Origin of the sequence: Billgrantia endophytica, from assembly GCF_002879615.1 — a bacterium.
In the GTDB taxonomy this organism is placed as follows: Bacteria; Pseudomonadota; Gammaproteobacteria; order Pseudomonadales; family Halomonadaceae; genus Halomonas; species Halomonas endophytica.
In genome coordinates, this window is the sequence record NZ_PNRF01000037.1 from 1 (window position 1) to 56863 (window position 56863).

51 protein-coding genes (1 of these 51 cut by a window edge) are annotated in these 56863 nt (G+C 65.5%); 21 read left to right on the plus strand and 30 right to left on the minus strand.

Annotated features, from left to right (window positions below; translation table 11 throughout):
* Positions 1-244 precede the first annotated feature (244 nt).
* Positions 245-1219, minus strand: a complete 975-nt coding sequence (locus C1H69_RS17430) for a malate dehydrogenase (protein WP_102654656.1) — start codon at positions 1217-1219, stop codon at positions 245-247.
* A gap of 341 nt (positions 1220-1560) precedes the next feature.
* Between C1H69_RS17430 and C1H69_RS17435 the strand changes: the two genes are divergently transcribed.
* Genes C1H69_RS17435 through chrA form a run of 3 tightly spaced genes read left to right on the plus strand, consistent with a single transcriptional unit; the run spans position 1561 to position 6979 of the window.
* Complete coding sequence (locus tag C1H69_RS17435) at positions 1561-2658, plus strand: efflux RND transporter periplasmic adaptor subunit (protein WP_102654657.1); 1098 nt, start codon at positions 1561-1563, stop codon at positions 2656-2658.
* A 2-nt stretch (positions 2659-2660) separates the two neighbouring features.
* On the plus strand, positions 2661-5789 hold the full coding sequence (locus C1H69_RS17440; protein ID WP_102654658.1) for an efflux RND transporter permease subunit: 3129 nt from the start codon (positions 2661-2663) through the stop codon (positions 5787-5789).
* A complete protein-coding gene (gene chrA / locus C1H69_RS17445) occupies positions 5786-6979 on the plus strand; it encodes a chromate efflux transporter (protein WP_102654659.1) in 1194 nt (397 codons plus the stop codon). The genes C1H69_RS17440 and chrA overlap by 4 nt, the downstream gene beginning before the upstream one ends.
* Positions 6980-7040: 61 nt before the next feature.
* Here chrA and rsd read toward each other — a convergent pair whose 3' ends face one another.
* Positions 7041-7532, minus strand: a complete 492-nt coding sequence (gene rsd / locus C1H69_RS17450; protein ID WP_102654660.1) for a sigma D regulator — start codon at positions 7530-7532, stop codon at positions 7041-7043.
* 219 nt (positions 7533-7751) lie between these two features.
* Here rsd and C1H69_RS17455 point away from each other — a divergent pair, with 219 nt between their 5' ends.
* From C1H69_RS17455 to C1H69_RS17515, 13 genes are all read left to right on the plus strand, one after another.
* A complete protein-coding gene (locus C1H69_RS17455; RefSeq protein ID WP_102654661.1) occupies positions 7752-10037 on the plus strand; it encodes a bifunctional salicylyl-CoA 5-hydroxylase/oxidoreductase in 2286 nt (761 codons plus the stop codon).
* Position 10038: 1 nt separating this feature from the next.
* Positions 10039-10782 (plus strand): SDR family NAD(P)-dependent oxidoreductase, encoded by a 744-nt coding sequence (locus tag C1H69_RS17460; RefSeq protein WP_102654662.1) that lies wholly within the window; start codon positions 10039-10041, stop codon positions 10780-10782.
* Positions 10779-11246 (plus strand): MarR family winged helix-turn-helix transcriptional regulator, encoded by a 468-nt coding sequence (locus tag C1H69_RS17465; protein WP_102654663.1) that lies wholly within the window; start codon positions 10779-10781, stop codon positions 11244-11246. The genes C1H69_RS17460 and C1H69_RS17465 overlap by 4 nt, the downstream gene beginning before the upstream one ends.
* Positions 11243-12052: an enoyl-CoA hydratase family protein gene (locus tag C1H69_RS17470; protein ID WP_102654664.1), complete on the plus strand. Its 810-nt coding sequence runs from the start codon at positions 11243-11245 to the stop codon at positions 12050-12052. The genes C1H69_RS17465 and C1H69_RS17470 overlap by 4 nt, the downstream gene beginning before the upstream one ends.
* Positions 12052-13224, plus strand: coding sequence for an acyl-CoA dehydrogenase family protein (locus tag C1H69_RS17475; protein ID WP_102654665.1), 1173 nt, complete (start codon positions 12052-12054; stop codon positions 13222-13224). The genes C1H69_RS17470 and C1H69_RS17475 overlap by 1 nt, the downstream gene beginning before the upstream one ends.
* Positions 13225-13443: 219 nt before the next feature.
* The gene (locus tag C1H69_RS17480) at positions 13444-15084 is read left to right on the plus strand and encodes a benzoate-CoA ligase family protein (RefSeq protein ID WP_102654666.1); all 1641 of its coding nucleotides are present in this window, start codon (positions 13444-13446) and stop codon (positions 15082-15084) included.
* Between the two features lie 50 nt (positions 15085-15134).
* Positions 15135-16277 (plus strand): ABC transporter substrate-binding protein, encoded by a 1143-nt coding sequence (locus C1H69_RS17485; protein WP_102654904.1) that lies wholly within the window; start codon positions 15135-15137, stop codon positions 16275-16277.
* Between the two features lie 18 nt (positions 16278-16295).
* A complete protein-coding gene (locus tag C1H69_RS17490; protein ID WP_102654667.1) occupies positions 16296-17216 on the plus strand; it encodes a branched-chain amino acid ABC transporter permease in 921 nt (306 codons plus the stop codon).
* Positions 17217-17256: 40 nt separating this feature from the next.
* A complete protein-coding gene (locus C1H69_RS17495) occupies positions 17257-18252 on the plus strand; it encodes a branched-chain amino acid ABC transporter permease (protein WP_240610006.1) in 996 nt (331 codons plus the stop codon).
* Positions 18245-18988 carry an ABC transporter ATP-binding protein gene (locus tag C1H69_RS17500; RefSeq protein ID WP_102654669.1) on the plus strand — a complete coding sequence of 248 codons (744 nt, stop codon included), beginning with the start codon at positions 18245-18247 and terminating at the stop codon, positions 18986-18988. Before C1H69_RS17495 ends, C1H69_RS17500 begins: the two co-directional genes overlap by 8 nt.
* Position 18989: 1 nt before the next feature.
* The gene (locus C1H69_RS17505) at positions 18990-19670 is read left to right on the plus strand and encodes an ABC transporter ATP-binding protein (protein ID WP_102654670.1); all 681 of its coding nucleotides are present in this window, start codon (positions 18990-18992) and stop codon (positions 19668-19670) included.
* A 12-nt stretch (positions 19671-19682) separates the two neighbouring features.
* Positions 19683-20090: an acyl-CoA thioesterase gene (locus tag C1H69_RS17510; protein ID WP_102654671.1), complete on the plus strand. Its 408-nt coding sequence runs from the start codon at positions 19683-19685 to the stop codon at positions 20088-20090.
* Between the two features lie 11 nt (positions 20091-20101).
* Positions 20102-20515, plus strand: coding sequence for a RidA family protein (locus C1H69_RS17515; RefSeq protein WP_102654672.1), 414 nt, complete (start codon positions 20102-20104; stop codon positions 20513-20515).
* Positions 20516-20601: 86 nt separating this feature from the next.
* On the opposite strand, the gene C1H69_RS17520 is transcribed toward C1H69_RS17515, so the two are convergent.
* The 5 genes from C1H69_RS17520 to C1H69_RS17540 form a co-directional block, all read right to left on the minus strand.
* A complete protein-coding gene (locus tag C1H69_RS17520) occupies positions 20602-21459 on the minus strand; it encodes an alpha/beta hydrolase (RefSeq protein WP_102654673.1) in 858 nt (285 codons plus the stop codon).
* Positions 21460-21480: 21 nt separating this feature from the next.
* On the minus strand, positions 21481-22005 hold the full coding sequence (locus tag C1H69_RS17525; RefSeq protein ID WP_240609989.1) for a disulfide bond formation protein B: 525 nt from the start codon (positions 22003-22005) through the stop codon (positions 21481-21483).
* A complete protein-coding gene (gshA, locus tag C1H69_RS17530; RefSeq protein WP_102654906.1) occupies positions 22002-23624 on the minus strand; it encodes a glutamate--cysteine ligase in 1623 nt (540 codons plus the stop codon). The genes C1H69_RS17525 and gshA overlap by 4 nt, the downstream gene beginning before the upstream one ends.
* Positions 23625-23747: 123 nt before the next feature.
* Positions 23748-26129, minus strand: a complete 2382-nt coding sequence (locus C1H69_RS17535) for a Tex family protein (RefSeq protein WP_102654674.1) — start codon at positions 26127-26129, stop codon at positions 23748-23750.
* A 70-nt stretch (positions 26130-26199) separates the two neighbouring features.
* On the minus strand, positions 26200-26454 hold the full coding sequence (locus C1H69_RS17540; RefSeq protein ID WP_240609990.1) for a DUF1127 domain-containing protein: 255 nt from the start codon (positions 26452-26454) through the stop codon (positions 26200-26202).
* A 145-nt stretch (positions 26455-26599) separates the two neighbouring features.
* Here C1H69_RS17540 and C1H69_RS17545 point away from each other — a divergent pair, with 145 nt between their 5' ends.
* Positions 26600-27454, plus strand: coding sequence for a LysR substrate-binding domain-containing protein (locus C1H69_RS17545; RefSeq protein ID WP_102654675.1), 855 nt, complete (start codon positions 26600-26602; stop codon positions 27452-27454).
* A 47-nt stretch (positions 27455-27501) separates the two neighbouring features.
* On the plus strand, positions 27502-28719 hold the full coding sequence (locus tag C1H69_RS17550) for an MFS transporter (RefSeq protein WP_102654676.1): 1218 nt from the start codon (positions 27502-27504) through the stop codon (positions 28717-28719).
* A 176-nt stretch (positions 28720-28895) separates the two neighbouring features.
* Here the strand turns inward: C1H69_RS17550 and C1H69_RS17555 are convergent, their stop codons facing one another.
* The 4 genes from C1H69_RS17555 to yrfG form a co-directional block, all read right to left on the minus strand.
* On the minus strand, positions 28896-30452 hold the full coding sequence (locus C1H69_RS17555; RefSeq protein ID WP_102654677.1) for a phosphoenolpyruvate carboxykinase: 1557 nt from the start codon (positions 30450-30452) through the stop codon (positions 28896-28898).
* A 317-nt stretch (positions 30453-30769) separates the two neighbouring features.
* Positions 30770-31645 (minus strand): Hsp33 family molecular chaperone HslO, encoded by an 876-nt coding sequence (hslO, locus tag C1H69_RS17560; protein ID WP_102654678.1) that lies wholly within the window; start codon positions 31643-31645, stop codon positions 30770-30772.
* A 12-nt stretch (positions 31646-31657) separates the two neighbouring features.
* Positions 31658-32044, minus strand: coding sequence for a ribosome-associated heat shock protein Hsp15 (gene hslR, locus C1H69_RS17565; protein WP_102654679.1), 387 nt, complete (start codon positions 32042-32044; stop codon positions 31658-31660).
* Positions 32045-32063: 19 nt separating this feature from the next.
* On the minus strand, positions 32064-32804 hold the full coding sequence (yrfG, locus tag C1H69_RS17570; RefSeq protein WP_102654680.1) for a GMP/IMP nucleotidase: 741 nt from the start codon (positions 32802-32804) through the stop codon (positions 32064-32066).
* A 123-nt stretch (positions 32805-32927) separates the two neighbouring features.
* On the opposite strand from yrfG, the gene nudE reads away from it, so the two are divergent.
* Positions 32928-33515 carry an ADP compounds hydrolase NudE gene (gene nudE / locus C1H69_RS17575; protein WP_102654681.1) on the plus strand — a complete coding sequence of 196 codons (588 nt, stop codon included), beginning with the start codon at positions 32928-32930 and terminating at the stop codon, positions 33513-33515.
* A 22-nt stretch (positions 33516-33537) separates the two neighbouring features.
* Here the strand turns inward: nudE and C1H69_RS17580 are convergent, their stop codons facing one another.
* The 5 genes from C1H69_RS17580 to C1H69_RS17600 form a co-directional block, all read right to left on the minus strand.
* Positions 33538-34629: an oxidoreductase gene (locus C1H69_RS17580; protein ID WP_165789532.1), complete on the minus strand. Its 1092-nt coding sequence runs from the start codon at positions 34627-34629 to the stop codon at positions 33538-33540.
* A gap of 65 nt (positions 34630-34694) precedes the next feature.
* On the minus strand, positions 34695-36539 hold the full coding sequence (gene ilvD, locus C1H69_RS17585; protein WP_102654683.1) for a dihydroxy-acid dehydratase: 1845 nt from the start codon (positions 36537-36539) through the stop codon (positions 34695-34697).
* Between the two features lie 118 nt (positions 36540-36657).
* Positions 36658-37203, minus strand: coding sequence for a hypothetical protein (locus tag C1H69_RS17590; RefSeq protein WP_102654684.1), 546 nt, complete (start codon positions 37201-37203; stop codon positions 36658-36660).
* 464 nt (positions 37204-37667) lie between these two features.
* A complete protein-coding gene (locus C1H69_RS17595) occupies positions 37668-39479 on the minus strand; it encodes a TRAP transporter permease (RefSeq protein ID WP_240609991.1) in 1812 nt (603 codons plus the stop codon).
* A gap of 62 nt (positions 39480-39541) precedes the next feature.
* Positions 39542-40534 carry a TAXI family TRAP transporter solute-binding subunit gene (locus tag C1H69_RS17600; RefSeq protein WP_422666910.1) on the minus strand — a complete coding sequence of 331 codons (993 nt, stop codon included), beginning with the start codon at positions 40532-40534 and terminating at the stop codon, positions 39542-39544.
* Between the two features lie 117 nt (positions 40535-40651).
* On the opposite strand from C1H69_RS17600, the gene C1H69_RS17605 reads away from it, so the two are divergent.
* Positions 40652-41392: an SDR family NAD(P)-dependent oxidoreductase gene (locus tag C1H69_RS17605; protein WP_165789525.1), complete on the plus strand. Its 741-nt coding sequence runs from the start codon at positions 40652-40654 to the stop codon at positions 41390-41392.
* 56 nt (positions 41393-41448) lie between these two features.
* Here the strand turns inward: C1H69_RS17605 and lon are convergent, their stop codons facing one another.
* From lon to nrdR, 9 genes are all read right to left on the minus strand, one after another.
* The gene (lon, locus tag C1H69_RS17610) at positions 41449-43884 is read right to left on the minus strand and encodes an endopeptidase La (RefSeq protein WP_102654686.1); all 2436 of its coding nucleotides are present in this window, start codon (positions 43882-43884) and stop codon (positions 41449-41451) included.
* A gap of 81 nt (positions 43885-43965) precedes the next feature.
* Positions 43966-45204, minus strand: coding sequence for a DUF945 family protein (locus C1H69_RS17615; protein ID WP_102654687.1), 1239 nt, complete (start codon positions 45202-45204; stop codon positions 43966-43968).
* A 42-nt stretch (positions 45205-45246) separates the two neighbouring features.
* On the minus strand, positions 45247-45720 hold the full coding sequence (locus tag C1H69_RS17620; RefSeq protein ID WP_102654688.1) for a phosphatidylglycerophosphatase A family protein: 474 nt from the start codon (positions 45718-45720) through the stop codon (positions 45247-45249).
* Positions 45717-46670, minus strand: a complete 954-nt coding sequence (thiL, locus tag C1H69_RS17625) for a thiamine-phosphate kinase (RefSeq protein ID WP_102654910.1) — start codon at positions 46668-46670, stop codon at positions 45717-45719. The genes C1H69_RS17620 and thiL overlap by 4 nt, the downstream gene beginning before the upstream one ends.
* Positions 46671-46681: 11 nt before the next feature.
* Entirely contained in the window at positions 46682-47188 is a 507-nt protein-coding gene (gene nusB, locus C1H69_RS17630) for a transcription antitermination factor NusB (RefSeq protein ID WP_102654689.1), read from the minus strand.
* A complete protein-coding gene (gene ribH, locus C1H69_RS17635; protein ID WP_102654690.1) occupies positions 47185-47691 on the minus strand; it encodes a 6,7-dimethyl-8-ribityllumazine synthase in 507 nt (168 codons plus the stop codon). Before ribH ends, nusB begins: the two co-directional genes overlap by 4 nt.
* Before the next feature lie 53 nt (positions 47692-47744).
* Positions 47745-48902 (minus strand): bifunctional 3,4-dihydroxy-2-butanone-4-phosphate synthase/GTP cyclohydrolase II, encoded by a 1158-nt coding sequence (ribBA, locus tag C1H69_RS17640; RefSeq protein WP_102654691.1) that lies wholly within the window; start codon positions 48900-48902, stop codon positions 47745-47747.
* A 195-nt stretch (positions 48903-49097) separates the two neighbouring features.
* The gene (gene ribD, locus C1H69_RS17645; protein WP_102654692.1) at positions 49098-50234 is read right to left on the minus strand and encodes a bifunctional diaminohydroxyphosphoribosylaminopyrimidine deaminase/5-amino-6-(5-phosphoribosylamino)uracil reductase RibD; all 1137 of its coding nucleotides are present in this window, start codon (positions 50232-50234) and stop codon (positions 49098-49100) included.
* 38 nt (positions 50235-50272) lie between these two features.
* A complete protein-coding gene (gene nrdR / locus C1H69_RS17650) occupies positions 50273-50764 on the minus strand; it encodes a transcriptional regulator NrdR (RefSeq protein WP_102654693.1) in 492 nt (163 codons plus the stop codon).
* A 94-nt stretch (positions 50765-50858) separates the two neighbouring features.
* On the opposite strand from nrdR, the gene dsbG reads away from it, so the two are divergent.
* Positions 50859-51617, plus strand: a complete 759-nt coding sequence (gene dsbG, locus C1H69_RS17655) for a thiol:disulfide interchange protein DsbG (RefSeq protein WP_102654694.1) — start codon at positions 50859-50861, stop codon at positions 51615-51617.
* A gap of 46 nt (positions 51618-51663) precedes the next feature.
* Here the strand turns inward: dsbG and C1H69_RS17660 are convergent, their stop codons facing one another.
* The 5 genes in view from C1H69_RS17660 to C1H69_RS17680 are tightly spaced (at most 38 nt apart) and all read right to left on the minus strand, a layout consistent with a single transcriptional unit that may run on beyond the window.
* Positions 51664-51858 (minus strand): YgaP family membrane protein, encoded by a 195-nt coding sequence (locus C1H69_RS17660; protein WP_102654695.1) that lies wholly within the window; start codon positions 51856-51858, stop codon positions 51664-51666.
* Between the two features lie 38 nt (positions 51859-51896).
* A complete protein-coding gene (locus C1H69_RS17665) occupies positions 51897-53219 on the minus strand; it encodes a hypothetical protein (RefSeq protein WP_102654696.1) in 1323 nt (440 codons plus the stop codon).
* 2 nt (positions 53220-53221) lie between these two features.
* Positions 53222-54049 (minus strand): outer membrane lipoprotein-sorting protein, encoded by an 828-nt coding sequence (locus tag C1H69_RS17670; RefSeq protein ID WP_102654697.1) that lies wholly within the window; start codon positions 54047-54049, stop codon positions 53222-53224.
* Between the two features lies 1 nt (position 54050).
* Complete coding sequence (locus C1H69_RS17675; RefSeq protein ID WP_102654698.1) at positions 54051-56669, minus strand: efflux RND transporter permease subunit; 2619 nt, start codon at positions 56667-56669, stop codon at positions 54051-54053.
* A gap of 33 nt (positions 56670-56702) precedes the next feature.
* A protein-coding gene (locus tag C1H69_RS17680) for an ArsR/SmtB family transcription factor (RefSeq protein ID WP_102654699.1) crosses the window boundary here: on the minus strand, positions 56703-56863 show its final stretch. 199 nt of this gene lie beyond the right edge of the window; only the last 161 of its 360 coding nucleotides appear in the window; its start codon lies off the right edge, out of view; its stop codon occupies positions 56703-56705.

Sequence of the window (56863 nt, forward strand, 5' to 3'; positions counted from 1 at the left end):
GATAATCGCCAACGCAGCGGCCTCCGCCGGGCGCCTGCGGCGCCGGTCGCGACGCAGAGCGGCGCTCCAACAGGGTGGGGGAAACAAGGCTGTGGGAGGACGATTTATCGCACGACCGCGGTGTTGCCCCGCCTTGGCGATAGTTGCCAGCGCAGCAGCGCTTCGGTAGTCGCTATGTTCGAACATGAAAAAACACCCCGACGAGTCGTTTCGTCGAGGCGTTTTTGTCGGTGATCGGGAGAGATCAGCCCAGCAGGTGTTCGACGGCGGCGCGTTCTTCACGCAGTTCGTCTTCGGTGGCTTTCATGCGGCCGCGGCTGAAGTCGTCCACGTCGAGTCCCTGAACGATCTCGTAGTCGCCGTTCTGGCACCGCACCGGGTAGGAGTAGATGATGCCCTTCTCGATGCCGTAGCTGCCATCGGAGGGAATCGCCATGCTGACGACGCCGTTGGCGCCCAGCGCCCAGTCGCGCATGTGGTCGATGGCGGAAGAGGCGGCAGACGCAGCGGAAGAGGCGCCACGCGCCTTGATGATGGCGGCACCGCGCTGCTGCACGTCGGGGATGAAGGTGTTCTCGTACCAGTCGCGCTCGACCAGATCGAAAGCGGCCTTGCCGTCCACCTTGCAGTGGGCCAGGTCCGGATACTGGGTCGCGCTGTGGTTGCCCCAGATGATCATGTTCTCGACGTCGGTGACACGCTTGCCGGTCTTCTGGGCCAGTTGGGTCAGGGCGCGGTTGTGATCCAGGCGCGTCATGGCGGTAAACTGACGCGGGTTCAGGTCCGGCGCATTGCAGGATGCGATGAGGGCGTTGGTGTTGGCGGGGTTGCCCACCACCAGGACACGCACGTTGCGGCTGGCGTTGTCGTTCAGGGCCTTGCCCTGCACGGAGAAGATCGCGGCGTTGGCTTCGAGCAGGTCCTTGCGCTCCATGCCGGGGCCACGCGGACGGGCGCCGACCAGCAGGGCGAAGTCGGCGTCCTTGAACGCGACATTGGGGTCGTCGGTGGCGACGATGTCCTGCACCAGCGGGAAGGCGCAATCGTTCACTTCCATGACGACGCCGTTCAGCGCGTCCATGGCCGGCGTGATCTCGAGCAGCTGGAGAATGACGGGCTGATCCGGGCCCAGCATGTCGCCTGCCGCGATACGGAAGATAAGGGAGTAGCTGATCTGGCCAGCACCGCCGGTAATGGCAATACGTACGGGATCTTTCATCATTGCTCCTTCGGATTGGTCGCCGTGAGGATGAGCCGGATGGCATGACAGCCATCCCCGGCTCGGATTCGGAACGCGTGAATGGTATGCCTGCGGTGCACAAAACTCAATCCGACCTCCGGCTAGGCAGCCTGCCTGGCCGCGGCCGGGGTCCGTCCATGGGGGCTGTCAGGCGTGAAAGGGTGTTTTTTTGGTTTCCATGACGAAACAAATCGATAGAAATTGGCCCAAGACCCGGTTTTCACAGTAGATTGGTGCTGGCCGATCGGTCTCTACGCCTGCGCGATGCCGTGCTCGTTCGCAGTTCAGGTCAAAGTTCACGTCAACCCATGGAAGGCCGCATGCCAAGACGTCCCCCTCTTTCCTACCTGCTGGCCGCCGCCCTGCTGCTGGCACTCTTGCTGTGGCTGGCATTAGGCGACCTGCAGCGTTTCCAGACGTCGGCGCCACCAGGCGACCCCGCGCCGGAGGATACGCCGACCCGCGTCGAATACCGGCTCATCCAGGCGGTGCCGCATACGCCGCGGCTGGTGGCTCAGGGCCAGCTGGAGGCCGTCCGGGAGGTGGAGCTCCGCAGCCGCCAGGCCGGGCGGGTGTCCGAGCTTCCGATCACGCAGGGAACCAGCGTGGAGGCCGGCGATGCCTTGTTGAGGCTGGCACCGGATGCCCTGGAGGCACAGCTGTCCAGGGCCGAGGATCAATTGACCCTGGCACGAGCCGAACTGGCCGGTGCCGAGGGCCTGCGCCAGCGCGAGCTGATTTCGCAGCCCGAGCTCTTGCGCCTGCAGAGCAGCGTCAGCATGGCCGCCGCCGATGTGGCCGAGCTGCGCCATACCCTGGATGAGACGCGGCCCATCGCTCCCTTCGATGGCGTGCTCGACCGCCTGGACGTGGAGCTGGGCGAGGTACTGCAGATTGGCGAGGTCTACGGCCGGCTGGTCGATGACCGTCAGCTCATCGCCAGCGCCTGGGTTTCCCAGCGCGATGCCCTGGCGCTCGACCCCGGCCTGCCCGTCGAGGTGCGCCTGCTGGATGGCTCTGTCCTTCCCGGCGAGCTGACCCATGTGGCCAGCCGCGCCGACGATGCGACCCGTTCCTATTACGTCGAAGCCGCCCTCGACAATCCGGAGCGCCGCCGGGTCGCCGGCGCCAGTGCCACCCTGACCATTACCCTGGCCGAGCGCGATGTCCACCGCTTCTCTTCCGCGCTGCTGGAGCTGGACAACGAGGGCAGGCTGAAAGTGAAGCATCTGGACGACGACGACAGGGTGGTGAGTTCTCCTGTCAGCCTGGTGGAGGCCGACACCCGGGAAGTGCACGTGACCGGCCTGCCCGAGACGATTCGCCTGATCACCCTCGGCGGCGGGTTCGTCGTGGAGGGTGACCGTGTCATGGCGGTACCTCTCGAGCAGGACGAGGCGGCACGGGAGACTCCCTGACCATGCGCACTCTGATCGAAGCCGCCATGGACCGGTCGCGCACCACGCTACTGGTGCTCGTCTCGCTGCTGCTGGCGGGACTGGCCTCCTGGCAGGCGATACCCAAGGAAGCCAACCCGGACATTGCGATCCCGATCATTTACGTCGCTCTGTCACTGGAGGGGGTCAGCCCGGAGGATGGCGAACGACTGCTGGTTCGACCCATGGAGCAGGAGTTGCGCACCATCCAGGGGGTCAGAAAGATGACGGCTCTGTCGAGCGAAGGCCACGCTGCCGTGACCCTGGAGTTCGATGCCGGTTTCGATCCCCGGCAGGCGCTGGCCGACGTGCGCGAGAAGGTCGATATCGCCAGCGCCGAACTGCCCGAAGAAGCGGATGAACCCCGGGTGTTCGAGGTCAACGTGGGCCTGTTTCCGGTGCTGTCGCTTGGCATTTCCGGCCCCCTGGAAGAAGTCCAGCGCCTCGCCATCGCCCGCCAGCTCCAGGATGCCATGGAGGGTATCCCCGAGGTCCTCGAAGTGGATATCGGTGGCGAGCGTGAAGAGATGCTGGAGATCGTTCTCGACCCCCTGGTGCTGGACAGTTATGGCGTCGATTTCGATGACCTGTTCAGCCTGATCAGCCGCAATAACCGGCTGGTGGCGGCGGGCAGCCTGGATACCGGTGCCGGCCGCGCCCCGATCAAGGTGCCGGGTGTGATCGAGTCGCTGGAAGATGTCATGGGCATGCCGGTCAAGGTCGATGGCGACCGGGTCGTGACCTTTGCGGATGTCGCCTGGATTCACCCCAGCTTCAAGGACCCCGATGGGTTTGCGCGCATCGACGACGAGCCCGCCATGGTACTGGAAATCGCCAAGCGCGCCGGGGCCAACCTGATCGCCACCATCGCGAGCGTTCGCGGCATACTGGATGAGGCCGCGCCATTGCTACCCGACGAGCTCACCATTACGACCATCATGGATCAGTCCGAAACCGTCGAGGAGATGCTATCGGAACTGCTCAACAACGTCGTGACCGCCGTGGTGCTGGTGTTGGTGGTCATACTGGCCGTCATGGGACTGCGCTCGGCGCTATTGGTGGGGCTGACCATTCCGGGGGCCTTTCTCACCGGCATCCTGCTGATCTGGGCGGTCGGCTACACGCTCAACATCGTGGTGCTGTTCTCTCTGATCCTGGTCGGCGGCATGCTGGTGGACGGCGCCATCGTGGTCAGCGAGCTGGCCGACCGCAACCTGCGCGAAGGGCAGTCTCCACGCGACGCCTGGGTCAATGCGGCTTCACGAATGAGCTGGCCGGTGATCGCCGCCACCGCCACCACCATTGCCGTGTTCATACCGCTGCTGTTCTGGCCCGGCGTGGTAGGCGAATTCATGAAATATCTACCCGCCACGGTGATCCTGTGCCTGCTGGCCTCGCTTGCCATGGCGCTGATCTTCCTGCCCACCCTGGGCGGCCTGTTCAGTGCCCGCACGACCCGGCCCAGCCGTGGCGATGAACTGATCACGGGCGGCGGGCGTCTCTACCGTGCCGTGCTGGCCCGCCTGCTGGCCTGGCCAGGCATGACACTGCTGCTCACTCTGCTGCTGATGGCGGTGATCTTCACCGGCTACGGGCGCTTCAATCACGGCGTGGAATTCTTCCCGGCCGTCGAGCCGGATACGGCCCAGGTCATCGTCCGCGCCCGGGGGGACTATTCCACCATGGAGAAGGATGCCATCGTGCGCCGCGTAGAGGCACGCCTGGCAGGCATGAGCGAGGTGCAGGCGCTCTATGCCCGCTCCTATGGCATTCCCGATGAGCAGGTCGGCAACGACGTGATCGGCGTGGTGCAGTTCCAGTTGATCGACTGGCAGCAGCGCCGGCCCGCCCGACTCATCATGGCCGAAATGGCGGAACGCACGGCAGACCTGCCCGGCGTGGTCATGGAGTTTCGTGAACAGCAGGAGGGGCCCGGCGCCGGCAAGCCCATCGTGCTGGAGATCAGCGCCCAGGACCCGGCCGACGGGGATGCCGCCGTTACCCTCATTCGCAGTGCCATGGAACGCCTTGGTGGCTTCCGCGACATCGAGGACAACCGCAGCCTGCCCGGTATCGAGTGGCGCATGCAGGTGGACCGCGAGGCCGCCGCGCGCCTGGGCACCGATGTGGCGGCCGTAGGCAGTGCCGTGCAACTCATCACCACCGGCCTGCAGGTCGCCAGCTATCGGCCGGCCCATGCCCCCGATGAAGTGGACATCCGCGTTCGCCTGCCCCAGACCTGGCGAACCCTGGACCAGTTGGACCGACTGACGCTGAACACGACTCGAGGCCAGGTGCCTGTTTCGCACTTTGCCAGCCTGGAACCGGCACCCAAGGTGGGTACCCTGCATCGTATCGATGGGCTCAGGGCCATCACCCTGGAGGCGGACGTGGCCGCCGGCTACCGACCCGACGAGCGGCTGAGGGCATTGCTGGAATCGGTGCAAGCACTGCCCGATGGCGTTCAGGTCAACGTGGCCGGAGAGCAGGAGGATCAGGAAGAAGCCAGCCGATTCCTGATCACGGCGTTCTTCGTGGCGATCGGCCTGATGGCCCTCATCCTGGTGACCCAGTTCAACAGCCTCTATCAGGCGGCCCTGGTGATGTCGGCCATCGTGTTCTCGACGGCCGGTGTCCTGATGGGCCTGCTCGTCAACGGCCAGCCCTTCGGTATCGTCATGGTGGGGATGGGTATCATCGCCCTGGCGGGCATCGTGGTGAACAACAATATCGTGCTGATCGACACCTACAATCAATTGCGCCGCGAAGGTCTGAGCCCCGGAGAGGCAGCCCTCGAGGCAGGCGGCCTGCGCCTGCGACCGGTGCTGCTTACCGCTATCACCACGGTGCTGGGGCTGATGCCGATGGTGCAGGGAATCAACGTCAACCTGTTCGCCCCCAGCCTGGGGATCGGCGCTCCCTCGACCCAGTGGTGGACCCAGCTTTCCAGCGCCATCGCCGGCGGCCTGGCATTCGCCACCGGGCTGACGCTACTGCTGACCCCCTGCATGCTGGTGCTGGGTAAAGACAGGCGCGCCGGGGAGCCTGTGGGTGAAGCCACACATCGCGGCGCGCCTGCCTCACGGAACGGTGACGAGGAGTCCGGCCGATGAGCCATGCGCCTCCTGCCGGGCGCATCGGCGAGGTCTTCGGTGCCTTTCTGCTGCTGGGCCTGACCTCCTTCGGCGGCCCCATTGCCCACCTCGGCTACTTTCGCACCGAGTTCGTGGAGCGGCGGCGCTGGCTCACCGAACACGCGTATGCCGACCTGGTGGCGCTGTGCCAGTTCCTGCCTGGGCCCGCCAGTAGCCAGGTGGGTTTCGCCCTGGGGCTGATGCGCGCCGGTCCCTGGGGCGCAGCGGCGGCCTGGGCGGCCTTCACCCTGCCCTCGGCCATCGTGCTGGTGCTGTTCGCCTTGGGGGCTGCCGTGCTTGATGGCCCCGTCAGCCAGGGTGTCATCCACGGCCTCAAGGTGACGGCGGTGGCCATCGTCGCCCACGCCGTGTGGGGCATGGCGCGCAGCCTGTGCCCCGACCGGCAACGCGCCGGCATCGCCCTGGCCGCAGTATTCACCGTGGTACTGGTCAGCGGTCCGTTGGGGCAAGTAGCCGCCATCGTGATCGGCGCCCTGGCCGGTATGGCGCTGTGTCGGGCCCATGCCGAGGCCGGCGTGCACGAGCTGCCGCTGCCCGTCTCCACCCGCGCCGGTCACTTGGCGGGGCTCGCCTTCGTCGTCCTGCTGACCGGCCTGCCGTTACTCGCCTGGGTCAGCCCCTCCGCAACCCTGGCGGTCATGGATGCCTTCTATCGCGCCGGCGCCCTGGTATTCGGCGGTGGGCATGTCGTGCTGCCGCTGCTGGAGGCCGAGGTGGTGCAATCCGGCTGGGTGGGTGCGGACGAGTTCCTGACAGGCTATGGCGCCGCCCAGGCCGTGCCGGGGCCGTTGTTCACCTTTGCCTCCTATCTGGGCGCGGTGATGGCGCCGCTCGGCGGCAGCCTGTTCGGTGCCACCCTGGCGCTGGTGATGGTCTTCCTGCCCGGGATGCTGCTGCTGCTGGCAGTACTGCCCCACTGGAACCGATTCCGCCGCTGGGACAGCGCGCAGGCACTGATGCGCGGTGCCAATGCGGCAGTGGTGGGCATTCTGGGCGCCGCCCTCTATCAGCCGGTCTGGACCGGCGCCATTCTCGGCCCCCGCGAGTTCGCCCTGGCGCTGACCGGGTTTCTCCTGCTCAGCGTCTGGAAACTGCCCGCCTGGGCGGTGGTCGTCATTCTTGCCGGTGGCGGCCTTCTCATCGCCTAAAAAGAATGCCCCGGGGCTTATACCCTCGGGGCGTTCCAGGTTCCGCGATACGCGAGCCCCTTCACGGGGCGTTGGTAGCGGCGGCCTTTGGTGTATGGGCGGCGTGCAACCGGGCAATCAACTGGTCTTCCAGGGCGAAACGTTCGGTCAGCCCCTTGGCCAGGCGGTCGAGCCAGGCAGGCAGGCGTGGCAGGAAGTGCTGGCAGCGTACCGGCGTGGAGTAGTCGGCATCGAAGGAGAGCACCAGTTCCGTGGACATGTCCAGGCGCTCGAGCAGCTTTGCGGCGATGATCAGCGCATCGTGATCCTCGAAGGCATTCGCTTCCTCGCGCAGTTGAGGGTATATCTCGAAGTGACCGGCGCTGATGTAATCCATCAACAGCTCGCTGAAGCGATCGATCTGCATCTTGCTTACCGCTTCGAGCTCTGCATCACAGGCCTCCTTGAGCTCGACAAAGCTCACCAGCAGCTCGCGACGCTCATCAAGCCATCGGTCGATCAGCTGGTGTACGCCACCCCAGCGCTCCCGAGCACTCTTGCAGTCTTCCAGCATGTTCGCCTCCTTCCCTAGTGAAGCCGGGGCCCTGCCAGGCCCGAAACCACAGACTCGCCCTTGCCGAGCGCGGTGTCAATCCTACCGACGACGGGAATGCCCATGCTCTAAACCTAAATCTTTCAATCTTGAAACTTTATGCTTGAACTAACTGTCTCGCGTGCCTAGTCTTCAAGACAGCCAATAACAAACAACATGACCAGTGGATGATCACGACCCATGAGAATCGCCTGCCTGGGCGGAGGCCCCGCCGGCCTCTACTTCGCCATCAGCATGAAGCTGCACGACCCGTCCCACGAGATCGTGGTGGTCGAACGCAACCGCGCCGACGATACCTTCGGCTGGGGGGTGGTGCTGTCGGACGAGACCCTGGACAACCTGGCACGCAACGACGCCGTGAGCGCCGAGCGCATTCGCGAGCACTTCGCCTATTGGGACGACATCGCGGTGATCCATGACGGCACCAAGACGGTCTCCACCGGCCACGGCTTCTGCGGCATCGGCCGTCAACGGCTTCTGATCCTGCTGCAGGAGCGCGCCCGGGAGCTCGGCATCGAGCTGCGCTTCGAAACCGATATCGCCACCGAGGCCATCGACGGCTTCCGCCGCGAGTTCGATCTGGTGCTGGCGGCCGACGGGCTCAACTCGCGGACGCGCCAGGCCTTTGCCGAGGCGTTCAAGCCGGACATCGACGTGCGTGACTGCAAGTTCGTCTGGCTGGGCACCCGCCAGACCTTCAACGACGCCTTCACCTTCCTCTTCGAGAAGACCGAGCACGGCTGGGTGTGGGCCCACGCCTACCAGTTCGACAAGGAGACCGCGACGTTCATCGTCGAATGCAGCGAGGCCACCTGGCGGGCCTTCGGCTTCGGCGAGATGAGCCAGCGGGAGTCGATTGCCGTCTGCGAGCGGATCTTCGCCCGCCACCTGGGCGGTCATTCGCTGATGACCAACGCCCACCATATCCGCGGTTCCGCCTGGATCAACTTTCCGCGGGTGCTGTGCGAGCGCTGGAGCTTCGAGAACGTGGTGCTGATGGGCGATGCCGCGGCCACCGCGCACTTCTCCATCGGTTCCGGTACCAAGCTGGCACTGGAGAGCGCCATCGCCCTGGCCGATTACCTGCATAGCGAGCCCGACATGGCCGCCGCCTTCGCCCGCTACGAGGAGGAGCGGCGCACCGAGGTGCTGCGCCTGCAGTCGGCGGCACGCAACTCCACCGAGTGGTTCGAGCAGGTGGAACGCTATCTGGACCTCGACCCGGTGCAGTTCAATTACTCGCTGTTGACCCGTTCCCAGCGCATCAGCCACGAGAACCTGCGCCTGCGCGACCCCGAGTGGCTGGGCAGCGCCGAGCGCTGGTTCCAGCGGCAGGCGGGTGTCCCGGACAGTGACCGCGCGCCCATGTTCGCCCCGTTCAGGTTACGCGACATGACCCTGGCCAACCGCATCGTGGTCTCCCCCATGGCCCAGTACAGGGCCGTGGACGGCTGCCCCACCGACTGGCACTTCGTGCACTACGCCGAGCGGGCCAAGGGCGGTGCCGGTCTGGTCCATGTCGAGATGACCTGCGTCAGCCCCGAGGGCCGCATCACGCCAGGGTGCCCGGGCTTCTACGCCCCTGAACACGAGGCCGCCTGGCGGCGCCTGTGCGACTTCGTGCACGCCGAAACCCCGGCGAAGCTGTGCGCCCAGATCGGTCATTCCGGCCCCAAGGGCTCGACCCAGCTGGGCTGGCGGGAGATGGACGCGCCGCTGCCGGAAAACAACTGGCCGCTGCTGGCCGCATCGGCAGTGCCCTGGTCGGAGCGCAACCAGGTGCCGAAGGCGATGGATCGCGGCGACATGGACCGGGTGCGCGACGAGTTCGTCGAGGCCGCCAGGATGGCGGATCGCGCCGGCTTCGACATGGTCGAGGTCCACGCCGCCCACGGTTATCTGCTGTCGTCCTTCATTACCCCGCTGACCAATCATCGCGATGACGAGTACGGCGGCTCGCTGGAGAACCGCCTGCGCTACCCGCTGGAGGTGATCCGCGCGGTGCGCGCGGCCTGGCCCGCCCACAAGCCGCTCTCGGTACGCATTTCGGCCAGCGACTGGGTGGAAGGGGAAGGCGTGACTCCGGACGAGGCGGTGGCGATCGCCCGCCTGCTGCAGGCCGCCGACGTGGACATCGTCGACGTTTCCGCCGGCCAGACATCGACCCGTGCCCGGCCGGTCTATGGCCGTATGTTCCAGACGCCCTTCTCCGACCGCATCCGCAACGAAACCGGCATGGCGACCATGGCGGTGGGCAACATCTACCAGGCCGATCATGTCAACTCGATCCTGATGGCGGGTCGTGCCGACCTGGTATGCCTGGCACGCCCGCACCTGGCCGACCCCTACTGGACGCTGCACGCCGCGGCCGGGCTGGGCGACAGCCAGTGCGACTGGCCGCTGCCCTACGGCCCCGGCCGCGACCAGCTCCAGCGCCTGGCCGAACGCGGCGAAGGGTGGGTGTAGCATGGACGACCTGAACGCCAAGCAAGTGGTCATCACCGGCGGTGGCAGTGGCATCGGCGCCGACATGGCGCTGGCCTTCGCCGGGGCGGGCGCCGAGGTGACCATCACCGGACGCCGCGCCGCGCCGCTCGAGGCCATGGCCGCCCGCCATGCGAACCTCCACGCCGCCGTGGTGGACGTCACCGACGAAGCGGCCATGGCGGCTCTGTTCGAGCGCCTCGGCGAGGTGGACATCGTCATCGCCAATGCCGGGGCGGCCGAGAGCGCGCCCCTGGTCCGTACCGGGCTCGACCAGTGGCAGCGCATGCTGGACGTGAACCTCACCGGGGCGTTCCTGACCCTGCGCGAAGGGCTCAGGCACCTGGCCGACGGCGGCCGCCTGATCGCCGTGGCTTCCACCGCGGGCCTCAAGGGTTATGCCTACGTGGCCCCCTACTGCGCCGCCAAGCACGGCGTGGTCGGCCTGGTTCGCGCCCTGGCCCAGGAGACCGTCGGGCGCGACATCACCGTCAACGCCCTGTGCCCCGGCTTCACCGACACCCCCCTGCTCGAGGCAAGCGTCGAGACCATCGTGGCCAGAACCGGCCAGTCGGCAGAGCGGGCGCGCGCCCATTTCCAGTCCACCAACCCCGGCGGCCGCCTGATCCAGCCGGCCGAGGTCACCGCCACCGCGCTGTGGCTGTGCGGGCCGCACAGCGGCGCCATCAACGGCCAGGCGATCTCGATTTCAGGAGGCGAGACATGACGGCCCCGTTTGCGCAACAGGAAGCCTTGAGCAAGGAGCGCCTGCGCCTGTGGCTGCGCATGCTGCGGGTGACCCGCCAGGTGGAGGCGGCACTGCGCGAACGACTGCGCGTCGAGTACGACTCCACCCTGCCCCGCTTTGACGTCATGTCCGCCCTGCAGCGCGCCCCGGACGGCCTGAAGATGAACGAGCTGTCGCGCTCGCTGCGGGTGTCCAACGGCAACGTCACCGGCATCGTCGACCGGCTGGTGGAAGACGGCAGCGTCGAGCGAATCGCCATCGAGGGCGACCGCCGCGCCACCCGGGTACGCCTGACACCGGCCGGCCGTGACGCGTTCACCACCATGGCGGTGGCGCATGAGGGTTGGGTCAACGCCCTGCTCGACGGCGTTACCGAAGAGGATGCCCACCATATCGGCGAGCTGCTGCACCGCTTGCCAGCCGAGACGGGAGAACGACAATGAAACTGGCCGACCTGACGCCGCGACACTTTCTCTGGCGCATGGAGGGAGATGTCGCCGTCATCCAGTTGAACCGCCCCGAGCGCAAGAACCCGCTCACCTTCGACAGCTACGCGGAGCTGCGCGACACCTTCCGCGACCTGGTCTATGCCGAGGACGTGAAAGCGGTGGTGTTCGCCGCCAACGGCGATGACTTCTGCTCCGGCGGCGACGTGCACGAGATCATCGCCCCGCTGGTCGATAGCGACATGAAGGAGCTGCTGGCCTTCACCCGCATGACCGGTGACCTGGTCAAGGCGATGATCCACTGCGGAAGGCCGGTGATCGCCGCCGTGGACGGTATCTGTGTCGGCGCCGGCGCGATCATTGCCATGGCCTCGGATATCCGCTTCGCCACTCCCCGGGCCAGCACCGCCTTCCTGTTCACCCGGGTGGGGCTCGCCGGCTGCGACATGGGGGCCTGCGCCATGCTGCCCCGTATCATCGGCCAGGGCCGCGCCGCTGACCTGCTCTACAGCGGCCGCAGCATGAGCGCCGAGGAGGGCCACCAGTGGGGCTTCTACAATCGCCTCGTCGAGCCGGAAGCGCTGGAGGCCGAGGCGCTGGCCTATGCCACCCGACTGGCCAAGGGCCCGACTTTCGCCCACGGCATCACCAAGACCCAGCTCAACCAGGAGTGGTCGATGAGCCTGGAACAGGCCATCGAATCCGAGGCCCAGGCCCAGGCGATCTGCATGCAGACCCGCGACTTCGAGCGCGCCTATCGCGCCTTCGCCGCCAGACAGAAGCCGGTCTTCGGGGGGGATTGATGAGCGACACGAGCTTTCTGAACTGGCCCTTCTTCGAGCCGCGCCATCGCGAGCTGGCCGAACGGCTGGAGCGCTGGTGCCAGGCCGAGCTGCCGCGGGACCACGCCGACGTCGATGCCACTTGCATTCGCCTGGTGCGCGATCTCGGCCAGGCCGGTTTTCTCGATGGCACCGCCGGCGACGCCATCGACGTGCGCAGCCTGTGCCTGATCCGCGAGACGCTGGCCCGCCACGACGGCCTGGCGGATTTCGCCTTCGCCATGCAGGGGCTGGGCACCGGCGCCATCAGCCTGTTCGGCTCGCCGGCACAGCGCGAATGGCTGGAGAAGACCCGTCGCGGCGAGGCCCTTTCCGCCTTCGCCCTTTCCGAACCCCGTTCCGGCTCCGACGTGGCCCAGCTCGACACCACGGCCGAGCTCGACGGAGACACGTATCGCCTCGACGGCGAGAAGACATGGATTTCCAACGGCGGCATCGCCGATCTCTACACGGTCTTCGCCCGCACCGGCGAAGGGCCCGGTGCCAAGGGGCTCTCGGCGTTCCTGGTACCGGCCGACACGCCGGGGCTCGAGATTTGCGAGCGGCTGGAGACGATCTCGCCGCACCCCCTGGCACGGCTCGGCTTCAATGACATGCGGCTGCCGAGGAGTGCGGTGATCGGCCAGCCCGGCCAGGGCTTTCGCATCGCCATGTCGGTGCTCGACGTCTTCCGTTCCACCGTGGGCGCCGCCGCCCTGGGCTTCGCCCGCCGGGCACTGGACGAGTCGCTTGCGCGCGCCCGTGGCCGCGAGCTGTTCGGCGCCCAACTGGCCGACCTGCAGATGGTCCAGGGACACCTGGCCGACATGGCGCTGGACGTGGATGCTTCCGCGCTGCTGGTCTACCGCGCCGCCTGGACCAAGGACCAGGGCGCCGAACGCGTCACCCGCGAGGCGGCCATGGCCAAACTGTTCGCCACCGACCGCGCCCAGCGGGTCATCGACAAGGCGGTGCAGCTTCACGGCGGCGACGGTGTGCGCAAGGGGCATATCGTCGAGAGTCTCTATCGCGAGATTCGCGCCCTGCGCATCTACGAGGGCGCTTCCGACGTACAGAAAGTCATCATTGCCCGCAGCTGCTTGGCACAACAGGACACCGCCCGAGACGAACAAAACGATAAGGGGAAGCGCTGAACAAATCGGCGAGCGAGATGAAGCGCAAGGCGCACGGAGCACAGGAGCCGGAGCCTATGGGGTTATAGGTGAGGATTCCGACGCTTCGGCACCGCGCAACGCAGCGATTCGCTCGCGCAGGCATTTGTGCAGTGTTTCCCAAGACACGCCAGACACCGTATCCCCCTGTCGACGCCCCAGGGCGCCGAACAACAAAAACACGATGTACGGAGAATGGTCATGAACACACCATCGGCCCATGGCGACAGCTTCGCTCGGGACAACCTGCCCCCCGGGGCGCGGTTTCCCGACCTGTTGCTTGCGGGCTTCGACTACCCCGAGCGGCTCAATGCCGCCGTGGCGCTCTGCGACCGGCAGGTCGAACAGGGCCACGGCGACCGTGTCGCCCTGATCGGCAACGGCCGGCAACGCACCTACTGTGAGTTGGCCGGATGGACCAATCGCCTGGCCCACGCCCTGGTCGAGGACCTGGGCGTGCGACCGGGCAATCGGGTGCTGATCCGCTCGGCCAACAACCCGGCCATGGTGGCCTGCTGGCTGGCCGCCACCAAGGCCGGCGCCGTGGTGGTCAACACCATGCCAATGCTGCGCGCCGGCGAGTTGGGCCAGATCGTCGACAAGGCCGAGGTGTCGCTGGCCCTGTGCGACTCGCGCCTGCTCGAGGAACTCGAGGCCTGCGCCTCGAACAGTGCATTCCTTCAGCGGGTCGTCGCCTTCGACGGCACCGCCAACCACGACGCCGAGCTCGATCGCCTGGCGCTGGACAAGGCCGACGACTTCGCTGCCGTGGATACCGCCGCCGACGACGTGGCACTGCTGGGCTTCACATCCGGCACCACCGGTGAGCCCAAGGCCACCATGCACTACCATCGCGACCTGCTGATCATCGCCGATGGCTATGCCAGGGAGGTGCTGCAGGTGACGCCGGACGATGTCTTCGTCGGCTCGCCGCCGCTGGCCTTCACCTTCGGCCTGGGGGGCCTTGCGATCTTCCCGCTGCGCTTCGGCGCCACGGCGGTGCTGCTGGAACGCGCCTCGCCCCCCAACATGCTGGAGATCATCCGGGAGCATCGCGCCACGGTGGTCTTCACCGCCCCCACCGCCTACCGCACCATGCTCGCCTCCCTGGAGAGCGGGCGCGAACTGGAGAGCCTGCGGGTGGCGGTATCGGCCGGCGAGACATTGCCCCCGCCGATCTATCACGACTGGATCCAGCGCACCGGCACTCCCATCCTGGATGGAATCGGCGCCACCGAGATGCTGCACATCTTCCTCTCCAACCGACTGGACGACCACCGCCCCGGCTGTACCGGCCTGCCGGTGGCAGGCTACGAGGCCCGCATCGTCGATGCCGGCATGCGTGAGCTGCCCCGAGGCGAGGTCGGCCGCCTGGCGGTGAGGGGTCCCACCGGCTGCCGCTATCTGGCCGACTCACGCCAGCGTGACTATGTCCGCGATGGCTGGAACATTACCGGGGATGCCTTCTATCAGGATGCCGAGGGCTATTTTCATTTTGCCGCTCGCAACGACGATATGATCGTATCCGCCGGCTACAATATCGCCGGTCCCGAAGTCGAGGCCGCGCTGCTGGCCAACGAGATGGTGCGGGAGTGCGCGGTGATCGGTGCACCGAATGGCGAGCGTGGGCAGATCGTCGAAGCCTTCGTGGTACTGTCTCCCGAGATCGAACCGGACGAGGGCTGTGTCCAGCGTCTGCAGGATTTCGTCAAGCAGACCATCGCGCCTTACAAGTATCCCCGTTCGATCCGTTTCGTCGAGACGTTGCCGAAGACGGCTACCGGAAAGATTCAGCGCTTCCAGTTGCGTCAGGCGCACTATCCCGACAACCCGGTGCCATGACGGCGCTCCGCAACATCCACAATACCAACAACGCAGAGAGGGTAACCCCCATGAAGACATTCGCAAGCGTCGGCCTCGGCCTGCTGCTCTCCTCCAGCCTGATGGCGGCCCATGCCGACGAGGTGAAGATCGGCATGATCACCACCCTGTCCGGCGGCGGCTCCCATCTCGGCGTGGATGTTCGCGATGGTTTCAGGCTGGCCATCGAGCAGGCCGGCCGCGATGACATCGAACTGCTGGTACAGGACGACGCCAATCGTCCCGATCTGGCCAGAAGCCTCTCCAACGAGTTCATGCAGCGCGACAACGTCGATATCCTCACCGGCCTGATCTGGTCCAATCTGGCCATGGCGGTGGTGCCCGCCGCCGTGCGCCAGGGCACCTTCTACATCTCGCCCAACGCCGGCCCCTCCGACCTGGCCGGGCGCATGTGCCACGAGAACTATTTCAACGTCGCCTACCAGAACGACAACCTGCACGGCGCGATGGGCGCCTACATGCGCGAGCAGGGCTACGAGCGGCCGATCCTGCTGGCCCCCAACTACCCCGCCGGCACCGATGCCCTGGCCGGTTTCAAGCACCTTTACGAGGGCGAGGTGGTCGACGAGATCTACACCCAGATGGGCCAGACCGACTACGCCGCCGAGATCACCCAGATCCGCGCCAGCAATGCCGACAGCCTGTTCTTCTTCCTGCCCGGCGGCATGGGTATCTCCTTCATGAACCAGTGGGACAATTCCGGCGTCGATCTGCCGGTGTTCGGCGCGGCCTTCTCCTTCGACGAAACCATCATCAAGGCGGTGGGCAGCGCGGCGATCGGTGCCATGAACACGTCGCTGTGGGCCTACGACCTCGACAACGAGGCCAACCACAGGTTCGTCAGTGGCTTCCAGGAGGCCTACGACCGGATGCCGACCCTCTATGCCGCTCAGGGCTATGACACGGCCTTGCTGATTTTCAGCGCCCTGGACAAGGCGCACCCGAGTGACCAGGATGCCTTCCGCGAGGCATTGCGCGAGGCCGACTTCGACTCGGTGCGTGGCAAGTTCCGCTTCGGCCCCAATCACCATCCCATCCAGGACATCCATGTCCGCGAGGTGGTCGAGGGTGACGACGGCCAGCCCACCAACCGCCTGGTCGGCCTGGCCGTCGAGGACATCCAGGACGTCTACGCCGTCGACTGCCAGATGTAAAACATAAGGAAGCTTGCCGTGTCCGTTACCTTGTTTATCGAGCAGCTCATCAACGGCCTGCAGTTGGGCACCATGCTGTTCCTGATGGCCAGCGGGCTGACGCTGGTATTCGGCGTGATGGGGCTGATCAACCTGGCCCACGGCTCCTTCTACATGGTCGGCGCTTATGCCACTGCCCTGGCCACCGCCGCCACCGGCTCCTTCTTCACCGGCCTGGTGGCCGGTGTACTGGTTGCCGCCGCGGTGGGTGCGCTGGTCGAGCTGATCGTCATCCGACGTCTCTACCACCGTCCCCATCTCGATCAGGTCCTGGCCACCTTCGCGCTGATCCTGATCTTCTCCGAGGGCACTCGCTGGCTGTTCGGCTCCTCGCCGCTGTGGCTCAGCCCACCACAGTCCCTGACGGGCTTCGTCACCCTGCCCGGCGGCGCCCGCTATCCGCTCTACCGGCTGGTGATCATCGGTGTGGGCATCGCCGTGGCCATCGGTCTCTACCTGCTGATCTCGCGCACCCGGCTGGGCATGCGTATCCGCGCCGGCGAGAGCGACCGCGAGATGATCGGCGCGCTGGGCGTCAACATCGCCCGCCTCTATACCCTGGTGTTCGCCATGGGAGCGGCGCTGGCCGGCCTGGCCGGGGCGATGGTCGGCGCCCTGCAGTCGGTGCAGGTGGGCATGGGGGAGCCGGTATTGATCCTGGCCTTCGTGGTCATCGTCATCGGCGGCATCGGCTCGATCAAGGGCGCCCTGTTCGGCGCCGTCCTGGTCGGTGTCGTGGACACCCTGGGACGCGTCTTCCTGCCGGCCCTGTTCCGCAATTTCATGAGTCCCTCCGAAGCCGCCGGGGTGGGGGCCGCGCTGGCCGCCATGCTGATCTACATTCTCATGGCCGTCATTCTCGCGTTCAAGCCGAAGGGGTTGTTTGCCGCCAATGGATAAACTCAAGACAGGTATCATCGCGCCTCCCGGCCTGCCGGCGATGCCGGCCAGGTGGTTCGATCGCAAGGGCCTGGTTCAGATCGGCCTGCTGGCCCTGCTGCTGCTGGCGCCACTCGCCGCCTATCTGCTGGGCCATATCTACTATATCAACCTGGCCTCGCGCATTACCGTGATCGCCATGGCCGCCGTGGGGCTCAACCTGGCGATCGGCTATGGCGGCATGGTGAGTTTCGGCCATGCCGCCTACTTCGGCCTGGGTGGCTACGTGGCCGGCATCAGCGCCTATCACGCCTTCGATTTCACGCCGTTCATGAGCTGGCCGGTCGCCATCCCGGGCAGCGACAGCATGCTGGTGATCTGGCTGGCCGCCATTCTGCTTTGCGGCCTGCTGGCGCTGGCCATCGGCGCCATCTCGCTGCGCACCACGGGGGTCTACTTCATCATGATCACCCTGGCCTTCGCGCAGATGATGTACTACTTCGCCAACTCCTGGCCCTCCTATGGCGGCGAGGATGGCCTGCCGATCTATCTGCGCAATACGCTGCCCCTGGTCGATACCAACCAGCCCCTGGTCTTCTTCCTGATCTGCTTCGCCGGGCTGTTGCTGTCGATGGCGATCACCTCGCGACTGATGAAGTCGCGCTTCGGTGCGGCCCTGACCATGGCGCGACTCAACGATACGCGCCTGGCGACCGCCGGGATTTCCCCCTACCCCATTCGACTGATGGCCTTCGTCATCTCGGCCATGATCACGGGCCTGGCCGGCGCGCTGTATGCCGACCTCAACGGCTTCATCAGCCCCACCATGCTCAGCTGGCACTTTTCGGGGGAGCTGATGGTAATCGTCATCCTTGGTGGGGTTGGCCGACTCTATGGCCCGCTGGCCGGAGCCATCCTGTTCGTGATGATGGAGACGCTGCTGGGTGGGCTGACCGAATACTGGAAGCTGTTCCTCGGCCTGATGCTGCTGTGCGTGGTGCTGTTCGCCAAGCATGGGGTGATGGGGTGGCTGGCCGGGAGAGAGCGTAATGAGTGAGAGCGTGCTGTCCCTGACCCGCCTGTACAAGCGCTTCGGCGCCCTGCAGGCCACCCACGACGTCTCCCTCGATCTGCAGCCGGGCGAGATCCACGCGCTGATCGGCCCCAACGGCGCCGGCAAGTCGACCCTGATCGGCCAGATCGCCGGCAGCCTGCGCCCGGACGAGGGCAGCGTGCACCTGGCCGGCAAGGAGATCACGGCATTGAATGTCTCCCAGCGGGCCCGCCTGGGACTGGGCCGCAGCTTTCAGATCTCGTCGCTGGCCGAGCCGCTGTCGGTGATGCGCAACGTGATGATCGGCGTCCAGGCCCTGCAGGGTCACAGCTTCCGTTTCTGGACACCGGTGAGCCGCGACGAGAGCCTGCAGGCTCCCGCCCGCGAGGCGCTGGAGCGCATGCGGCTTGGCCACCGCGCCTGGACGCCGGTGTCGGAACTCTCCCATGGCGAACGCCGTCAGGTCGAGGTCGCCTGTGCCCTGGCACTCAAGCCCCGTGTCCTGCTGCTGGACGAACCCATGGCGGGCCTCGGCCCGGAGGGCACGGCGCAGCTCACCGAGCTGCTCGAGGCGCTCAAGCAGGAGGTGCCGATCCTGTTGATCGAGCATGACATGGAGGCGGTGTTCCGGCTTGCCGACCGTATCTCGGTACTGGTGGCCGGCAGCATCATCGCCCAGGGCGATAGCGCCACGATTCGCCGAGACCCCCACGTCCGCGAAGCCTACCTGGGAGATTGAGATGCTCACCGTCACCAATATCGAAACCTTCTACGGCCCTTCCCAGGCGTTGTTCGGCGTGAACCTCGCCGTGGAGGCGGGGGAACTGGTCGCCCTGATGGGCCGTAACGGCATGGGCAAGACCACCACCATCCGTTCGATCTTCGGGCTGACACCGGCCCGCAGCGGCAGCATCGAGTTCGAGGCGAAGGACCTGCGTCGCCTGCCCGCCTACCGTATCGCCCAGGCCGGGCTGGGGCTGGTTCCCGAAGGGCGCCGCTGTTTTCCCAATCTCTCGGTGCGCGAGAACCTGGTGGTGACCTCCGGCCCCGGCTACTGGAGCCTGGCAAGGGTGGAAGAACTCTTCCCACGGCTCGCCGAGCGGCGCTATCAGATGGCAAGCACCCTGTCGGGCGGGGAACAGCAGATGCTGGCCATCGGGCGGGCGCTGATGACCAATCCGCGCCTGCTGGTGCTCGATGAAGCCACCGAAGGCCTCGCCCCGGTCATCCGTCGGGAGATCTGGTCGGCCATACGCCTGCTCAAGGAGCAGGGCCAGTCCACCCTGATCGTGGACAAGTCCCTCTCCGAGCTGCTGCCCATCGCCGATCGCTGCACCATCCTCGAGAAGGGGCGTACGGTATGGAACGGCCAGCCCGATGCCCTCGACGATGCCATTCGCGACCGCTATCTCGGCGTGTGACAGGAGAGCACCATGACCTTCACGACCCGGCGGAAAGTCCGCTTCCAGCACTGCGACCCGGCCGGCATCGTCTTCTACCCGCGCTACTTCGAGATGATCAACTCGGTGGTGGAGGACTGGTTCGCCGAGGTGGTGGAGCACGACTTCAACCGGCTCCACGTCGAGTCGGGCACCGGGGTGCCCACCGCTTCCATCGAGACCCGGTTCCACGCTCCGAGCCGGCTGGGAGAGGTGCTGGAGTTCCGCCTCACCCCCCTCGCCACGGGTCGCACCAGCCTCAAGCTGCGGGTCACCGCCTACCGCGGCGACGAACGACGCCTGACCAGCGACTCCACCCTCGTTTTCGTCGACCTGGCCAGCGGAAGACCGCTTCCCTGGCCCGATGCCATGCGTCGGCACTTTGCCATGGACAGCCAATAAGGATACCTATAATGAGTGACGCCTCCGTACACCAGCTCCTCCACCCCTCCCACTGGAAAACCGCCGTGGGGTATGCCAACGGCACGCTCGCCTCCGGGCGCACCGTCTATGTCGGCGGACAGATCGGCTGGAATGCCGGCCAGGTGTTCGAGAGCGACGATTTCGTCGCCCAGGTGCATCAGGCCCTGATCAACATCGTCGAGGTGCTCGATGAAGCCGGTGCCGGCCCCGAGCACCTGGTGCGTCTGACCTGGTACGTGACCGACAAGCAGGAATACCTGGCGCGGCTCAAGGAAGTGGGCGCCGCCTACCGCGAGGTGCTGGGCAAGCACTTCCCGGCCATGACCATGGTGCAGGTCGCCGACCTGATAGAGGACCGCGCCAAGGTGGAGATCGAGGCCACTGCCGTACTGCCGGAGGGCTGAGCCCGCTCCCCGTTCCAGAACCGCCCCGGGGAATGCCGGGGCGAATCGTATCGGGCCGGTGTAACGGCAAGGCGGCGGGAACGCTGTCAGGCCGGCCGCCGGTGCCAGGCGCCGATCCGCTCCGCGACGTGTCCGCCCGGGCGGTAGTGATCGAGAAGGGAGAAGTGGTCGTCGTCGGGCAGCAGTTCGGACGTGACCTCCATCCCCTGGGCCTCCAGGTGCCTGGCGTGGGCCAGCATCTGCCGCTCGAATTCGCTGGACTCCTTGCCACCCGCCACCAGGTGCACCGGCGCCGGAACATGGGTGCGCCGAAAAAGCGGGCTGTAGGCGGCCACGTCGCGCCCGGTGAGCTGAAGCTTGGGCTGCAGCCACGACCAGGGAAAAGGCCCCAGGTCGTACAGGCCGCTGAGACACAGCGCGCCGCGGATCAGGTCGTTGGGCAGGCCGAACACACCTTCCCAGTCGGTGGCGAGCAGCATGGCGCAGAGATGCCCACCGGCCGAGTGCCCCGAGACGCTCAGCTGGCCGGCATCGACACCCAGCCGCTCGCCATTGCGATGGACCCAGGCCACTGCCGCCTGGCTCTGCCTGACCACTTCGCTGAACGGCACCGAGGGACAGAGCGCATAGTTGACCACCGCCACTGTGACCCCCGCCCGCACCAGACCATCGACGACGAAGCCGAACTCCTTGTGGCTCAACGAGCGCCAGTAGCCGCCGTGAAAGAACAGGTGCACCGGTGTCTTCGTACCCTCGGCATGGAAGACGTCCATGCACTCGGCAAGCGAGGGGCCGAACGGCTGGTCGAGGGTGACCCGATACCGGGCGCGCGACGCTTCGCTGCGTGCGCGCCAATCGGTGACGAGCGCCATCGGGTCACGCTCGCGCAAGGGATCGTATTGGCGATCGATCGCTTCCTGGGTGGCGAAGTCACGATAGAGCATGGTGGTGTCCCTATTGTTGGATCAGGCCGGACGGCGTTCGCGGAAGGCTCCCAGCAGCATGCCCAGCGGCGCCAACGCCAGTATGACGAAGCCGATCAGCGTCCAGCCGGGCAGCGAGATGCCCAGCAGCAGGAAGTCGATCTCGGCACATTCGCCGGAGCCCGATAACACCATGGCCAGCACGTCACGCAGCGGCAGGATATCCATCATGTAGTCGAGGCCGGGCCCACAGCTTGGCACCTGGTCCGGCGGTAGGGACTGGAGCCACAGGTGGCGCCAGGCCACCGCGATCCCGCCGATGACCGCTGCCAACGCCAGCCCGCCGTATAGCGCGGCTCCCGCCCTTCCGAGCGGGTCATGGATCGCCGCGACGATGAATACCGCCGCCGCCGCCAGTACGGCCACCCGCTGGAAGATGCACAGTGGACACGGCTCCAGGCCGCCGATGTGCTCCAGGCCCAGCGCCACCAGCATCATCAGCACGCAGAAGGCCAGGCCGCCCAGGCTCCATTGACGTACGCTCACCCGTTGCAATCCCGACGTCACGACGCCTCTCCCCGGCTTGCCGCGGCGGTGGCACGAGGCTCCCGGGCGCGGTCGAAATAGTGAGCGAGGAAGTCATCGAAGCTGTCCACGTCGGTGGCCTCGATGTCCTTCTGCTGCTGATGGGAGGTTTCGACCAGTTGATCGAAAAGCACCTCGCGGGCATGATCCATGGGTTCGCTTCGCAGCCGTTCGGCCTGCTCCCGGGCAATGGCGAGCATGGAATCGACGAAACCTTCGCCGGTCTCTTCCAGCCGACGCATCAGCTTGCCGGAAGGCGTCAGAGACGGATCGCCGAGGCTAGGCGCCAACGCCGCCAGGGCCTCCACATGGGGCGTGCTCTCCTCGAGACGATCGAGCAGCGAGGCCACCTGCGCCATTTCGGCGAAGATCTCGCCCCCCCAGTCGGCCACGGAGCGCAGCCGCCCGTCATGCTCCAGCCGCAGCTCGGGATCACGCCCCCGGTCCACCACGCGCTTGCGGTTGTCATCCAGCCGGTCGCACTCGTCGTCGCTGATCCATCCACTCTCGGCGAGCAGGCACCACATCAGGAAGGTATCGAGGAAGCGAATGCGCGACTCGTCGATTCCCAGTGTCAGCAGGGGGTCGAGATCGAGACAGCGAACCTCGATGTACTCCACCCCTCGTGCCTCGAGGGCCTGGCTGGGGGTCTCGTTGTGGCGGGCGACCCGCTTGGGGCGGATGTCGCTGTAGTACTCGTTTTCGATCTGCAGGATATTGGCATTGAGCTGACGCCAGCCGCCATTCTCCCTGACACCCAGCGCCTCATAGGGCGGCCACGGCGTCGAGATGGCGTGCCGCAGCGTACCGACGTAATTGGACAGCGAGTTGAAACAGATCTTGAGCTGCGCCTGGACCTTGTTCTGGTAGCCCAGGTCCGACATGCGCAGGCTGGTGGCGTAGCGGGAAACCAGCGTGTCGTGCCCATGCGCCTGCAGGTTGTCGGGAATGCCGCCGTCCGGCAGGAAGCTGCGGTCCAGCGCCGGGGAAGCGCCGAACAGGTAAAGCAGCAGCCAGCTGTGGCGGCGAAAGTTTCGGATCAGCCCGAAGTAGCGGCTGGAGCGGTATTCGCTCATCGGGGTATCCGTGGCCCCGTCCCGCTCACGCAGCAGCGTCCACAGCTCGTCCGGCAGCGAAACGTTGTAGTGGATACCGGCGATGGCCTGCATGATACGGCCATAGCGCACGTCCAGGCCCTTGCGGTAAACGTGCTTCATGATGCCCACATTGGAGCGGCCATAGTCGGCGATGGTCACGCTATCGTTACCATCGAGCCGTGGCGGCATGCTGGCCGGCCAGACCAGTTCGTCTTCCAGGTGACGATAGCTGAAGCGATGCAGGTCGGCCAGGAACGCCATGGCGTCGCTCGGACGACTGTAGACCGGCGTGATGTACTCCAGCAACGCTTCGGAATAGTCGGTGGTGATATGGGGGTGGGTCATCTTGGAACCCAGCGCCCATGGATGGGGCGTGGCGGCGATGCGTCCATCCCTATCAACGCGCAGTCCTTCCTTTTCGATGCCTCGGCGCAGACGGCCGAAACGACCCTCGGCAGCCAGCGTGGAAAGGTGCGCAACGGTAGCAGAAAATGAATCAGACAAGGCATGGACCCCGTGTCTCGGAAGCCTGCGGCAGGATTCCCGGTCGAAGCGTGCCGGCCGCGGGAAGCGGCCGACAATGGTCAATCGCGTATTGTCGAGAGTATGGCGTCACTGGAGCAGGGTTCAAGATTTCCCCTTCTTCGCCTTGAGCAGCGCCGCACCCAGCGCACCCAACTGTCCGCCGGGCTGGCCCTGACTGGCTGCGGCACTCTTGCGCGGTGGTTTTTCCTGGCCGCGGTGGCGCTCGACACTTCCGCCACGCCTCGGCTTGCCGCCCCTCTCGTCGCCCGAATCACCAGGCTGGTCGTCGAGGCGCATGGTGAGCCCGATGCGCGCGCGCTCCAGGTCCACGCTCATGACCTTGACCTTGACGATGTCGCCGGCCTTGACCACCGAGCGCGGGTCATCGACGAACTTGTCGGACAGGGCCGAAATGTGGACCAGGCCGTCCTGATGGACGCCAATGTCGACGAAGGCGCCGAAGTGGGTGACGTTGGTGACGCTGCCCTCCAGGATCATGCCCGGCTCCAGGTCCTTGAGGGTTTCCACGCCTTCACGGAACTCGGCGGCCTTGAACTCGGGCCTCGGGTCGCGACCCGGCTTGTCGAGTTCCTTGAGGATATCGCTGATGGTCGGTACCCCGAAGCGCTCGTCGGCGAATTCGGCCGGCTTCACTGCCTTCAGGGTGGCGCTGTCGCCGATCAGGCTGGCCAGCGGGCGACCGCTGCGGCTGGCGATGCGCTCCACCAGCGGGTAGGCCTCCGGATGGACCGCGCTGGCATCGAGCGGGTTGTCGCCATTCATGATGCGCAGGAAGCCCGCGCACTGCTCGAATGTCTTGGCCCCCAGACGGCTGACGTCCAGCAGTTGCCTGCGGCTGACGAAGGCGCCCTCTGCATTGCGCTTGGCGACGATGTTCTCGGCCAGTGCCGCATTGAGGCCCGCGACGCGGGACAGCAAGGCGCTGGATGCCGTGTTGAGATCCACCCCCACGGCGTTCACGCAGTCCTCGATCACGGCTTCCAGGCTGCGTGAAAGCTGCAGCTGGGAAACATCGTGCTGGTACTGGCCCACGCCAATGGACTTGGGCTCGATCTTGACCAGCTCGGCCAGCGGGTCTTGCAGGCGACGGGCGATGGAAACAGCACCGCGAATGGTGACGTCCAGGTCGGGAAATTCCCGCGAGGCGTATTCCGACGCCGAGTAGACCGAGGCCCCGGCCTCGCTGACCATCACCTTGGCCAACGGCCGTTTGCCCGACCCCTTTCGCGCGGAACACAGCGTCAGCAGATCACCGGCCAGCCGGTCGGTCTCGCGGCTGGCGGTGCCGTTGCCCACGGCGATCAATGCCACGTCGTGCTTGTCCACCAGCCGGGCCAGCTCCGCCAATGCGGCATCCCAGGCATTGCGGGGCGCATGGGGATAGAGGGTGGCATGTTCGAGGAACTGGCCGGTGGCGTCCACCACCGCCACCTTGCACCCGGTGCGCAGGCCAGGGTCGATGGCCAGGGTCGCCTTCTGACCAGCCGGAGCGGCCAGCAGCAGGTCCTTGAGATTGGCGGCGAAGACCTCGATGGCTTCCAGCTCGGCGCGTTCACGCAGCCTGCCCATGAGCTCGGTCTCGAGATGGGTATAGAGCTTCACCCGCCAGGTCCAGCGCACCACGTCGGCCAGCCAGCGGTCGGCGGCCCGGCCTGCGTCATGGATGTTGAAATGCCGGGCGATGGCGACCTGTGCGGGATGGATCGGCGCCTCGTCCTCGCCGGGCAGGCGAATGGCCAGGCTCAGTACGCCTTCGTTGCGGCCGCGGAACATGGCCAGCGCCCGATGCGAGGGCACCTTGGCCAGCTTTTCGTCATGTTCGAAATAGTCGGAAAACTTGGCGCCTTCGCGCTCCTTGCCTTCCAGCAGCCGCGCACCGAGCTCGCCCTCGCTCCACAGCCGCTCGCGCAGCGCCCCCACCAGCTCGGGGTCTTCGGCAAAGCGCTCCATGAGGATCTGGCGGGCGCCATCCAGCGCTGCCTTGGTGTCCTCTATGGCGGGAATATCCCCTTCCGCCGGCCGCAGGTACTGGGCGGCTTCGGTTTCGGGGTCGAGCGTGGGGTCGGCAAACAGGGCATCGGCGAGCGGCTCCAGGCCGGCTTCCCGTGCGATCTGGGCCTTGGTGCGACGCTTCTTGCGATAGGGGAGGTAAAGGTCCTCCAGGCGCTGCTTGGTATCGGCGGCCTGAATCTGGGCCGCCAGGGCATCGGACAGCTTGCCCTGTTCGTCGATGGCGGCAAGAATGGTGCCTCGCCGCTCCTCGAGTTCACGCAGGTAGCGCAGACGCTCGTCGAGGTGGCGCAGTTGGGTATCGTCGAGGCCACCGGTGACCTCCTTGCGATAGCGGGAAATGAAGGGCACGGTGGCCCCACCATCGAGCAACTCCACCGTCGCCGTCACCTGTTGCGGGCGAACGGAAAGCTCCTCGGCGAGACGTGAAATGATCCGGGTCGTGGCGTCCATGACATCCTTGATGTTGCAACAGCAAAAGATCACGCCAAGGTACCATAAACGCCACGTTGTCGCCGCAGCATCAGCGCCGCCAGCCGATGTCGTCCCAGTAGTGACGGCGGCTTTCCCGGTTGGCCTCGTCGCGAGTCAGGCCGATGTCCCTCAGTAATTCATCGCTGAGCTCATGCAACTGGTTGCGCTCACGGCGAAGCTGGGCAAGACGATCCATACGCCGGGCCCAGCGCCACAGCTCCAGTATGAAGCGCAAACGCCCTCGAGGGCTGGACTCACGCTGAGGCGAAGCCTCTTCACGGACTATCGTTGCCTTCATGTTCATGCTCGTCTTCCTCCTTCCGCTGATGCGATGGAGAAAGTCTCGACGAGGCACTAGAATCAATCCAACGAATAGTAGTTATGCCCATCATCACCTCAGCTGATGGATTGACTCGACAGCCACATGAAACCGCTCGTTGGAAACGACCATGCTCCACACCATCGACCATGAACTGCTGCGCACCTTCGTCGCCATCGTCGACCACGGCGGCTTCACCCGCGCGGCCCAGGCGGTCAACCGCACCCAATCCGCCGTCAGCATGCAGATCAAGCGGCTCGAGGAAGACGTCATCCAGCGTCCGCTGTTCGAACGCCAGGGGCGCCAGATGCATCTGACCAGCGAAGGCACCACCCTGCTAGGCTACGCCCGCCGCATCCTCGCGCTGCAGGGCGAGGCGCTCAACATGCTGCGCGAGCCGGATATGGTCGGACGGGTGCGAATTGGCGTGCCCGACGATTTCGTCATGCGCTTTCTGCCGGGCATTCTGAAATCGTTCTCGCAGACCTGGCCGCTGGTGGATGTCGAGGTGCAGTGCGCCCCTTCCTCGGAGCTGCTCGGGCGCCAACAGGGCAGCCTGGATCTGAGCATCGTGACCCGCGAAGTGGGCCAGGAGATCGGTACCATCCTGCGCCGTGAGGAGACGGTCTGGGTGGTGGCGGAGAGCCACCCGGTGCATCGCCAGTCGCCGCTGCCCCTGGCGCTGTTCGAGGAGCCCTGCTTCTGCCGAAGGCACGCCTGCAACGCTCTCACCCGCGCCGGGCGTCAGTATCGCATCGCCTACTCCAGCCCCAGCCTGGCCACGCTGCAGGCGGTGGTGGGCGCCGGCCTAGCCGTCTCCGCGCTGATGAAGAGCCTGGTCACGCCCGGCATGAGGACCCTCGACGAGAGTGACGGCCTGCCCCCGCTGCCGGACGGCTCCATCGTGCTGCTGCGCTCACCCGAGGCCACCTCACCCGCGGTGGATGGCCTGGCGCAGCATATCGTCGAGGGGTTCCGTGCTTGAGGCCCGGTGCTGTTCAAGGCCTGACCCACCACTTGCCAAGGAAAGTCATGGACGACAGCTCAAGCACAACCCCGGCCCCCGACGCTATTCGCAACCTGGTCATGGTCTGCATCGGCCTGACCAGTGTCTTCGTGGCCCAGACCATGCTGCTACTGGCGGTGCCGTTGCGCGCGCTGGAGCTTGGCGCCAGCCCGTCGCTGGTGGGGCTGATTCTATCGGCGCCCTATCTGCTGCCGCTGGTGTTCGCCATCCCGCTGGGCGGTATCGTCACACGTGTGGGTCCGCAGAAGGTCTTCTTTATTGGCGCCGTGGGCATGATGCTGGGCCCTTGGCTAAGCGTGGCCCTGCCCACCTTCTCCGGCCTGCTGGCCACCCAGGTCGTCATCGGCCTGGCCCATGTGGTGATGGTCATCGCCGCGCAATCGGTCGTCGCGGGACTCGGCCGAGGCCGGGCCCTGGAGCGCTATTTCGGCTGGTACACGATGTGTCTCTCGGGCGGCCAGTTGGTCGGCCCGCTGCTGGCCGGCCGCCTGATCGACACCCTCGGCATGGGCTGGGTATTCGCCGCGATCGGTGCGATACCGGCGATCAGTCTGATCAGTTCCTGCTACTTCGTCGGCAACGCCCGCCGCGGCCACGCCACCCCGCGTTCGCTGCTCGGCTACCGTGCCCAGGCCTCGCTGCTGCGCGACAATATCGGCGTACAGATGTCGATCGCCGTTACCGTGGCGGTGCTGTTCGCCCTCGGCGCTCATGCCGCCTTTCTCCCGGTGTACCTGGAGGAATTGACCTTCTCGGCCACCTTGATCGGGGTACTGGTGAGCCTTCGGGCCCTGTCGGCGATGCTGATCCGCCCGATCATGCCCCAGGTGATCCAGGCCATGGGCGGACGCTCGAAGACGATGATCGCCTCGGTGGCGGCGGTGGCGATGGGGCTGATGTGGACAGGCATGACCGGCAGTGCGGTGGCGCTTGCGGTACTGGCGATGCTGGTCGGTCTCGGCTCGGGGATCTCGCAGCCGCTGTCGATGGTCATCCTCGCCGAGCACGTCAAACCCGAGCAACGCTCGAGCGCGCTGGGCATGCGCCTGATGGGCAATCGCGGCGCCCAGGTCCTGGCACCGCTGATCCTCGGGGTGATCGCGGAACTGGTCGGCTTCACCCTGACCTTCCTGCTCGCCGGGGCTGCCCTGCTCGCCGTGATGCTGCTGGTCATTCGACTCGCGCCGGCCTTCGATCAGGCCGAGCGCGACAACACCGATTGACAGGCAATATCCCCACGGCACCGGCCGCACCCAGCAGACCCGGGAAGTGACGTCGTCTCACGACTGCCCTCCACTGATGCCATCGCTCCCGGCATGCGAGGAGTGAATGCACGACAAAACGGGGAAGGGCTTGTGCCCTTCCCCGTTCAGACCGCGATGAAGCGGGCGGGTTCGCGTCAGGCCAGGCCGGGGCCCGCCTTGACGATGGCTTCGCTGACGCCCTCGAACTTCTTGAAGTTGTCGACGAACTTGGCGGCCAGCTCATGCAGCTGGCGATCGTAGGCGCTCTTGTCTTCCCACGTCTCACGAGGGTCGAGCAGGCGGGAGTCGACGCCGGGAACCGATGTGGGAACATCGAGGTTCAGGCCATCGATACGCCGGGTTTCGATGTCGCGCAGGACACCGGTCTGGATCGCGCTGATGATGGCGCGGGTGGTCGGGATCGAGAAGCGCGAACCACCCTCGCCATAGGCGCCACCGGTCCAGCCGGTATTCACCAGGTAGACCTGGGCGTCCTTGGCATCGACACGCTTGATCAATAGATCGGCATACTCACGGGCCGGGCGCGGGAAGAACGGCGCGCCGAAGCAGGTGGAGAAGGTCGCCTCGAGACCGGCGGAGGAGCCCATCTCGGTGGAGCCCACCTTGGCGGTATAGCCGGAGAGGAAGTGATATGCCGCGGCTTCCTTGGACAGCACCGAAACCGGGGGCAGCACACCGGACATGTCGCAGGTCAGGAAAATGATGGCACTGGGCTCGCCGGCACGGTTTTCCGGTACGCGCTTGTCCACATGCTCCAGCGGATAGGCGGCACGGGAGTTCTGGGTCAGGCTGTCGTCGGTGTAGTCGGGCTCGCGACGGTCGTCCAGAACCACGTTCTCCAGTACGGTACCGAACTTGATGGCGTGCCAGATGACCGGCTCGTTCTTCTCGGAAAGGTCGATGCACTTGGCATAGCAGCCGCCTTCGATATTGAAGACGGTGCCCGGACCCCAGCCATGTTCGTCATCGCCGATGAGGTAGCGCGCCGGGTCGGCGGACAGGGTGGTCTTGCCGGTGCCGGAGAGACCGAAGAACAACGTGGTCTCGCCATCCTCGCCCACGTTGGCCGAGCAGTGCATGGGCAGCACGTCGGAGGCCGGCAGCAGGAAGTTCTGCACCGAGAACATGGCCTTCTTCATTTCACCTGCGTAACGCATGCCGGCGATCAGCACCCTCTTCCGGGCGAAATCGAGGATCACGGTGCCGTCGGAATTGGTGCCGTCACGGTTCGGATCACACTCGAAGTGCGGGGCGTTGAGGATGGTCCACTCTTCCTTGGCGGACGGGTTGTAGGCTTCCGGACGCACGAACATGGTACGGCCGAACAGGTTGTGCCAGGCGGTCTCGGTGGTGACGCGAACCGGCAGGTAGTGGGTCGGATCGCTGCCGACATGGAGCTCCGAGACAAACCGCTCGCCGCTGTTCAGGTAATCCTCGACACGGGCCCATAGCGCATCGAACTTATCGGCATCGAAGGGACGGTTGACGCTGCCCCAGTCGATCTGGCTGCTGGTAGAGGGCTCGTCGACGATGAAGCGATCCTTGGGGGAACGGCCGGTGCGAAGGCCAGTGTTCACCACCAGCGCCCCATTGGCGGCCAGGCGGCCTTCACCGCGTGCCACGGCACGCTCGATGAGTGCGGCGCTGCTGAGATTGACGTGTGCTTGAGGAGCGGCTTGGGATGTGGTCATGTCGATTCCTGGGCCTTGCGGCCGGTTCTCTCTCGTGGGCCAGGCGTCCGTAACGCCATCTGCTGGTGGGGTGTCCGATCGTCCGTGCGGATGGTTGCCGTCTTGTATCGAGACGATCGCCCTGGAGGCGGGCGCCATTATGGCAAAAAGGAAGCCGACAGGAAACGCTGGCGTTAGCCGAAGTTCATGTAGTTTTACTACTACATCGACGCTACATCGCAGCAGGTTGACTCACATCATGTTTGTGCGATGCAACATCGATGCCGCTTTCGTCCTGTCGTCCCCCGGGGGCACGAAACGGGTCGATACCATGCGTGTCAGTGCAGCGTATGGGGTCCCCCATCCGGAGTCGTCAGCAGCGCTTCCATCTCGGCCCCGCCGAAGCGGTAATGGGTATGGCAGAAGTGGCATTGGGTCTCGATGACGCCCTGCTCGGCCAGGACCTCGCGCAGTTCCTGCTCTCCCAGGCTCAGCAATGCCGCGCCGATGCGTTCCCGGGAACAGGTACAGCCGAAGCGCAGCGGCTTGGGCGCGAAGACACGAACCGTCTCCTCGTGGTAGAGCCGGCGCAGCACTTCCTGCTGGTCGAGTCCCAGCAGTTCGTCGCTGCGCAACGTACGGGCCAGGTGGATACTGCGATCCCATGCGTCGTCATCCTGGTTCATCGACTCGTCCGGCAGACGCTGCAGCAACAGCCCGCCGGCTCTCGCTCCGTCTGCCGTCAGCCGCAGATGCGTGGGTAGCTGTTCGGACTGGGCGAAATAGGCCTCCAGGCACCCGGCCAGGCTGTCATGCTCCAGCGCCACGATGCCCTGGTAGCGGTTGCCCTCTTTCGGGTCCAGCGTAATGACGATATGGCCGTCGCCAACCAGATCACGAAAGCCTTGCCCGTCGTCAGGCAGGTCCGAGCCGTCGGCCAGCCGTGCGATGGCCCGTAGCTCACCACCGGGGTTGGATTCGGCCATCAGCAACGACAGCGCCCCCTGCCCGCGAACCTCGATGCCAAGGATACCGTCGAGCTTGACGGTGTCGGTGAGCAACGCCACCGCCGCCAACAGCTCACCCAGCAGGCGATTGATGGCCGGCGGGTAGCCGTGACGGTCGAGGACATCGACATAGGCATGCTCGAGCGTGACGATCTCGCCACGCACATTGGTATTGTCGAAGAGAAAACGCTGGATCTGATCGGTCATGGGGATCTCTGTCTAGTCATCCTGCTGGCGCTGGAAGCGCTGTATGTCCCGGCGCTGCTTCTTGTCGGGCCGACGCTGGGGGTGCTGCATGGCCTGGTTGGTCAGGCGCCTGGCTTCGGCCTCACGGGCGCGACGCGCTTCACTTTCGGGCGTCTCACGGTAAAGTTCACGGGCCTCGGGCGCCCCCCGGCGCTGGGCGGAAAGCGCCATCACTTCCACTTCCCAGTGGTCCCAGCCCTGGGGCACGCGTACCAGCGCTCCCACTTCGACACTCTTGCTGGTCTTGGCCCGGTCGCCGTTGTAGTGGACCTTGCCCCCTTCGATGGCCTTCTTGGCCAGGGCGCGGGTCTTGAAGAAGCGGGCGGCCCAGAGCCATTTGTCGAGTCGTACGTTATCCATGCCACCTCCCGTGCCGAATTCATCTGCTTCTTTCAGGTTGACCACCCTTGCGCGCCGCTACCGCCGTCGGGTCGTCACCCGACATTTCCCGCCTTGCCTCCGCCGGCAGGGTCTCCGGCAGAATGGCGGCGAAGCGATCCAGGGCGATGAACTCCTTCAGCTCCTTTTCCGGCCGGGTGCTGTCCGGCTGCTTGATACCGAGCAGGTGACGAATGCCATACTCCCGTGCGCTTTCCAGTACGTCCAGGTTGTCATCGATGAACAGGGTGCGGGAGGGATCGAACGGCTCGACTTCCTGCATGGCGAACCAGAACGCCTGAGCTTCCTTGGGCACGCCCAGGTCGGCCGACGACACGATGGCATCCAGGTAGCTTTCGAGGCCGGTGATCGGCAGCTTGAGCTCCAGGCTCTCGCGATCGGCATTGGTGGCCAGCACGACCCGGGGGTGCGCCTGCTTCAGCCACTTGAGGAAGTCCAGCGCATCGCTTCTCAAGCCGATGAGATGCTGGATCTCGCGCTTCAGCGCGACGACGTCAACCCCCAGCTCGCGGCTCCAGTAGGCCAGGCTGTACCAGTTGAGAGTGCCCTTTTCACGAATGATACGCGCCCGCAGGGCTTCCTGGGTCGCTTTATCCAGCCGGTGCAGCTCCACATAGCGCCGTGGCAGGTGCTCCAGCCAGAAATGACTGTCGAAGTGAAGGTCCAGCAGGGTGCCGTCCATGTCCAGCAGAACGGTATCGATGGCGCACCAGTCGATCATTGCGGCTCCGGATGGCGTCGATAGTGGTGGAAGGCGTGATATTGTACCCAATGGACACCCGCGGCGCATTCCTGGCAAGGCACAGGCGGCGTATCCGGCTCGTCTATTCGCAACGGAGACACCATGTCCGATACCTTCTATCTTCAGAAACCCCAGGTACTGTCACGCCAGTCGGTTGCCAGAAGCCGCCTCTTTCACATCGAGTCACTGGATCTTCGCTTCGCCAACGGAGCCGAGCGCACCTTCGAGCGGCTGACCGGCAGCGACCAGGGGGCGGTAATGATCATCGCCATGCCCGACCCGGAACACGTGCTGCTGATCCGTGAGTATGCGGCCGGTTTCGAGGATTATGTGCTGACATTACCGAAGGGGCTGGTCGACCCCGGCGAAGACATGATTACCGCCGCCAATCGTGAGCTGATGGAAGAGTGCGGCTTCGGTGCCAGCCGCATCGAGCCTCTGGTGGAACTGTCACTGGCCCCCAACTACATGCGTCACCGCATGCAGGTGCTGCTGGCCACGGAGCTCTATCCCAGGCGCCTGCCCGGCGACGAGCCAGAACCGCTGGTGGTGGAGACTCACGCCCTTGAAGAGCTGCCGGCCCTGTTATTGCGTGAGGACTTCCATGAAGCACGAGCCATCGCGGCGCTGTTCATCGCCCGCGATACCTTGCGCCAACGCCGCGAAGACGACGCGCCCCTGAGCTGGTAGCGGGGCCCTGTACGTGCCCCGCTCAGCCGCTGCGCCCATGCAGGGTCCGCGAGTTGACGTTGGTATCCTTGAGCCGTATCCAGCGGTCCTGCCGATAGCTGTCCAGCCCCGCCTCCAGCAGCGTCATCACCTCCAGCGCCTCCTCGACGGTAACCGGTGGCGGAACCTGTCCCGAGAGGGCTTCCACGATGCCCGCATAGTAGGCCGGGTAGTCGCCAGGTACCGAAGGATGCTCCCGTCCGACCAGCTCGACCGCGCTCCCCTCCCCCTCGTTCCGGGTGAGGCGGCCGGGACGCTCGTCGACTCCCCAGCCCGGTGTGGGAACGTGTCCGGCGCGCAGCCAGTTTTCCTGGGGGTCACGACCATGCTTCACGAAACTTCCCCCCGTGGCATGGAGTGTCAGCTGGGGGGAAGGCTCGGCCACCAGTGAGCTGGCCTGGAGCGTCACCCTCATTCCCTCATAGTCGAGCAGGGCCAGAAAGACATCGTCGACTTCGGCGCCGTCCCGCTCGGCGGCCAGGTCGAGCAGGATGGCTCGCGGCATCCCGAACAAGGTGCGAACCTGATCGAGCAGGTGGGTGCCCAGGTCATACCAGATGCCGCTACCGGGCTTTTGCTGTTCACGCCAACGATCGGCGACCTTCGGCCGATAGCGGTCGAAGCGAAGCTCCAGCGACACCGGACGCCCCAGGCTACCCGACTCGAGCAGCGCCTGGAGCGTGAGGAAGTCGGTGTCCCAGCGACGGTTGTGAAAGACGCTGACCATCCGCTCGTGCTTTTCGGCTTCGGCCTTGAGCAGCCGAGCTTCCGGTACCGATACGGTGAAGGGCTTGTCGATCACCACATGCTTGCCGGCGGCCAGCACCGCCTTGCCCAACGGGAAGTGGGTCTCGTTGGGGGTCGCCAGCACGACCAGATCGATGTCGGGACGAGCGAGCAGCGCCGCCACCTTGGGTAGAACCTCCACACCCGGCAGCGTCTCACTCACCTTTTCCGGCGAGCTGCTGACGACAGCCAGGAGTTCCAGCCCCGGAGTGGCCTGTATCAACGGGGCGTGAAAGATACGCCCAGCGGTGCCGAACCCGATCAGGCCAACGCCATAGGTCTGCTTCATCATGGAAGAATACTCGCTACCGGCATTGGCGAACCGGCCTCGGGGGCCGGTCCGCCAGGAGGATGTCAGTCAAGCTTGGATAGATCGCGCACCGCACCCTTGTCGGCCGACGTCGCCAGCAGTGCATAGGCCTTCAAGGCCGCAGAGACTTTGCGAGTACGCTGAATGGTCGGTTTCCAGGCATCCTTGCCACGCGCTTCTTCCACTTCGCGCCGCGCCGCCAGCTCGGAGTCGGACAGCGTGACGTCGATCGAGCGGTTGGGGATGTCGATGCGGATGATGTCGCCGGAGCGCACCAGGCCGATGGCGCCACCCGCGGCGGCTTCCGGTGAGGCGTGTCCGATGGAAAGCCCCGAGGTACCACCCGAGAAGCGGCCGTCGGTCAGCAGGGCGCAGGCCTTGCCCAGCCCCTTGGACTTCAGGTACGAGGTCGGGTAGAGCATCTCCTGCATGCCGGGGCCGCCCTTGGGACCCTCGTAGCGGATCACCACGACCTCGCCCTCCTTCACCTTGCCCTCGAGGACATGCTCCACCGCCTGGTCCTGGGACTCGACCACGTGGGCGGGACCTTCGAACACGAGAATGGAATCGTCGACGCCGGCGGTCTTCACCACACAACCGTCGACGGCAATGTTGCCGAACAGCACGGCCAGGCCGCCTTCACGGGAGAAGGCATGCGCCAGGTCGCGGATGCAGCCGGTGGCGCGATCGCCGTCGAGGCTCGGCCAGCGGGCGCTCTGGGAGAAGGCGGTCTGGGTGGGAACGCCGCCGGGTCCGGCCTTGTAGAACTCCACCACCTCGGGGGTCGGCGAGCGCATGATGTCCCACTCGTCCAGGGCGTCCTTGAGGGTGTCACCGTAGACGGTGGGCACGCGAGTATCCAGGACGCCGGCGCGGTCGAGTTCGCCGAGGATCGCCATGATACCGCCCGCCCGGTGGCAGTCCTCGATGTGGTACTGCTGGGTGTTGGGCGCCAGCTTGCACAGCTGGGGCACTTCCCGGGACAGCCGGTCGATGTCGGCCATGGTGAAGTCGATCTCACCCTCCTGGGCGGCGGCCAGCAGGTGCAGGATGGTATTGGTGGAACCGCCCATGGCGATGTCCAGGGTCATGGCGTTCCTGAAGGCCGCCTCGGAACCGATGGCCCGCGGCAGCAGGTGCGCTTCGTCGCCCTCGTAGTAGCGCTTGGCCAGCTCGACGATGCGGTGGCCCGCCTCCTCGAACAGGCGACGCCGGTCACTGTGGGTCGCCAGCACCGTGCCGTTGCCCGGCAGCGCCAGGCCCAGCGCTTCCATCAGGCAGTTCATGGAGTTGGCGGTGAACATGCCGGAGCAGCTGCCGCAGGTGGGGCAGGCGCTGCGCTCTATCTCGGCAATGTCCTCGTCACTGTAGCTGTCGTCGGCGGCGTAGATCATCGCATCGATCAGGTCGATACCGTGGTCGAGCAGCTTGGTCTTGCCCGCCTCCATGGGGCCGCCGGAGACGAAGATCACCGGGATGTTCAGCCGCATGGCGGCCATCAGCATTCCGGGGGTGATCTTGTCGCAGTTGGAAATGCACACCAGCGCATCGGCGCAGTGGGCATTGACCATGTACTCGACGCTGTCGGCGATGATGTCGCGGCTCGGCAGCGAGTAGAGCATGCCGTCGTGACCCATGGCGATGCCATCGTCCACGGCAATGGTATTGAACTCCTTCGCCACGCCACCCGCCTTCTCGATCTCCCGAGCCACCAGTTGGCCCATGTCCTTCAGATGCACATGCCCCGGCACGAACTGGGTGAAGGAGTTGGCCACGGCGATGATGGGCTTGTGGAAGTCCTCGTCCTTCATGCCGGTGGCACGCCAAAGGGCGCGGGCGCCGGCCATGTTGCGACCGGCGGTGGTGGTACGGGAGCGATAGTCGGGCATGGTGTCCTCTTTGTGCGCTAGATACGCTATGTCGTTCTCGCCGTCTCGGTCGCCATGGCGGCGATGACGGTCTTGGTGTCCAGGATCAGCAGATTCTGTCATGCACTGGGCGTGGCGGCTAGAGTAACAGCGGGCTGCCGTCGGGGAGCATCTGGGTGCCGTAAAGCACCCAGACGTCCAGCGCCGGCCCCAACTCCTCGATAAGGCGCAGCTTGTCTGGGTGCCGTTCCAGGGCATGTCTGGCACAGATGCCTGCCTCGAAACGCCCCGCCACCAGCCCCTCGGCCACCGCCACGGTGGTGGGCGCGTCGATCTCCTCTTCGAAGACCGTGAGGTCGGTGTAGTAGCGGGTGGCCGGCTGGCGTGCCACCTGGCGAGGCTCGGCGATATCGCGCCGTGCCAGCAGCGCCAGTGGATGGCTGCCGGCGACGAAGGCGTTCACCGGAAAGGCGCGATGCATGTGGCGGCCGACGCAGTCGGCGTGGCTGAAGTGAGCCGTGCACTGGAGTACCCTGTCCACCTCCCCTGCCACCAGTGCGGCGAAAGCCGCCGGGAAATCATCGAACAGCCTAACCTCGGCATCGGCGGGACCGCGCGCATCGAGATAGCGGCTCAGTACCAGGACATGGTTGTTTCCCTCGGGCCCCAGCGTGGCAAAGATCATCTCTCTTCTCCTCAGTACTCTTCGATAACCACTGGCCTTGCAGCTCCCCGCCGCCAAGGCGCCTACCGGCGCCAGTCGCGATGCAAAGCAGCGCTCCAACAGCTGTTTTTTCCTGCCATGGCAGGCAATTACCATCTTGTAAGAGGAAGCTTCAGCTCACGACTGGAGGCCGAAGGACTCCTGGCGGTGTCGCCAGCGCTGGCGATAACCACCGGCCTTGCCACCTCCGCCAAGGCGCCTATCGGCGCCAGTCGCGATGGGAACCAGCGCTCCAACAGCTGGCTTTTCCTGCCATGGCAGGCAATTGCCATCTTGTAGGAGGAAGCTTCAGCTCACGACCGCGGTGTTGCCAGGACTGGCAATCGCCGCCAACCACAGCGGCTCCCGCCGAGGCGCCTTCGGCGCCAGTCGTGCGATAAATCGTCCTCCTACAGCTAAATTTTCCTGCCACGCCGCACTGTTGCTTACACCGCAAAGATCACCAGCGCCCCGGCGATGACCAGCAGTATGCGCAGCCAGGCCGCTCGCCGGGCAATCACTCCGTAGGAGATGCCGGTCAGGCCAATAGCGATCTTCAGCGCATAGAAGACCGCGCCGAAGGGATCGGAGGCCAGTCGGATGACATCGGGGTTGGCGATCATGCCCAATGGGATGATATAGAGACCGATGCCCAGCGCCATCGCCTTCAGCGCCACCTTGAGCCAGTTCTCCCCCACCATGCCGGCGGCGATGAAGACCGCGCCGCATACCGGCGGCGTGATGGTCGACAGCAGCGCGAACCAGAATACGAACAGGTGGGCCAGCAGCGGCTCCAACCCCAGGGCGGTAAGCGCCGGGCCGGCCACCGAGACGCAGATCACGTAGGCTGCAGTGGTCGGCACCTCCATGCCCAGCACCAGGCAGGCCAGCGCCGTCAGCAGCAGCGCCGGCCACAGCATCTCGTTGGACAGCGAGAGGATACCCGAGGTGATCTTCACCCCCAGCCCCGTCAACGAGAGCACCCCGATCACCAGCGAGGCGCAGATGATGATGGCGCCGATCATCGCCACCTGTCGACCCGCCGTCACCACGGCGTCGGCCATTCGCGTGGCGAAGCCCCGTAGCGAGAACGACAGCGTCACATCGAAGAACAGGAGCGCCATGCCCGCGAAAATGGCCAGGCTCGCCGCATATTGGGGCGTGTATCCACCCAGGAAGATGCGCTCCAACAGGATGACGAAAGGCACGGCGAAGAACAGCGAGGTGATCAGCACCTCCTTGCCGCTGGGCCTGTCGCTTTCGGCCATGGGCCGCAGGTCATGGTGGGTGGCGTAGGCGTTGATCCCCACCCAGACGGTGGCAAAGTAGAGAATCGCCGGCAGCATCGCCGCCGCCATGATCTGGGTGTAGGGCGTGCCGGTGAGTTCGACCATGACGAAGGCCCCGGCCCCCATCAGGGGCGGCATGATCTGACCGCCGGATGAGGCCACCGCCTCCACGCCACCCGCCAGGGAACGCGGATAGCCCAGCCGCACCATGGTGGGGAGAGTGATCGCACCGGTGGATGCCACGTTGGCCGAGGCGGAGCCGGAGATCGAACCCATCAGGGCCGATGAGATCACCGATACCTTGGCAGCTCCGCCGGTCAACCGGCCGGCAAAGGCGCTGGCCATGTTCATGAAGCCTTGGCCGGCTTCACCGGCATTCAGCACCGCGCCGAAGATGACGAAGATCGCCACCACGCCGACGCTGACCCCCGTGAGCGAGCCCCACAGGCCGCCCTCGGCAATGGTCAGGGTGCCGACGAAGCTCTGCATCGGTAGCCCCGGATGACCGAATTGGCCCGGGATGTGCTCGCCGAACACCGCGTAGGCCAGCGCCGCCACAGCCACCAGTGGCAGCGGCCAGCCGATGGCCCGACGGGCCGTCTCCAGGGCCAGTCCGATAAGAAAGACACCGATGACCATCTGCAGGTGCGTGTCGATGAAGCCATACTGGTTCGACAGCGCCTCTTCGTTGAAGGCGATATAGCCACAGGCGGCAATGCCGAGCAGGGTCAGCAACCAGCCGCTCCAGCGTTCGAAAGGGGTACGGGCGGCGAGGATCAGGATCCACGGCAAGGCCAGGGCCATGTGGATTGGCCGGCTGACGAGTGCCGGCGTCAGGCCGTAGAAGATCAATCCGAGATGGAAGACGACGGTGATGGCACCCAGCACCACCCAGGCAGGGTGCACGCGTAACAGGCCACTACCAGCGGCCTCGTTTGTCGCCGGTGAGGAAGAGAAAGCAAGGGACATAGGGCAGCCTTACGATCGGGGTCCGGCTCCCCGTTCACGAGGGAGCCGGACCCCAAGGGGGATTAACGCAGTTCGTCGGGAATGTCGATACCGGCTTCATCGTAGTAGCGGACGGCCCCGGGATGCAGGGTTCCGGCGATATTGCCGATCATGTCGTGGGTGATACTGCCCCACCAGGCCGTTTCCTGTGCCATGCCATCGCGATGCTCCCAGAAGGTCTTGGTCAGGGTGTAGGCCGTCTCGTCATCCATGCCGGACGTGGTATAGGCAATGACCGGCAGCGACGTGGTCTCGACATCCTGGTCGATGCCCGGGTAAGTGCCACCAGGGATGGTCTGCCGTGTCGCTCCGGTCTGCACGATCTGTTCGTCGGTCAGGCTGACCAGACTGACCGGCATGCTGGCAGCGGTTTCTATCACGTTGGGCGTGGGAAAGGAGCTCGCCGTGACGAAGGCATCGATCTGGCCATTCTTCAGGGCATCGGGGCCGCTGCCGATCCCGGCACTGGCCACACGCACCTTGTCCATCATCTCGAACAGCTCCAGGTAGCGCTCGGCTTCGTTGGCACCGAACGTTCCCCGGCCGATCAGGATGTGCTTGTCTTCCAGATCCTCCATGGCGACGACACCATCGTCTCCGGCCACGACGAAGTGCATGGTGATCGCCGGAATCGGGAACAGGCCGCGGATTTCCTGGAGCCGGGGGCTCTGGCGGTCGGCAAAGGGCCCTTCTCCCTCCAGGGCCTGGGTGACCAGGCCAGGCGGCGTGGTAAAGACATAGTTACCCTGCCGCGCCATGACTTCCATGACGTTCTGTACGGAGCCCTGGCTCTCTTCCAGAGTCAGCACGATGTCTCCATCGGTACCCTTGCGAATCGCCTCCGAGAGTTCGACACCCATCTGGTAATAGGCGGTACCTGCCGAAGCGGACTTGTAGGTGACGCGTGTTTCCGCCTGGGCGGAAAGCGCGGCACCGCCCAGTATGGCGGCCGTAGCCGACAGCATGAGGATTCGAGCCAGCGGGCGCGGTGAGAAATGGCGTGTCGCTTGGGGCATGAAAACATCTCCCTCGGGGTGTCCAGCATCGCTAAGCGATGTCGGTTGTTATGAAGAAACGTTCCGCAAAGGCCTATAATGCCGATTTTTTCGACAATGAACACCCAGGAAGTGCCTATGCGTATCACAGTGGTGGTGGGAGCGGCGGGAGGGATCGGCAGCGCAATCGCCGAGGCTCTGCTGGAATCGGGGGATTTCGTCTATCTGTTCGATCTTGAAGCCAGCCGAGGGCGTCTCGTCTCGATATTGGATCGCTGGCCCGACCGATCTGCTTTCGTGTCCTGCGACCTGGCCTCTTCCACCAGCATCGACCAAGCCTTCGCCAACGTGGCGGATGAAAGCGGCAGGCTGGATGCCTGCGTCAACGCCGCCGGGGTGATCCGGCGAGAACGTTTCGTCGACGTCAACCGGCACGACCTCGAAGCCGTCATGGCCGTGAATGTCACCGGTGCCTACCTGGCGCTTCAGGCTGCCACCAGGCTGATGACCGCCAACGGCGGCGGCCGTCTCGTGACGATCGCATCGGCTCATGGCCTGCGCACCACCGCCGAGCGTTCGTCCTATGCCATGAGCAAGGGCGCCATCCTGGCCTTGACCCGGGCCCTGGCCGTCGAACTTGGCCCCCAGGGCATCCTGGTCAATGCCGTGGCGCCCGGCCCCGTCAGCGCGGGCATGCAGGACGCTCAGTCGGAATCGCGCCGCCTGTGGCAGGCGGCCACCCCGCTCGGGCGTGTCGCCAAGGCCAGCGAAGTGGCCCAGGCCGCGGTGTTTCTTGCCTCGGCCTCGAACACCTTCATCAGCGGCGACACGCTGATCGTCGATGGCGGTGCCAGCGCCGCTCTGGGTCAGCCAGGTTAGCGGCCTGACGTGCCGCTACGCCAGGCTGCAAGAGCGCGGGCCTCGATCTCGGCCGCCTACCCGAATGCCACCTTGGCCACGTCCTGATAATGCCTCGCGAAGTGCACCGTGACGCCCTCCTTGAGAAAGCCGGGTAGCTCATCGTAATCGCGCCGATTGGCCTCGGGCAGGATGACCTCGAAGATCTTGCTGCGCCGGGCGGCGATGATCTTCTCGCGAATGCCGCCCACCGGCAGCACCTGTCCGGTCAGGGTCAGTTCGCCGGTCATGGCCAGCGACCGTACCGACTGATGCTTCGCCAGCGAGAGCAGCGCCGTGCTCATGGTCACCCCCGCCGAGGGACCATCCTTGGGAGTGGCCCCTTCGGGCACATGCAGGTGCACGAAAGCGGAGTCGAAGAAGTCCGAATCGGCACCGTATTCGGAGAGATGTCCCAATACATAGCTGTAGGCGATGTTGGCGGACTCCTGCATGACTTCACCTAGCTTCCCGGTGAGCTTGAAGCCCCGGGTCAGTGAATGCACCTTGCCGGCCTCGATGGGCAGCGTCGCCCCGCCCATGGAGGTCCAGGCCAGGCCGGTGACCACGCCCTCGCCCTTGAGCACCTGTTCCTGACGGAACAGCGGGGCACCGAGGAATTCCTCCAGGTTATTCACCGATACCTTCACCGACTGCTGGTCGTTCTCCAGCAGCTTGACCGCCGACTTGCGCACGATACTGTGGAGCTGCTTCTCGAGCTGGCGCACCCCCGCCTCACGGGCATAGCCTTCGATCACCTGCTTGAGCGCCGCCTCGGTCAGGTTGATGCGCTTCTTCGGGATCCGATCGCGCTTGAGCAGCTTGGGCCAGAGGTGATTCTTGGCAATAGCCAGCTTCTCCTCGGCGATATAGCCCGAAAGCCGGATCTGTTCCATGCGGTCGAGAAGCGGTCCCGGGATCGAGTCGAGGGTATTCGCGGTGCACACGAACAGCACCTTGGAAAGGTCCAGGCGCACGTCGAGATAATGGTCGAGGAAGTCGACGTTCTGCTCCGGGTCGAGCACCTCGAGCAGGGCCGACGCCGGATCGCCCTGGAAGGACTGCCCCATCTTGTCGATCTCGTCGAGCATGATGACCGGGTTCTCCACTTCCACTTCCTTGAGCGCCTGCACCAGTTTGCCGGGCATCGCGCCGATGTAGGTGCGCCGGTGGCCCTTGATTTCGGCTTCGTCGCGCATGCCGCCCACCGAGAAGCGATAGAACTCCCGCCCCAGCGCTTCGGCGATGGACCGCCCTATCGAGGTCTTGCCCACCCCCGGAGGACCGACGAGCAGCAGGATGGAGCCGCCCACGTCACCCTTGAACGTGCCCTCGGCGAGGAACTCGATGATGCGCTCCTTGACGTCCTTGAGCCCGTCATGGTCACGATCGAGTATTTCCCGCGCATGGCTGAGGCCGAGCTGGTCGGCGCTGTGCACGCCCCAGGGCATCGCGGTCAGCCAGTCCAGGTAGTTGCGGGTGGTGCCATATTCCGGCGAGCCGGTTTCCAGTACCGAGAGCTTGTCGAGCTCCTCCTCGATCCGCGTCAATACCTTGGGGGGCACGACCAGCCCCTCGAGGCGGTCGCGGAAGGTATCGACGTCGTTCTCGCGATCGTCCTTGGAGATTCCCAGCTCACGCTGGATGACCTTGAGCTGCTCGCGCAGGAAGAACTCCCGCTGCCGCTCCTGCATCTGTGCATTGACCTGGTCGCTGATCTCCGTCTGGAGCTGTGCGACATCGATCTCCTTGCGCAGCAGCGGCAGCACCCTTTCCATTCGGGTCTGGACGGGCAGCGTTTCCAGCACCCCCTGCAATTCCTTGCCGCGGGCCGAGGTGATGGCAGCGGCAAAGTCGGTCAGGGGCCCGGGCTCATGCGGACTGAAGCGATTGAGGTAGTGCTTGAGCTCCTCGCCATAGAGCGGGTTGATCGGCAGCAGCTCCTTGATGCCATTGATGACCGCCATGGCGTAGGCCCGGGTCTCGTCCTCATCGACATCCACCGGCTCGCGCGGGTAGCTCACCTCGACCAGATAGGGAGGCGTCTTCGACAGCCAGCGCTGGACCCTGAAACGCCGCAACCCCTGGGCGATGAACTGTAATTGCTGTTCTTCACCCTGGAGCTTGTGGACCTTGACCGCGGTACCGATCTCGGGAAAGTGCTCATGGGTCAGGTCGTCGATGCGGGCATCACCAACGAAGGCCACCCCCAGGGTGTGATGGGATGTGTTGCCGACCAGCCGCATGGTTTCCTCCCAGCGCTCGCGGTTGATCACCAGCGGCTGCACCTGGGCGGGGAAAAAAGGGCGGTTGTGAATCGGCAGCAGGTAGATGCGCTCGGGCAGGTATTCGCTGGCCGGCACCATGGCCTGGCTAGCGGATTCGTCCATCTCCTCCTCGGAGCCCGACGCCTCTTCCGACTCGTCGCTCCATGTTATCTGCCAGTTCTGCTCGTCCTGATCGTATTCGCTCATGGAATCCTCATCCTGTAGCCAAAAGGCGCACTGTCCTGAGGAATGCGGGCGGAGAGGGACAACTTCAAGTCGGCGGGGCATTTACCGCCACAGTTGAGGCAGCGGCCGACTGTTGACCCGCACTTGCCCTCGCCCCACATCGATCTCCAGTGTACTGGTATCCAATGGCAGGCCAAGCCACAGGGCCGCGATGGTGGGCAGGTCATACCAGGTGAAATCACCGTCGAGACGGCGCTTCCAGCGTTCGAGCACGGCAGGTTCATCGAGTCCGACCAGGCTCAGTTCATCGAGGCGCCGCCCATCGAAGAAAAGCGAGCCATCCATCCGGGCCGACAACCCCATCATCGGGCTGTCGAGCTCGAGCCTCAGCAGGTCGAGTCGCGGTGAGTCCTGCAGGATCTGCAGCAGCTGCGGCTCGAGTCGGGCCAGGAGGTCGTGCCGACCGACTCCATGATGACCGCTGGCGGCGAAACCGCGCAGCTGCAGCATGAGCTCTCTGAGCGCATCCGCGTTCAGGCGCGAGAGCTCGGCTCCCAGCTGGCCGGTCAGCAATACCTGACCCGCGGTATGCACTTCGCCAAGGTCCAGGTCCAGCCACATCCGCAGTTCCTGGTCGTCCAGCGCGACACGATTGGCCAACAGGAGGTTGTGCACGTCCAGCTCCAACTGGGGCTGGTGCCAGGTCAGTGACTCGACCCGCAGCCGATCTTCCTGGGTAAAGGCATGGGCGCCTTCGGTATAGGCGTAATGGCTGTTGAGCGTGGAGGGGCCGACCTCCAGGCGGGCCACCCCATCGGTCAACCGCCAGGCTTGAAGTTTGGCATGAAGGCGCCAGTCGCCCTGTTCACCGCTGAAGCGAAGCCGGCCGCCATCGAAGACGAGCTCACGGCCTTGCTGGGTGACACGCAGGGGAGAGAGCTGAAGCGCGCCGTTCAACTCGCCGGTGAGGGTATGGTAGCTTGCCTCCCAGAGAGGAGGAGACGAAAGCAGGGAGTCGCCGAAAAGCCGTGTACCCTCAGGACCATGACGTAGTAATGCCTCGCCGTCCAGGTGGGTGCTGAGCACGCCGTGGCGAGCCCGGTAGCTCAACTCCAGTTGCCAGCTTTCGCCGAACAGGGGGGCCAGGTGAATGCGGCCGGTCGAGGTCCACCACCCCTGCTCCACCTCGGACCGCTCCACTGCCAACTCGCCCCTGGCTTCCAGGTCCGCCAGCATTCGCTGCATCTCCCGCTCGAAGAAATAGCTGGAGATCGCCTGCCCCACCAGCCAGCACAGCAACAACATCACCAGTAGCGGGACGATGAGACGTTCCTTGCGCATAGCTCCGCCTCCTTGTCGGTCGTTTCCTTGACTATCCCTGATTCAGTGCAGCCAAAGCCATAGATGCATCGTGCTCCAGGCATAGATGCCAGCCAGCACGTCGTCGATCATGATTCCGAAGCCGCCTGCCACCCGGCGGTCCGCCCAGCGGATTGGCCACGGCTTGAAGACATCGAAGATGCGAAAGAGGATGAAGCCCCACAGCGCTGCCTCCCAGGAAAAGGGAACGGCGGCCATGGTGATCCAATAGCCGACGAATTCATCCCAGACGATACCCGAGTGATCGTGAACCCCGAGGTCACGCGAGGTCTTGTCGCACAGCCAGACCCCCACCATGAAGGAAATGCCCACCAATATCATGTACCACGAGAGGGGCAGCTCGGACATCAACCAGTAGAAGGGAATGGCCGCCAGAGTGCCGAATGTCCCCGGTGCCCAGGGCACGGCTCCACTGCCCAGGCCGAAGGCAAAGAAATGGACGGGGCGCCGCCAGACGCTCTGAGGCGCGCGATTCATGACGCACCCCCATGGAAATGCTGCCACCCGTGCGGGCCGATCTCGCCCACTCCCGCCAGGCCGGGATCGGCGGTGACCCGCCCGATCGGGGTCAGGGCCAGCCCTTGGCTGGCCAGGCGACGCACCGCCTCGTCCATGGCGTCGGGGGGAAGACTGACCAGCAGTTCATAGTCGTCTCCTCCGCCCAGCGCGGCCCGGCGGGCCGCATCCGGCCCCAGCGCCTCGACCAGCCCCGCAGCCATCGGCACCGAGTCGACTTCCATTCGTGCACCAACCCCGGACGCCTTCAGCACATGGCCCAGGTCGGCCAGCAACCCGTCGGAAACGTCGATGGCTGCGCTGGCCAGGTCGAGCAGTCCACGCCCTGCCTCCAGCCTGGGCTGGGGGCGCAGATAGCGCATCAGCAACGGATGGGCCATGTCTCGCTCGCCTCGCTGCCACAGTGCAAGACCGCCCGCGCCCGCGCCCAGCGCGCCGGTCACGGCCAATACGTCGCCGGGCCGGGCCCCGTCACGGGTCAGGGCCTGCCCACTCGGCACCTCACCCATGACGGTGACACCGATGGCCAGTTCTCCCCGGGTCACATCACCGCCGACCAGTGTCGTACCGGTGGCGGCACACAGCTCGTGAAACCCACGGGCAAAGCTGGCAAGCCAGTCGTCATCGGCGTCGGCGATTGCCAGTGCCATGAGGCACCATCGCGCCTCGGCCCCCATGGCCGCCAGGTCGCTGAGGCTCACCGCCAGCGCCCGGTGACCGATGGCTTCGGGCGGGGCGTCGGCGGGAAAGTGGACATTCACTACCGAGGTGTCGACGCTGATCGCCAACCGCTGCCCGGCACGGGGCGTCAGCAGAGCGCAATCGTCTCCCACGCCCAGGCACACCCCGGTTCGAGAACCGGATACGACAGGCGTGAAATGACGGGCGATCAGTTCAAATTCACTGGCCACCATTGGCACCTTCAGCGGCGACGCGCGCCAACCTCGGCACTGCGCAACCGGGCGGCCAGCTTGTCGAGGATCCCGTTGACATATTTGTGGCCATCGGTAGCACCGAAGGACTTGGCCAGCTCGACCCCTTCGTTGATGACTACCCGGTAGGGAACGTCCAGTCGCCTGGAAAGCTCATAGGCGCCGAGACGGAGGATGGTCAGTTCGATAGGGTCGAGCTCTTCCAGACGGCGGTCCAGCAACGGCGCAATGGCGGCGTCCAGGTCGCCCCGGAAGCGCGCCACGTTGTGCAGGAGTTCATGGAACAGCGCCAGGTCGGCTATCTGCATGACCTTTGCCCAGTTCTCGTGGTCTTCCATGTCATCGTCAGGCAGCTGGCTGCGAAATTCCGCCTCCACGGCCGAGATGGACTTACCTGTCATCTGCCATTGATAGAGACCCTGCACGGCCAGTTCACGGGCCGCATGCCGCGCCTGCTGCCCCGCCGACGGCGTGCGTCGAGGGCGAGATGCGCTCATCGTTCGCCTCCGTCACTTGTTGACTCGGCATCGTCGAAGCCACGCAGCAACGAGACCATTTCCATGGCCGCCATGGCCGCCTCGGCACCCTTGTTGCCGGCCTTGGTGCCGGCACGCTCGATGGCCTGCTCGATGGAGTTGACCGTCAGCACTCCGTTGGCGATGGGAGTGTCGAATTCTAGCTGCAGGTTGCCAAGTGCCGCATTGCAGCCACCCGCCACATATTCGAAATGCGGCGTGCCACCGCGAATCACCGCACCCAGTGCGATGACCGCATCGGGGCGGGCCACCTGCAGGGCGCGCTTCACCGCCAGCGGCAGCTCCCAGGCACCCGGCACATGAACGATATCGATATGCTCGGCGTCCACACCATGGCGAATCAAGCTGTCCACGGCGCCCTCCACCAGGCTGTCCACCACGTGATGGTTGAAGCGCCCCACCACGATCACGTAGCGACCATCGACATCGACAAAGTTGCCTTCCAGTTGAGACAGGGTATGCATCGGGAATTTCCTGCTGAAATCGGTTTGGGATTCTACGGAGTATGGCTGCCGACTCAGTCGTCGGTGGCAACCTCGCTGCCGCCGGGAGCAATCAGTTCGACCACTTCGAGGTCGAAGCCGGACAGGGCGGAGAACTTCCATGGCGAGCTGAGCAGACGCATGCGGCCCACGCCCAGGTGGCGCAGGATCTGCGAGCCGGTACCAATGGTCAGATAGTTGCCTGCACCGTCGGAATCACTGGTACGCGGCAGGCGGCGGCGTTCCAGGAAGACTTCGAGCTGGTCGCGAAAATCCTGGCGCGGCCGGCCATCATCAAGCAGCACGAAGACACCATGGTCCACCCGCGCTATTTCCTCCAGCGCACTATGGGTCGTCCAGTTCCCGCTCTCTCCCTTCTGCAGGCCGAGAAGGTCACGCATGGTATCCGCCAGGTGCACCCGCACCGTGGTCAGTATCTCGGGGCTCGGGCGTCCCTTGACCAGGGCGACGTGGTGCGCCCCCTGGATGCGGTCGCGAAACACATGAAGCGTCAGCTCTCCCGCGGCAGTGTGAACCGGGGTCGACTCCACGGGCTCGACCGTCTGCTCATTGTGGATGCGATAGTGAATCAGGTCGGCGATGGTGCCCATCTTCAGGTCGTGCTCGGCGGCAAAGCGCTCGAGCTCGACACGTCGGGCCATGCTGCCGTCATCGTTCATGACTTCGCAGATGACGCCGCTGGGGTCGCAACCCGCCAATGCCGCCAGGTCACAGGCTGCCTCGGTATGTCCGGCACGGCGCAGCACCCCTCCGGGCTCGGCCATCAGCGGGAAGATGTGGCCGGGCTGGACGATGTCCTCGGCGCGGGCATCCCGGGCCGCCGCCACCTGTACGGTGCGGGCGCGATCGGCGGCGGAAATGCCGGTGGTCACGCCCTCGGCCGCCTCGATGGAAAGGGTGAACTTGGTCCCGAAGCCGGAACCGTTGTCGCTCACCATCAACGGCAGCTTGAGCCTCTCGCAGCGCTCGCGGGTCATCGGCATGCAGATCAGCCCGCGGGCATGGCGCGCCATGAAATTGATATGCTCCGCCTGGACCTTTTCGGCGGCCATGATGATATCGCCTTCGTTCTCACGATCCTCGTCGTCCATGAGGATCACCATCTTGCCCTGACGGATGTCCTCGATCAGGTCTTCGATGGGAGCCAGGCCCCCGTGGGAAGATTTCACCATGGAAACTCCGAATGATCAGCGTGGAAGGCGTCGCCGTTTTGCAACAGGGGCGTAGCCAAAGGTCGACGCCCCGCCTCGAATGGGCGTCAGGGTACCTTGGCGCGGCGTCGGGCGCCAGTATCGAACACCTTGGCGCGGCGCAGGCCCCACCCACAAACAGGCCGCCCCGGGGCTCATCGTACAGGAAGCGACGGCTCACTCCTGCCTGCGTTCCGGCCGCGCCGTGATTCGCCAATCCCGACCTACGGCGCGTATATCGAGAATCTCGAGCGGCCGCTGCTGGGCCATGCGGGTCAGCCCCGGCAGGGCGAACAAGGGACGAGCCTCGCCGCCCAGCAGGGTTGGTGCCACAAACAGCTGCATCTCGTCCACCAGTTCCGCATCCAGCATGGCGCCCGCCAGGGTCGCCCCGGTTTCCAGCAGCACCTCGTTGGCCAGTTCCTGTTCGGCCAGGTAACGCAGCAGCGCATGCAGCTCGACACGGCCATGCTCGCCCGCCGGCACCACCAGCACCTCGGCACCCGCCTCTTCCAGACGAGTGCGCCGATGCGGATCATGGCCAGGCACGGTCACCACCAGGGTGCGGCCAGGCTCACGCAGACAGGCCGCGGCCAGCGGCAGGCGCAGCTGGGTATCGACCACGACACGAAGGGGCTGGCGCGTGGCGATGGCTTCGGCGTTGTCCACCCCCAGTCGGGTCGCCCTGACCGTCAGGCGGGAGTTGTCGAAGATGACGGAATCGACACCGGTCAGGATCACGCTGGAGCGTGCCCGCAGCCGCTGTACGTCTTCCCGCGCATGGGGCCCGGTAATCCACTGCGACTCGCCGGATTCCATCGCGGTGCGCCCGTCCAGGCTCATGGCCATCTTCAGTCTCACGAAGGGACGGTGTCGGGTCATACGGGAAATGAAGCCGGGGTTGAGCGCCCGGGCCTCCTCTTCCAGCAGCCCCACTTCCACTTCGACTCCGGCCTCCCGCATCATGGCGATGCCACGGCCAGCCACCTGGGGGTTGGGGTCCGTCATGGCCATGACCACTTTTTTCACCCCGGCCTCGATCAGGGCCACGGCGCAGGGGCCGGTGCGGCCCTGATGGGAGCATGGCTCAAGGGTCACATAGGCCGTGGCGCGCCGGGCGGCGTCTCCGGCCATCCGCAGTGCATGAACCTCGGCATGAGGCTCACCGGCACGCTCATGCCACCCTTCGCCAACGAGGCGATGGTTCTTGACCAGCACGCACCCGACGCGCGGGTTGGGGGCCGTGGTATAGAGGCCACGCCGGGCCAGTTCAAGTGCTCGGGCCATCCAGGCGGCGGCGGTCGGCTTGGCCATATCGAACCCCGGGAATGGTAAGAGAATGAAGCGGGTACTCAGCGATCACCATCGTCGACGGTTCCCGGCGGAAAGCCCGGTTCCCGGGAAAGGCGATCGATCTCGGTGCGGAACTCGTCGATATCCTGGAAGCGGCGGTAGACCGAGGCAAAGCGAATGAAGGCAACCTGATCCAGACGCTTGAGCGCCTGCATCACCGCTTCGCCGATGTCACGGGCCTGGATTTCACGCTCACCGCTGGCGCGCAGCCGTTGACGAATGCGCTCCACAGCCGCCTCGATGGACTCGGCGCTGACCGGGCGTTTCTCCAGCGCCCGCAGCATGCCGGCCCGCAGCTTCTGTTCATCGAAGGTTTCGCGGGAGCCGTCGGCCTTGACCACTCGGGGCATCACCAGTTCGGCGGTCTCGTAGGTGGTGAAACGCTCGCCACAGGCGGTGCATTGGCGACGACGACGCACCTGATCACCCTCTGCCACCAGGCGGGAGTCGGTCACGCGGGTATCATGGGCGCCACAAAAGGGGCAATGCATCTCGATGGTCCATCAGGATGGACGACGGCATGCCTTCAGGCCATCATCCGGTTGACGATCACGCCATTGTAACGGCTTATGGAAGGATTTTCCCATGTGCAATCCGTCTCTCCGGCTCACTGGCAGTCTACTCTGCCTGGTCGCCTCGTCCGCAATCGCCGACGACCAGTGGCCGGCGCCGGTCGGCGCCCTGGCCGATCAGGGGCTCGAGATCCATGGTGAATTCGAGGCACCGGGAGGGCTCACCGGGTACGCCGCCAGCCATCAGGGCCGCGAGATGGCGCTCTACCTGACCCCCGATGGCGAGCATGCCATCGTGGGTACCATGGTCGATGCCGAGGGCAACGACCTCTCCGAGGCCGCGCTGGACGAACTGGTGCGTGCACCACAGGAGCTCGCCGCCTGGGAAAGACTCGAGAATAGCCACTGGATCCAGGACGGCGACGCGGATGCACCACGGGTGCTCTATACCTTCACCGACCCCAACTGCCCCTACTGTCGCCGGTTCTGGGAGCAGGCGCGGCCCTGGGTCGAGGCCGGAGAGGTGCAGTTGCGCCATATCATGGTCGGCATTCTGCAACAGAACAGCCCGGCCAAGGCGGCCGCCCTGCTGGGCGCCGACGACCCGGCGGCCGCCTTGCACGCCCATAGCGGCAGTGGGGAGGACATCCAGCCCGCCGCCCAGCCTCGCGAGGTCGAGGATCAGGTCTACCGCAACAACCAGCTCTTCGATGAGCTTGGCCTTTATGCCACGCCGACGACGCTGTTCCAGCACGACGGTCGTCTCGAGCGGGTGGACGGCATGCCCAGCGAGGAGCGCATGCTGCAGGCCATGGGCGGCTCGCGCCCCTGACGGTCAAGCCCCAGGGCAACACCTGTCCGGGTGGGGAACGCCGGGCTCAGCGTGTCTCGCGCAGGCCCGCCTTGCGCAGAATGGTCATCATCGGACACCAGAGGGTGAAGGCGGACTGCATCAGGTTGAGAGCCACGAAGCCGGTGAAAAGTAACCAGCCAGGGTGCACGAAGTACCCGAGCAGGACGGAGAGCAGCACGAAGGTGCCGGCGATCAGACGAAGGGCTTCATCGATGGTCATGGTCGTTCTCCTTGGAAATGCCCGCGCACGGGCGGAACTCAGAAGCTGTAGCGGGCGCGCAGGAAAACATTGGAGTTCGCCTCGAACTGCCCGTAGAAGGTGCTGTCCCGCTGTCCGGTGAACAGGTTGGCACCGGCGTTGAACTGCAGGTTGTCACTGTAGCGCCAGGTCACGGTGGGCCGGAGGAAAGCATCCTCGTCGCTCGGCGAATAGAAGTTCATGACCCCGAGGACCAGGTTGTCGCGCAGCATCCGGTAGGAGAGGCGCAGGGTCACCAGGTGGCGAAGCTCGTCACGCCGCGCATCGGCCGCGAACGGATGGCTGGTGGCGTAGTCGTCGTAGTGCTGCAGCCACTCCAGGTAGTACTGGGTGCCCACCGTGAAGCTGGTGGCCATCTTGCGCTCGTAGCCGACCAGCAAGCGCAGTTCGCCGTTGGGCACGTCGGGATCGTTCCCGTCGCGGTCGTCGGCGGAGTCGTACCAGGCCGTCTCCAGGTGATAGATGCCACCCTTGAACGGGCCACGCAGACTGACCCCCAGGCTGTTGAGCCGGGCAAAGGTGGCCACGCCGCGTTCGGGGTCGAAGGCCGTGGGCTGGCCGAAGAAGCCGCGGTAGGCGTAGAGTGCCCACTCCTGGGCACCAGCCAGGCCGTACAGGCGCAGTGCCAGCTCGGCGTTGTCGACCGTACGCGAGGGCGCGTCGGCGGCCAGCGCGGGGGGTGCGCCGACGACCGTGCCGCGCGCCGGATCGTAATAGCTGAGCCGCGAGCCGTCCACGTAGCGGTCGGGCTCGAAGTGGGGCGTCACCACGACATCCAGATTGATCGCCTCGCCATACCAGCTGAAGCGCGCGGCATCGCTGGGCGCCTTGAGGTAGTCGTCGTCGCGACCGGCAAGGAACGACTGCCAGTCCTTGGGGAAAAGGTCGTTGAGAAACAGCAGGTCGCCGGTACCCCAGGTCAGCACCTGACGCCCCAGGCGCACGTCGAGCCGCTCGGCGGGCGAGAAGTTCACCATCGCCTCGCGCACCTCGCCGGTGAACTCTCCCTCGACCCCGTCCGCCACGCCATCCGCCTTGACGCTGACGGTGCCCCAGTCGGCCCGGTACTCACCCTCGAGCTGCAGGCGCAGTTCCTCGAGCGTCATGTCGTCGCCGATGGCGGGGTTGCTGCGCGTGCGCCAGGCGCCCGCGCCCTCGACGAAGCCGTACCAGGAGAAGGCCGAGGCCTCCTCGCCCCAGGGATCGTCATCCCAGTCGCCGGCCCACTCCTCGTCCTGGGCAGCCAGCGGTGAGGCGGCCAGCAGGGCCAGCAGCCCCGCCGCCACATGACGCTGCCGCTGCCTGCCGAACCAGCGTTTCATCACTACCGCTCCAGCCATTGCCGCGGCGGGTTGCGCAGCGAGCGTTCGGTGAACACCGACTCGGGAATGCCCAGGTCATAGGCGCTGAAGCGGAACTCCACCAAGGTATGGCCGCCGGAGTCGAGGTCTTCCATCAGCATGCGCGTGCCAGTGGGATAGCCGTCGATCTGCTGTACCTCCTGGATCGTCATGCGGCGATAGACGCGCCTGTCGCGGGCATATTCGCTGCGCATGGGCAGCCAGGTGTCACGGTCGATCCAGGTGGTGAATTCGGCGAACTCGACGCTGCCGGGGTTTTTGGGCGTGCTCTTTACCACGTAGTGCTCAGCGGTGGTCTCGATGAGTTCGTGGGTGTCGTCTTCCAGATGGCGGCCCGAAACGTCCTCGTAGAAGACGTGGGAGCCGACGAAGCTGGTACGCTTGTCGCCGGGGGCAATGCGCCGCACCAGATCGAGCCCTGGCAGGTAGAGCCAGCGGTCATCATCGGCGCCGGGGTTCTTGTACACCAGGAACACCGTGCCACGCACATCGGTGGGCCGGCTGAAGGCTACCAGGTAGCGCTGACGCCCGGCCTCGCCGTTGCGACGCAGCAGGGTGAATTGGCGCACCTGCTCGCGGCCGCTTCCATCGATGATGCGCATGCGCGCCTCGCTGCGCCCATCGTTACCGGCGTAGAACGACGCCTGATTGGCACGCTCGACGATCTCGGTGACATCGGGCGCCTGCGCCTGCGCGCTGCCGGTGATCAAAGCCAGGGCCAGGGCGCCCCCTCCGGTCAACAGGGCGTGGCGGGCAGCGCAGAGGTGTCGAAACAGTCGGGACAGGTTCATCTCAAGCCTCCTTGTCGATGGCGGAACCCGCATCGGGCGCCACGGCGGCGGTCTTGCCAAAGAAGCGCCGTGGCCAGGTCGCAACCACGGCGGGCAGCATCAGCAGGGTGACCACGGCGGACACGGCCATGATGCCGGCCAGGAAGATGCCTACGGTGACGTAGGGCACCAGCGGTGCCACCAGCAGCGGCGTGAAGCCCAGTGCGATGACGATGGCATTGCGGGTAATGGCACGGGCCGGCTCTTCGAACACCCGCGACAGCCCCTCGCGCCAGTCGCCGCCGGCCTCGGTCACCGCTTCACGCAGGCGCTGGATGAAGTGGATGGCGAAGTCCACCGACAGCCCCAGGCTGAGCGCCGAGAGCACCGCCACCGGCATGTCGTAGTCCTTGCCGAACAGCCCCATCACGCCGTAGATGAACGACACGGTGAAGGTCAGCGGCAGCATGGCGAGCAGGCCATACCAGAAGGAGCGGAACAGGCCGATCATCATCAGGAACACCACGGCGAAGGCGGAGAGCAGCGCCAGCAACATCCCCTCGACCATCTCGCCCTGCCACACCAGGTTGATGTAGGTGCTGCCGGCCCACTCCAGCGCCAGGCCCTCGGGAAGCGGATTGGCGGCGACATGGGCGTCGACGGCGTCGAGCACGCGCTGCATGTCCTGGTTGTCGCCGCTGGGAAGCTGCAGCCAGACGTTGGCCGAGCGATAGTCGTCGGCGACGAAGTGCCACAGATCACCGGGTCGGTGCGACGATTGGTAGCTGAGAATCGCCTGGGCCACGCCGGCGGCGCTGTCGGGAATGCGAAAGTCGGCCGCCTCGCCGCTGACCAGCTCACGGTTGACGGTGCGCACCAGGTCGGCCAGGGAATTGGCCTTGCCGACGTAGCCGCCCATCTCCAGGTGGGCCTGCAGGTCGGCCAGGTAGCGCAGGATCTCCGGATTCTGGAAGGTCAGCGCCTCGCTGCTCAGCGTCTCCGCCACCGCCAGCAGGCGCTCCCACTGGCGGGCCTCGTCGGCGTCCACCTCGAAGAGGCGGTCGTCGATGGCGAACATCAGGTTGTCCAGGGTAGCCCGGGCATTGTCGCCGCGGCTCTCGGCCAGCAGGCGCCGCCAGTCGTCCTGCAGATCCACGCCGGCCTCGCGGGCCTCGACCAGCACCGGCTCGGCCTGGGCGGCGAGCTGCGACGCCAGGTCGCCACCCGCACGGTCCTCGAGCACCAGGTAGGCCTCGTAGGTACCGGCGAAATGCGCGTTGAGCACGCGGTCGGCGATGCGGATGTCGTGGCTCGCCTTGAACCAGCGGGTCGGGTTGTCGTTGATCTGGATCTGGGTGATGCCGTAGACGGCCACGCCGAGCAGCAGCAGGAAGAGTACCAGCAGCGCCCGCCCGTGCCGGGCCGCCAGCCGGCCAACGGCGGCGACGAAGCGGCACAGCCGGCAGTCGCCCCCCGAGCCCTCGCGCTCATGGCGGTGCACCCGTGCCACCATCCGATCGATGGTGCGGGCAGGCAGCACGGCGACGTAGGCCGGCAGGAAAGTCAGGCTCAGCACCATGGCCAGCAGCACGCCGAAGGCCACGAAGGCGCCGAACACCTGCACCGGCGGAATCGGCGAGAGTATCAGCGAGGCGAAGCCGACGCTGGTGGTCAACGAAGTGAAGACGATCGGCTTGTAGAGTTCCTGGATCACCTCCGCCATCACCTGGCGCGGGTCGCGGCCCTGCCGGTAGCGGTCGGAGAAGTTCGACATCACGTGCACCGAATCCACCACGGCGATGGGCATCAGGAAGATCGGGATCATCGAGCTCATGATGTGCACGGTGTAGCCCAGGCCTATCAGCAGGCCCATGGTGGCGATCACGGTGGCCATGGCCAGCAGCATGGGCGCCATCACCAGCGGCACGCTGCGGAAGAAGTACACCATGATGGCGAAGATCAGCAGCCCGGCCAGCGGCGCCGAGATCGCCATCTGCTCGAACATCTGCACACCGAAGGTGTCCTGCGCCACCGGCTGCCCGGTGATATGCACCGCCTCCGCAAGGCCAAGTTCGGCCGCCGCCGTTGCGATCCGGGTGGCGATGCGGTGGCTGTCGTTCTTGTCCTCGATGGGCACGAAGATGCCGGCCGCCCGGCCATCCTCCGAGACCAGCGAGCCCAGGAACATGGGCAGCCTCTCCACCGCCGCGCGAAGTTCGGCGGCGGCCTCGGGCGTCTCGGGCGGGCTATCCATCAGCCAGTCGAAGCTGATGATGCCGGGCACCACCTGCTCGACATTGTCGACGGTGGCCAGCGACATCACCTCGTTGGCCACCACGCCCTCCATGGCCTGGATACGCCGCGTCAGGGCATGCAGCCCGGCCAGCGACTCCGGGTGGTAGATGCCCACGTCGGCACGCTCGCTGACCAGCCCCACCACGATGGTGTCGTAAAGGTCGAAGCGCTCATCGATGCTCGCATCGAAGACTCGATCCGCCTGTTCGGCGGCAAGCATGTTCTCGGGGTCGGTATCGATGGCGATGTGCGGGATCCAGGCGCCCAGCGCCACCACCAACGCCAGTACCGACCCAAACACCCAGCGGTGACGCCGTATACTGAACCGTGCAATTGTCTCTCCCATGAGAGCATGTCTCCGATAAGCGCGATGAAGGCATCAGTCGTTAAATTCCGCCGTGCGGGTGATCGGCCCGTCCGCCTCGGCCTGGGTGCAGAACTGGGTGTAAAGCACCTGCAGCAAGGCCAGCGCCTTGCCATCGGCGATGCGATAGAAGATGTGCTTGCCTTCACGCCGCGTGGCGACCAGCCCCTGCTTGC

What these genes read in the sequence shown, in the direction of transcription:
- hslR (WP_102654679.1), bottom strand. Translation starts at nt 32,044, where the DNA reads ATGGATAACGTACGACTCGACAAATGGCTCTGGGCCGCCCGCTTCTTC.
- C1H69_RS17485 (WP_102654904.1), top strand. Translation starts at nt 15,135, where the DNA reads ATGAAGACATTCGCAAGCGTCGGCCTCGGCCTGCTGCTCTCCTCCAGC.
- C1H69_RS17660 (WP_102654695.1), bottom strand. Translation starts at nt 51,858, where the DNA reads ATGACCATCGATGAAGCCCTTCGTCTGATCGCCGGCACCTTCGTGCTG.
- ilvD (WP_102654683.1), bottom strand. Translation starts at nt 36,539, where the DNA reads ATGCCCGACTATCGCTCCCGTACCACCACCGCCGGTCGCAACATGGCC.
- ribBA (WP_102654691.1), bottom strand. Translation starts at nt 48,902, where the DNA reads ATGGTGAAATCTTCCCACGGGGGCCTGGCTCCCATCGAAGACCTGATC.
- C1H69_RS17510 (WP_102654671.1), top strand. Translation starts at nt 19,683, where the DNA reads ATGACCTTCACGACCCGGCGGAAAGTCCGCTTCCAGCACTGCGACCCG.
- C1H69_RS17475 (WP_102654665.1), top strand. Translation starts at nt 12,052, where the DNA reads ATGAGCGACACGAGCTTTCTGAACTGGCCCTTCTTCGAGCCGCGCCAT.
- lon (WP_102654686.1), bottom strand. Translation starts at nt 43,884, where the DNA reads ATGAGCGAATACGATCAGGACGAGCAGAACTGGCAGATAACATGGAGC.
- C1H69_RS17595 (WP_240609991.1), bottom strand. Translation starts at nt 39,479, where the DNA reads ATGTCCCTTGCTTTCTCTTCCTCACCGGCGACAAACGAGGCCGCTGGT.
- C1H69_RS17540 (WP_240609990.1), bottom strand. Translation starts at nt 26,454, where the DNA reads ATGAACATGAAGGCAACGATAGTCCGTGAAGAGGCTTCGCCTCAGCGT.
- C1H69_RS17670 (WP_102654697.1), bottom strand. Translation starts at nt 54,049, where the DNA reads ATGAACCTGTCCCGACTGTTTCGACACCTCTGCGCTGCCCGCCACGCC.
- dsbG (WP_102654694.1), top strand. Translation starts at nt 50,859, where the DNA reads ATGTGCAATCCGTCTCTCCGGCTCACTGGCAGTCTACTCTGCCTGGTC.
- C1H69_RS17470 (WP_102654664.1), top strand. Translation starts at nt 11,243, where the DNA reads ATGAAACTGGCCGACCTGACGCCGCGACACTTTCTCTGGCGCATGGAG.
- ribD (WP_102654692.1), bottom strand. Translation starts at nt 50,234, where the DNA reads ATGGCCAAGCCGACCGCCGCCGCCTGGATGGCCCGAGCACTTGAACTG.
- C1H69_RS17455 (WP_102654661.1), top strand. Translation starts at nt 7,752, where the DNA reads ATGAGAATCGCCTGCCTGGGCGGAGGCCCCGCCGGCCTCTACTTCGCC.
- C1H69_RS17555 (WP_102654677.1), bottom strand. Translation starts at nt 30,452, where the DNA reads ATGACCACATCCCAAGCCGCTCCTCAAGCACACGTCAATCTCAGCAGC.
- C1H69_RS17460 (WP_102654662.1), top strand. Translation starts at nt 10,039, where the DNA reads ATGGACGACCTGAACGCCAAGCAAGTGGTCATCACCGGCGGTGGCAGT.
- C1H69_RS17495 (WP_240610006.1), top strand. Translation starts at nt 17,257, where the DNA reads ATGCCGGCCAGGTGGTTCGATCGCAAGGGCCTGGTTCAGATCGGCCTG.
- C1H69_RS17545 (WP_102654675.1), top strand. Translation starts at nt 26,600, where the DNA reads ATGCTCCACACCATCGACCATGAACTGCTGCGCACCTTCGTCGCCATC.
- nusB (WP_102654689.1), bottom strand. Translation starts at nt 47,188, where the DNA reads ATGAGCGCATCTCGCCCTCGACGCACGCCGTCGGCGGGGCAGCAGGCG.
- C1H69_RS17480 (WP_102654666.1), top strand. Translation starts at nt 13,444, where the DNA reads ATGAACACACCATCGGCCCATGGCGACAGCTTCGCTCGGGACAACCTG.
- nudE (WP_102654681.1), top strand. Translation starts at nt 32,928, where the DNA reads ATGTCCGATACCTTCTATCTTCAGAAACCCCAGGTACTGTCACGCCAG.
- C1H69_RS17500 (WP_102654669.1), top strand. Translation starts at nt 18,245, where the DNA reads ATGAGTGAGAGCGTGCTGTCCCTGACCCGCCTGTACAAGCGCTTCGGC.
- chrA (WP_102654659.1), top strand. Translation starts at nt 5,786, where the DNA reads ATGAGCCATGCGCCTCCTGCCGGGCGCATCGGCGAGGTCTTCGGTGCC.
- ribH (WP_102654690.1), bottom strand. Translation starts at nt 47,691, where the DNA reads ATGCATACCCTGTCTCAACTGGAAGGCAACTTTGTCGATGTCGATGGT.
- C1H69_RS17435 (WP_102654657.1), top strand. Translation starts at nt 1,561, where the DNA reads ATGCCAAGACGTCCCCCTCTTTCCTACCTGCTGGCCGCCGCCCTGCTG.
- yrfG (WP_102654680.1), bottom strand. Translation starts at nt 32,804, where the DNA reads ATGATCGACTGGTGCGCCATCGATACCGTTCTGCTGGACATGGACGGC.
- C1H69_RS17620 (WP_102654688.1), bottom strand. Translation starts at nt 45,720, where the DNA reads ATGAATCGCGCGCCTCAGAGCGTCTGGCGGCGCCCCGTCCATTTCTTT.
- C1H69_RS17430 (WP_102654656.1), bottom strand. Translation starts at nt 1,219, where the DNA reads ATGAAAGATCCCGTACGTATTGCCATTACCGGCGGTGCTGGCCAGATC.
- C1H69_RS17440 (WP_102654658.1), top strand. Translation starts at nt 2,661, where the DNA reads ATGCGCACTCTGATCGAAGCCGCCATGGACCGGTCGCGCACCACGCTA.
- C1H69_RS17665 (WP_102654696.1), bottom strand. Translation starts at nt 53,219, where the DNA reads ATGAAACGCTGGTTCGGCAGGCAGCGGCAGCGTCATGTGGCGGCGGGG.
- C1H69_RS17465 (WP_102654663.1), top strand. Translation starts at nt 10,779, where the DNA reads ATGACGGCCCCGTTTGCGCAACAGGAAGCCTTGAGCAAGGAGCGCCTG.
- hslO (WP_102654678.1), bottom strand. Translation starts at nt 31,645, where the DNA reads ATGACCGATCAGATCCAGCGTTTTCTCTTCGACAATACCAATGTGCGT.
- nrdR (WP_102654693.1), bottom strand. Translation starts at nt 50,764, where the DNA reads ATGCATTGCCCCTTTTGTGGCGCCCATGATACCCGCGTGACCGACTCC.
- rsd (WP_102654660.1), bottom strand. Translation starts at nt 7,532, where the DNA reads ATGCTGGAAGACTGCAAGAGTGCTCGGGAGCGCTGGGGTGGCGTACAC.
- C1H69_RS17550 (WP_102654676.1), top strand. Translation starts at nt 27,502, where the DNA reads ATGGACGACAGCTCAAGCACAACCCCGGCCCCCGACGCTATTCGCAAC.
- C1H69_RS17515 (WP_102654672.1), top strand. Translation starts at nt 20,102, where the DNA reads ATGAGTGACGCCTCCGTACACCAGCTCCTCCACCCCTCCCACTGGAAA.
- C1H69_RS17580 (WP_165789532.1), bottom strand. Translation starts at nt 34,629, where the DNA reads ATGAAGCAGACCTATGGCGTTGGCCTGATCGGGTTCGGCACCGCTGGG.
- C1H69_RS17535 (WP_102654674.1), bottom strand. Translation starts at nt 26,129, where the DNA reads ATGGACGCCACGACCCGGATCATTTCACGTCTCGCCGAGGAGCTTTCC.
- C1H69_RS17605 (WP_165789525.1), top strand. Translation starts at nt 40,652, where the DNA reads ATGCGTATCACAGTGGTGGTGGGAGCGGCGGGAGGGATCGGCAGCGCA.
- C1H69_RS17520 (WP_102654673.1), bottom strand. Translation starts at nt 21,459, where the DNA reads ATGCTCTATCGTGACTTCGCCACCCAGGAAGCGATCGATCGCCAATAC.
- C1H69_RS17505 (WP_102654670.1), top strand. Translation starts at nt 18,990, where the DNA reads ATGCTCACCGTCACCAATATCGAAACCTTCTACGGCCCTTCCCAGGCG.
- C1H69_RS17675 (WP_102654698.1), bottom strand. Translation starts at nt 56,669, where the DNA reads ATGGGAGAGACAATTGCACGGTTCAGTATACGGCGTCACCGCTGGGTG.
- C1H69_RS17600 (WP_422666910.1), bottom strand. Translation starts at nt 40,534, where the DNA reads ATGCCCCAAGCGACACGCCATTTCTCACCGCGCCCGCTGGCTCGAATC.
- C1H69_RS17615 (WP_102654687.1), bottom strand. Translation starts at nt 45,204, where the DNA reads ATGCGCAAGGAACGTCTCATCGTCCCGCTACTGGTGATGTTGTTGCTG.
- C1H69_RS17590 (WP_102654684.1), bottom strand. Translation starts at nt 37,203, where the DNA reads ATGATCTTTGCCACGCTGGGGCCCGAGGGAAACAACCATGTCCTGGTA.